Here is a 44,473-nt window from a genome sequence, read left to right on the forward strand (position 1 = left end):
AAAATTCAGCCAAAATAGTTATTTTTGCGATCTGGCATAAAAAAGAGCCGAGATTTCCCAAAAGCAGGAAATCTCGGCTCTTTGAGCGCTGTTTTTTTACAACGCCTTTATTATTTCATCATGCAGATCAAACGGGCGAACGCTGTTCGCCCCTACAAATGTATCAGCATATTTGCGTGTGAAAAACTTATGAAGCCTTTGCGCTCTTTCTGACCTCTGTGTAGCCTGCCGGTGACGGGATCTCATAATCGTCTGTGGAGTTTATGGCTCTCATCATGCCTGCGATAAGGTCAGGCTGTGTGATAGTGTAGTCAAATCTGTTTATGATGCCAAAGCCCTTGTTGCCGTTGTAGCCGTTGTCCCAGTATACACAAACAACGCCGTTTTTCTTTGCCGCCTTGATAAGATATTCAGCCCAGTAGCGTCTGAACTCATTGTAGTCTGCAAACTTTTCTGTCTTGTCCTGTGCGCCAAATTCGCCGATAACAACAGGATAACCTTGACTTACAAACTTCTCGTTAAGAAGTGCCATTTGGCTGTCAACATGATCCTCCTGACCCCAGTTGTCATAATTCTTTACTGCATATTTGCCCCACTGAGTTTTTGCGGTCTTGTTCTCGTCAATAGTGAAATTGAATGGGTCATAATAGTGAACTGATATCATGATACGCTTGCCGTCAGCCTTGCAGCCGTTGTCAGTCGGTATCTTGAAGTTGTAATCATCTCCTGCTGTGTATTCAATATTTGTGTTCCAGCCCGGCAGCAGCAGCCAGCGCTTTTCATTGTTTGAGCCTGTGGCTCTCACTGAGTCAACAAATATTTGATTGTATGCGTTTATGTTCTCATAAGCATTAGCGTCAGGCTTGCCGTAGTCGTTGTTGAATTCTTCGTTCATGGACTCGAAGATAAGGTGCTGGTCGTAGTCTTTGAAACGGTCTGCTATCTGAGTCCAAACCTTGCCGTACTTGTCCTTTATCTCGGTCTGCTTGTCATCGTCTTCAGCACAAAGCAACCAACTGTGGTCAACTGTGTAATATCCGTCACCATGCATATTAACTATAGCGAACATATCGTTGTCAACAACATAGTCAACGACCTCCTGAACTCTGTCCAGCCAGTCAGTGTCTATCTTGTAGTCAGGACCGTCGCCTATCATGTCAAGATAAGAAACAGGTATTCTTACTGTCTTGAAACCCTGTGCCTTGACAGTGTCGATAAGCTCCTTTGTTATCTCAGGATTGCCCCAGCAAGTTTCGCTGGGAAGACCGCCGCTGGAAGCTTCAAGCTGATTGCCTAAGTTCCAGCCAAGCCCCATGGCTTCTGTTATCTGTGTCTGGTCAAGCTCTGTCCACTTCTTTGCAGTGTCTTTTGCCTCGCTGTCGGAGTTTTTTCCGCAGCCTGCCACAGCCGCTGTCATAACTCCTGCCAGCAGCAGAGCCGCAGCTCTTGATAATAACTTTCTCATTTTTTTATATAACCTCTTTCCTTTTTGCGTATGTAAACGATTAACGCTAATAACTATTATAGCACACTGCACAATTTTTTTCAATAGTGAAAAGAAAATTTTATTATGTGGTTGAAATGAGAAATAAGTGGCTGCATATTGCCTGCTGCGGCGAATATCCATATAAATAAGCATTTGCACTTGATTTTGTAATATTATGTGTTATAATAGTAGATAAACTTATAAGTTTACTTTGGTAAACAAAAGGGGATATTCATATGGCAGCACTTCTTGTAAGATTATTTATAAAAGACAGAGATAACGTGAAAGATAAAAACGTCCGAAAAAAATATGGCTACTTAGGCTCATGTACTGGTATAGTCCTTAATATCATGCTTTTCCTCGGTAAGCTTATTGCAGGACTTGTGTCAGGGGCTGTGTCCGTTATGGCGGACGCTTTTAACAACCTTTCTGACGCAGGCTCGTCTATAATGTCACTGGTTGGCTTTAAAATGGCGGCCAAAGCCGCAGATGAAGATCACCCTTTCGGTCATGGCAGAATGGAGTATATCTCAGGTCTTGTCATTTCGTTTATTATTATGATGATGAGCATTGAGCTTGGAAAATCTTCTTTTTCAAAGATCTTCGCCCATGATAAGCTTGCTTTCTCGGTAATGACCTTTGTGATACTTGGCTGCTCAGTGGCTGTGAAGCTTTGGATGTGGTATTTCTATAGAAGCTTGGAAAAAAGATAAACTCTACCTCGCTTTTCGCCTCTGCCGCTGACAGTCTTTCCGATTGTGTCGCAACAGGAGCTGTTATGCTTGCAATGGTATTCTCTGCGTTCACAGGCATAAACATAGACGGCTATGTGGGCGTTCTCGTTGCTCTCTTTATCTTCCGCTCAGGCTTTATGACCTGCAAGGACAGCGTTTCGCCGCTTCTCGGCTCAAAGCCCGATAAGGAGTTCGTTCAGGATATCGTTGATACCGCAATGAGCTTTCCTGAGATAATCGGTATCCATGATCTGCTCATACATGATTATGGCGTAGGGAATACCGTTATCTCCTTTCATGCTGAAGTGCCATGCGAAATGGACTTTATGGCGGCTCATGAGCTTATAGACGATCTTGAGGATAGCATGAAAGAAAAATATCACTGCGCAGTGTCTATACATATGGATCCGGTGGCAGATCATGACGAGCAAACTATCGAAACTAAAAAGATAGTAACAGACGTTGTGAAGTCTATCGACCAATGCCTTAGCATACACGATTTCAGAATGACAAAGGGAGAAAACCGTGAAAATCTTATTTTTGACGTGGTAGTGCCTTTTGATTTCAGACTTTCAGACAGCGAGGTAAAAGCAAAAATATCAAAACGGCTCACAGAATTTGACGGAAGATATAACGCTGTTATAAATGTTGATAAGGGCGATACATTATAATATATAAGGCAACACCGCACAAAGCCCGCCTGACGGCTTTGCACGCCATCTGCTTGCAGATTTTCCGTCATATCACACAAAAATCCCTTGACATACGACAGTATGCCTGCGGAATTTTTATGCAATCTGACAAAAAATCTGACTACGCATCTGACGCACAATCTTTGTGCGGTATTGCCTTAAAAAAGACTTGCTTTTTTTCTCAGGATTGGTTATAATATAGGTATAACGCAAAGCGTTTGCGGTGCGTGGTCTATCATGATAGGAGGAATATAAAATGGCATTCACAGTTACAAAGGATACTATTATAGGCGATATAATGGACGCTGATGAAAATACAGCACCATACTTTATGGAAATGGGTATGCACTGTCTGTTCTGCCCAGCGTCAAGAGGCGAAACTCTTGAAGAGGCTTGTGCTGTTCATGGCGTTCCTGTTGAGGAAATGCTCGAAAAGCTCAACAAGCATTTTGCAGAATAAGCGTTTGGAACTACTTTCGCCGCCCAGCCGCCTTTTCAGGGGGCGAGCGGCGATTTTTTTCTTTGGAGGAAAGCTTTGGATAAAAGACTTGTGACCTGTGCAAAGCTTTGTACAGGAGATTTTGTATGCGACGTGGGGACAGATCACGGTTATCTGCCCTGCTTTATGATAAAGGAAAATATGTGCAAAAAGGCTCTAGCTTGTGATGTTGCACCAATGCCGCTAAAGTCGGCTGAGAAGCATATCAACCGTGAGGGGCTTTCAGACCGCATTGGAACAGTGCTGTCAGACGGGCTTGACAATGTTCCCCCAGAGGGCATAACGGACGTTGTTATGGCAGGCATGGGCGGCGAGCTTATTGCAAGACTGCTTGAAAAATGTCCGTGGGTGAAAAACGGAGTCAACCTCGTTTTACAGCCTATGACAAAATGGGACGTGCTTAGAAAGTGGCTTTATGACAACGGCTTTGAGGTGAAAAAAGAGCTTGCCTGCACAGAGGGGCTGTTTGCATATTCTGTCATGCAGGCGGTGTATATAGGTAAAATGCCGTCTTATGAATGTGATGACAGATATTTGCAGTTTGGCTTTGTTAAGCCTGAGGGCGTGGGAAAAGAGTATATCGCAAGGCAGGCAAAAAGAATTTTTGTTGCAGGCAGCGGAATGATGAAGTCTGAGGACAAAAAGGAACTGGGAGAAAGGCTTGTTAAGCTTGCACAGAGCGAGCTTGAAACGTTGAAAAAAATATGATACAAAAAAACATGGGGGCAAAAATGAAATTTCTGAAAGCTTTAGGGATAGGTATAGCGACCCAACTTTCCGTAACGATACTGTCAGTAATTCTGTTGCTTGCATGCTGTTCCGTAAGTCCCGGCGGTGCAAGCGTGATATTAAGCGGCGTTGTTGCTTTGGGTGCGTATATAGGTTTTTATTTTAAATTTAAGAAACCAAACGTGGGCAAAGCCTTTTACTGGCTCAGCTTTGCGTTTATACCGCTTGTTATACATACCATTGTTATGGTTTTGGGATATATTTATTGCGAAAAAGATGTGGCAGTGGCTTTGTCCAGCGGCGAAAGATTTCCTGCATTAAATTTCTTGCCTTTTGAGGCTATGCTTCCTGCATTGTTTGTTCTTATAGTGGTGGTATTTATCACGGGCTTTTACGAACTTCTTGACGCAGTTATCAAGGACAGAAATATCCCTGACAGCACATCAGACACACAAAAAGGAGCTGACAAAAATGACAACAGTTTATGATATTTATAGTTTTATAGAGGATTTAGCCCCATACCGCTTGCAGGAGGGCTATGACAACAGCGGTCTTAATGTGGGGGAAATGTCCGCTGAGGTAAGGAGCGTGCTGGTGGCGCTTGATTGCACCGCAGAGGTGGCAAGAGAGGCTTGTCAGCGTGACTTTGACCTTGTTCTCACCCACCACCCTGTTATTTTCAGAGGACTAAAGACTCTCGTGCCCAACGATCCTGCTGTGATACTTGCGGCAGGGGGAAAGAACGCTCTTTCCATGCACACAAATTTCGACTCCGCAGAGGGCGGAATGAATGACGTGCTTTGCAAAATGCTTGGTCTTAAACCTGAGAGTGCTTTGCATGAAGAGCATGGCGTGGGCTGTGGATATGTATGCAAATGTGACGGCATGAACGTCCGTGAGCTTGCACAGAGAGCAAAGGACGTTCTCGGCTGTAGAGTAGTCCGTTTCAGCGGCGGCGAGCGTGAGATAAGGCGTGTGGGAGTATGCTCAGGCTCAGGCGGTTCGTTTTTGGCTGACGCCGCAGGAAAAGACTGTCAGGTGCTTTTGACAGGTGACGTGAAGCATGACGTTTTTATAGACGGCGGGAATATGGGTGTTTCTGTTATAGACGCAGGTCATTTCTATACGGAAAATATCTTCTGCGAGTTTATCGCCAACGAGCTGAGAAACAAGTTCAGCGATCTGAGAGTAGAGATAGCCGTAAGCAACAGGGATATAGTTGAAGTAATATAAAAAGCAGGTAAGTAAAATGGCATTGGACGGAATTTATCTGAGCTTGCTCAGAAAAGAATTTGACCCTCTTATTGACGGCAGGGTGGATAAGATACACCAGCCTTCACGAGAGGAGCTTATAATGACTATCCGCACTAAAGAGGGTGCGCAGAAGCTTATGTTCAGCACAGGTGCAGGCTCGGCAAGGGTTCATATAACAACGGCGGATATAGAGAATCCGAAAACACCGCCTATGTTCTGTATGCTCATGAGAAAGCATCTTGCAGGAGGCAGACTCACTGCCATTAGGCAGGACGGCTTTGAGCGTATACTTTTCTTTGACTTTGAAGCCACCAACGAAATGGGCGACAGGGTGAATCTCACCCTTGCGGCGGAGATAATGGGCAGGCGTTCAAATCTTATCCTCTATCGTGAGGACGGCAGGATAATAGACAGCATAAAGCGTGTGGGACAGGAAATGTCATCAGTGAGAATGGTTCTTCCCGGTGCGCAGTATACTTTGCCCCCAAGAGAGCAAAGGCTGAATCTTATGGAATGTACAAAAGAAGAGCTTCTTGCAAAGATAGCCGAAAACCCCACGGCGGAGCTTTCAAAGGCAATAATGAAAACGCTTGAGGGCATTTCACCAGTGTTCGCAAGGGAAGCTGTGTTCTTTGCGGCAAGGGGTGCTGAGATAACAGCCGAACAGCTAAGCGGAGACACTGCGGACAGGCTGTGGTTTTATTTTTCAAAAGTCCGTGACAGCATAAATGACGGCACTAACGTCTACACAGTGCTGAAAACAAAAGAGGGTAATCTGAAAGATTTCTGTTTCTGCGATATCACGCAGTATGGTGCGCTCATGGTGACAAAAAGCTTTGAGTCGCCAAGCGTTCTGCTTGACTATTTCTATGCGGAGAGGGATTCCCTTTCAAGAATAAAGCAGAAAGCCAACGACCTTTTCAAGCTTCTTATAAACACCTCCGAGAGAACTCAAAGGCGTGTGCAAAATCAGCGTGAAGAGCTTAAAGAGTGCAAGGATAGGGAAAAATACCGCATTTACGGTGACCTTATCACTTCAAATCTCTATGCACTTGAAAAGGGCATGGCATATGCTGAGGTGCAGGACTTTTATGACGAGAACTGCCCTACAGTGAAGATACCTCTTGACAAAAGGCTTACGCCAACACAGAATGCACAGAAGTATTATAAGGAGTACAGAAAGCTCGACACCGCAGAGAAAAAGCTCACTGTGCTTATTGCAGAGGGCGAGCAGGAGGTCAAGTATCTGGATTCTGTTTTCGATTCTCTCACGAGGGCGCAGACGGAGGGGGATATAGCCGAGCTTCGTGAGGAGCTTTTTCAGGAGGGCTATGTAAAGCGTTCAAAGTTCAAGGGCAAGCCTCCAAAGGCTCTGCCGCCTATAAGATACCGTTCTTCTGACGGATATGAAATAAGGGTAGGCAGGAACAATAAACAGAACGACCGCCTCACCTGCAAGGAAGCAGAGAAAACTGACCTTTGGCTCCACGTCAAGGATATTACAGGAAGCCACGTTATCGTCACCTGCGATGGGGAAATGCCACCTGACAGAACAATAGAGGAAGCGGCAATAATCGCCGCCTGCAACTCAAAGGGAAGAAATTCCTCCAGAGTGGACGTCGACTACACTTTCATAAGAAACGTGAAAAAGCCAAACGGCTCAAAGCCGGGCATGGTTATTTTTACAAACAACTACACTATCACTGTCAAGCCTGACACGGAGCTGGAGGAGAAACTGAGGGTATAGCCTAAAACTATATCCAACAAAGTTTCAGCCTATGAGTTTATGAAAATGCCACAAAAACGGCGTTGTATCGGGCTTATTAGTGGTGTAAAAAGGTTATTGAATAATCCATAGCGATATGGTATAATTATCATGATGTGAATATTAAGAAAGCACAGTTTGAAAAGTTGTTAGCTGAGTAGAGCGTGTCAGGGCGAAAGCCTTGCCGTCAGGGAAGCAGGTCCAAATCCTGCACAACCGCCATTACTGTGTTTGACAGGCTTTTTGTGCACTGTCATAAGTCAGGTATCTGCTGTGTTTTCGTTGACTATTTCTGTCTTGGGCGATGAAGATGACGGTCTGCTTTATCGCTGTGCAGGCAGTAAAGCGGATAGAATGCTTTTTCGTTTCGGCGGAAAGGCATTTTTTGCTGTGGTCGGGGTGTTCATAAAAAGTGCATTGACGGCGGAACAGTGTGTATCAACGAAAGGACAGAAAAGAATGAAGAAGAAAATTTTGAGAACAGCCAGCTTCGCTCTTGCGACTGCTCTTAGTCTGAGCGTGTGTGTAAGCGCATTTGTTTCAGACGGAACAAACAACAACGTAACAACATCAGTTCTCCCTGACAGTGCGGATAACGCAGTGCTTAACTGGGCAACTAAGGTAGGAAAAAGCTGGAACGATGGTCCGTCGCCTGTGGCTATCGTTGGAGATAATATCGTTTATACATCCGGCGACAAGCTCATGAGAATGAATAAGGAAACGGGCGTTGTGGATTCAGTAGTTGGACAGCGAGCAGGCACAAACAGCTACGCTATCCAGCCTGTTACTTATGCAGACGGCATGATATTCTCAGCCTTTAACGGCGGAATTCAGGCATTTGACGCTGACACACTCGAGTCGCTGTGGGTATACAAGGACAGCGTGGGCGGTCAGTCTGTAAGCCCTATCTACTATAATGACGGCTGTATCTACACAGGCTTCTGCAACTATGGTTCAGGAAAAAACGATCAGTATGTTTGCATAGACGTTAAGGACGAAGATCCTGACACAACAGATGAAGAGAAGTCACCAAAGTGGATATTCACAAACAAAAGCGGTTTCTATTGGGCAGGCGCATATGCAACTGACGATTTTGTCGTTCTCGGCATGGAAAATGCAAAGGCAAACACTACCGACCCTGCAAGAATAGTTACTCTTGACAAAAACTCAGGAAGCGTTATAGATACTGAGTATACAGTAGGCGGAGGAGTAAGAAGCACTATTTCTTACGATAAGGATACAGACGCTTATTATTTCACATCTAACGGGGGCTATTTCTATAAGGCAACAATAGACGATGAGGGCAATTTCACAAAGCTTGACAGCATCCCACTTGGTGGCGCAAGCACATCATCTCCTACAGTTCTTAACGGCAGAGCTTATGTTGGCGTAAACGGCTCAGGCTGGGGCAACTATAAGGGCAGTGCTATCGCAGTTATCGACCTTGACAGTTTTGAGATAGCATACAAGGCAGAAACAAAGGGCTATCCACAGACATCAGGTCTTGGCGTTGTGAATGAGAACGGCTATAACTATGTTTACTTCTCAGAGAACGCATCAGCAGGCGCTATCCGCTATGTAAAGGATAAAAAGGGCGTAACAGAAGTTCTTGACGCTCAGATAGTAAACGGAAAGAAAACAGCTCCGTCACTTTTCACACCAACGGGCGCTCAGGCACAGTACGCTATAGCTGACCTTGTTGCAGACGAAAACGGCACTATCTACTTCAAGAACGATTCAGGCTGCATAATGGCTGTCGGCTCAGAGGTGGAAAAGCTTGTGACCGAGAATGCTAAGACAGTATGCAAAGAGGGCGAAGCTTATGACGCTTCCGACTTGAAGGTTTACGCAGTTCTCAAAAACGGTGTGAAGAAGGACGTTACAGATTATGTGACTATCGACGATACTGCTCTTACAGCAGACGATGATTTCGTTACTGTTACATACAAGTATGGTATGTACAGAGATAAGACAAACGAGGGCGCTGCAAACACAACAGGCGTTGCCGTTTCACCTGTTGAAGCAACTATCGACGTAACAGTTCTTGCAGCAGAGGATTATGACAGCGTAAAGGCTGTTGAGAAGCTTATCAGTGACCTTGGCGAGATAACACTTGACAGCGAGAATGACATCAAGGCAGCAAGAGTCGCTTATGACGCGCTTGGCGACCTTAAGGAATATGTAGGCAATGTTGACGCTCTTACGGCCGCAGAGGAAAAGCTTGAAGAACTCAAGACACCAAGCTCTTCATCAGAAGCAGAAAGCTCTGTAAGCTCATCTGACGTATCTTCCGAAAGCACAGTATCTTCTGCAAACTCTGAGGATACATCTTCTGCCACTTCATCAGCCGCAGAGTCAGTAAGCAGTGCTGACACATCAAAGGCGGCTGACAGCTCATCAAAGACAGCAAATAACGCAGGTGCGGCTAACCCTAACACAGGTGCGACAGCAGGCGTTTGCGTAGCAGGTCTTGCACTTCTTATCAGCGGAGCTCTTACAGTTTCAAGAAAGAGAAAGTAAAAAATTAAGACAATTAAGATATAAGTTATTTTGCAGGATACTCGCCCTCTATTTTCAGGGGGCGGGCATTTTCTGTGATATGAAAAGTGAGAATATTATGAAAAAGCATACACAAAAAAACAGGCAAATAATAATGCTGTCAGCAGCGGCGTTTTTTATCGCAGCGGCTTTTTTGTGTATGCGTTTTTATAATATGAGCAGTTATAAGACACCTGAAAATCCGTTTTCAGTACTGTCTGAAAGCCTTGCGGAGGAGGACGGACAGGGCGGAGAAGGCTATGAAACAAGCTCTCAGCCAAAGGACGAAAGTTCAGATATGGACAGCTCACAGGCAGATGACAGTGATAACACTGATAGCAGCGACAGCAATACAGATACAACAGAAAGCTCTCCGCAGGCTGACAAAAGCGACGGAAATTCCCCGACAGTAAATGGCGGGAACACAAATGTTACCATAAATGTCCAAGGCGAAAATAAGTCTGACGAGGTAAAGAAAAAGCCTGACAGCAAGACCGAAACTGTCAAAAAGAACACCGACACAGAATATTTCACCACCTCTATAAAAGAGGGCGAGCGTGTAAAAAAGCCACTCTATGAGTTCACAATAACACATAAAAACAAGGCTCTCACAGTGCAAAAAGTTCAGGTCACTGTGAACGGCAGCGTTGTAAATCAGTTCTCGGGCAGCGTTACCCTTCACGCAGGAAAAAACACTATCCGTGTTGCCTGCACCTATACCGACAAAAGCGGTCAGGTGAAAAGGGCTTATAAGGACTATACAGTTTATTTTGACAAAAAGGAGATAACCTTTGACACCGACCTTGCGGATAAGGATACTGACACAGAAAGCATAACATTTTCAGCCACAGCTTTTTATGGCGGTGATAAAATACCTTTGACGGTTAAAGTCAACGGTGAAAAGCTTTCAGGCGATGAAACTTTTACAGCACAGCTTTCTGAGGGCGAGAATACTATAACTCTCTCTGCGGAAAAGGACGGCTCAAAGGCTGAAAAAAGCTTTAAGATAAAATACACTCCTGCGGAGTTTTCAATTGATACCGATCTTTATGACCGCACTGTAAATGACGCCGATTTTAGCTTCTATGCGAGAATGAAAGGTCAAAGCGGCAGTGCAAAGCTAAGCGTTATTCTAAACGGCAAAAAGCTTTCGGGCAGAGATAATTATACCTGCACCCTCCAAAGCGGTGATAACCGTATAAGGCTTTATGCAAAAGACGGTGACAAAAAAATAGACAGATATTTCACTGTCACCTATGTACCCATTGCTGATGATACCACAAGACCTGAGATAACGTATATAAACGTCACCAACGGACAGACAGTGAAAGGCTCGGGCTTCACCCTCAGATTTAACGCACAGGACTATCAGGCGGAAGGATATATGCCGACAAGACCGAGGTCTGGCTCAATGGGCTTTCTGTTGAGTGTATCGCACAGGACAGGAACTCAGCCTATTATCTCCAGCTTTCGGGCGGGGCAAATCTTCTTGAAATAAGGGTGTATGACCCCGAGGGCAGATATGCGGATCATGCCTATACCATAAATTCTGTCAGCGCACAAAAGGGCGAGCAGACAGGCGTTATAACAATGAGCATTGATGCTGATACCATAGGGCTTGGACAGCTTGCCGCAGGCTCAGAGGTGGCAATATACGAGGGTGACACAGGCGTTGACGTTATAGAGCGTTTTCTTCAGCAAAACGGCTTCACAGGTGACTTTACAGGCAAGGACGATCAGAGATATCTAAGTCGAATACACAAAAGCGGTGCGTTTTCAGGTGGAGCAGTAAACAGCGAGCTTGCGGAGCTTATAAAAAATGATGGCATTGCAGACAGTGGCACACAGTATGCCGACAGCCTTGGAGAATTTGACTACACCTACGGCTCAGGCTGGGTGTACACTGTAAACGGCAATATGCCTGCATACGGCATGGGCAAGGTGAACTTCACCGACGGCGACACTGTTAGGCTTGCGTTCACAGTTGCCTACGGAAGAGATATAACAGGTTCACAGGATAGCTATGACAAAACATGGTAGGAGGATATCGTTGAAAACGAGAGGTTTTCTTGACAGATTAGTGGTGGTGTTTGCAGGGGCAGTAATGCTTCTGACAAATGTTCCTGCGGTGAATGCAGATAACGCAGATAAAAGGGACAGGATAACTGAAAGCGCAGAAAAGGTCTGTCAGTGGCAGCGTGACAAAATGGGCATTTCTCAGGACGAGAGCATTTTTTCGGGGGATTTTCTGCAAAACGCAGGCATAGGAAGCTCCGATTGGCTTGCCATAGGCATTTCACGCTTTGGTTTTGAGGAGGACTATGAGGCTTATCTCACTGCGCTTTCTCAGCGTGTGAAAGCTCTTTCAGATACCGACAACGCTACCGAGTGGCAGAGGTGCGCTATAACAGCCTCCGCAATGGGAGGCGACCCTGCCGACCTTGAGGGCATGGACCTTGTAAAAGGCGGTGTTTACGGCAGAGATGAAAATAATTCCGTAGGCAAACAGGGTCTTAACGGCTGGATATTTGCACTTTTGACCCTTGATACAATGGGCTACAAGACCCCGGAGGGTGCAGAGTTTGACAGAGAGCGTATACTTGACGAGATAGTTTCCGTTCAGAATACCGATGGCGGCTTTTCGCTGTCAAAAGGTGAAAGCGATATCGACATCACCGCAATGGCTTTGCAGGCGATCGCTCCATATTACAATGATTTTTCCCGTGACGATGTTAGAAAAAGCGTTGACAAAGCGGTGGAGTATCTAAGCGGCAAGCAGGACAGCTCAGGAACGTTCGGAAGCGCAGAAGCTGATTCGCAGGTAGTAATAGCACTTTGCTCGCTTGGTATAGACCCCGAAGCTGACAGCCGTTTTGTGAAAAGTTCCGACCTTTTGACCGCCCTGCTTTCCTATCAGAACGGCGACGGTGGATTTTCACATGAAAAGGGCGGCGATTCTGACGAGCTTGCCACAGGGCAGGCGCTTTGCGCACTTGCGGCACAAAAGCGTTTTGAACTTACGATGCGACGTATTTACGATATGAGAGAGGAGCTTTCAGTTCTACAGCGTGAAAAGCTTGACGGCATAAACGGCAGGCTTTCGGATATCTCAGACGAAGAGAGCGCAGAAAAAGCCTTGAAGCTTTTCAATGACCTTGATTGTGACGAACGCACATATGTGAGATACGGTGCAGAGCTTGAAAATGCGGCAGAAAAATACAGCCTGACCTTGAGCGACAGGGCTTTCACAGAGGAGCTTGCACAGACAGACCATGGGAACGGCTGTATATACAGTATCGAGAAAACGGAAATATGTAAGGGCAAGAAAGGCTTTACAAAAAGCGACAGTAACAAGCTTGAAGCCCTGAGAAAAAACGGCGTTACTTCGGGGGACTGCACTGTCACAGCGGTGCTTTTAGCCCATGCAAAGGCTGACGAGAGTCTTTCGGACAGGGATAAGATAATATCAGAGCTTGAAGAAATGAATGCCAAAGCAAACGGGCTTTACAGTGAGATATCAGACCTTAACAGTATCATAAGCCGTGAGCTTTATCCTGTTGATAGTGTTGGAAAAGACAAAAAGGAACTTATGGAAAAGACCGCAGAGAGGATAAAAAAGCTTCCTGAAAGCGAGCGGAAAAAGGTCACTTCTGCTGACGAGATAATAAAAGAGGCGGAGGATAAAAACGTGACAGTGTATGTGATATCTGCGGCAGCGGTGCTGTGCGCAGTGGGAGTTTCACAGTGGTAAGAAAGAAGGGTAAAAAATGCGTGAGATAACAGATGAAGTGAAAAAGGTCATAATCGGCAAGGACGAAGTGGTGGATATGGTGTTCGCCGCAATTTTGGCGCAGGGTCATGTGCTTATGGAGGACGTTCCGGGCGTGGGAAAAACTACTCTTGCGGTGGCGTTTTCAAAGGCTTTGGGGCTGAAACAAAGAGGATACAGTTCACCCCTGATACTGTGGCTTCCGACATCACAGGCTATACGGCTTTTGACAGACAGGCGCAGGGCTTTACTTTCCACAGCGGTGCGGCAATGACGAATATACTTCTTGCAGACGAAATAAACAGAACCTCAGGCAAGACGCAATCTGCCCTTTTGGAGGTCATGGAGGAGCGGGCCTGCACAGTTGACGGCAGAACATATCCTCTGCCTGAGCCTTTTGCAGTGATAGCAACACAAAACCCTACAGGCACAGTTGGCACGGCGGCACTGCCTGTTTCACAGCTTGACAGATTTATGATAAAGCTTTCAATGGGCTATCCTGACAAAGCGGCAATGCGAAGCATAATGTCAGACCGAAGCAGTTCAGACCCACTGGCAGATGTGAAAGCCGTCTGCACCGCTGAAAAGCTTATAGAAATGCAGAAAAAGGCAAAGGCTGTTTTTGTTGACGACAGCGTTTATGACTACATCTCAGACCTTTGCGACGCCACAAGGCATAATGAAAATATTTCTCTGGGCGTATCCCCAAGAGGTGCTTTGGCACTTTGCAGGATAGCAAAGGCGTGGGCGTGCTATAAGGGCAGAGAATATGTCGTTCCCCAGGACGTAAGAGATTTTTTTTCCCATGTTTGCAGCCACAGGATATCTCTTTCTGCAAAGGGACGGCTTTCAGGACTTGCGGCAGAAAGTGTGCTTGACGAGATACTTGGCAGCGTAAAATGCCCTGAGAATGAGGAAAAACGCTGATGAAGAGTCTATGCTTCTGCCTTTGCACAGCTTTGGGCATACTGCTTTTTGTGCTGAAAAAGCCCATTGGCATATCGGTGCTTGGGCTGTGCGCAGTGCTTTTTGTATTGTCAGTATGTGTAAATATATTCTCGAAGAAAAAGCTGTCAGCAACACTGGTAAGCGACGGCACAGGCTTGAAAAATAAGGACATGAGCCTTAAATTTATCTTCACAGGAACTTGCGGCGAATACAGCAGTAAACTGCGGCTTAGAAATATGCTCACAGGACAGTGTGAGGACATAAAGGTGCATTTTATCATCAGCAGAGAGCCTGCTCAGGTGGATATCACTGTAAAAAGCGACACCTGCGGAAAGATAAAAGCAGAGATTTTGACACTCCGAGCCTTTGATCTTATAGGGCTAACGTGGAAAAAGGCGCAGTGCGAAATAAAGGGCAGTGTGAACATAATGCCTGATGCTGCAGAGATAGATGAGAGCGAGGAAGCAAAGCTCAAGGAAGCCCTTGAAAGCGACTTTTTCAGCAATGAAAACGAGGGCTTTGACCACAGCGAGCCTATTGGAATAAGAGAATATCGTCAGGGGGACAGCTATAAATCGGTGCATTGGAAGCTGTCTTTCAGACTCGGTGATATCTACGTCCGTGAATATGGCGAGCCTGTTACTGACAGCCTTTGTATCTACGTTGAAACAGGCGGAAATGTCCCCGCAACGGATTATGACCGCATTGCTGCAAAGGCACTGAGCCTTTCAATGTATCTTTCTGACTGTGGCATAGGGCATTACATGGCGTTTTACAGCTTTTCTCAGCAGAGAAAAGTTTTCGAGCATATCGACAGCGCAGACAGCTTCACTGTCGCTCTGGACAGCCTTCTTTCTTCACAGCCTGAGCAGGGAAAAGAGCGACTGACGGAGTTTTCAGAGCTGTTTGAAAGAAGCGGTATAAGCCGTGTTATCGAGATAAAATAGTAAAAGAGGTGACAATTTTGACAGCAAGTGTTTGCTATGTGGAAAAGCACTTTTCAAAGGGTGTTTATATCATGCAGAGCCTATTTGGTGCAGTGACAATGCTCCTGCTGTCATTGTCGCTTGGTATGGGCTGGCGAGCCTTTGTTCTGGTAGGTGTGTGCATATTGACAGCCCTTGCAGGGGTATCAAAAAAGACTTTGCCTATACCATTTTTTGCCGCACTATTGTCGGCGGTGATATTCCACAAGAAGTTTTTAACAAGCCTTGCAGGGCTTTTGAACTGCGTCTTGACCGCCCACGGTAAAAGCGCAGGAGTAGTGGAAATGCTTGTGGAAAAAAGCTCAGACCCTTGGTTTGCTCTTTGCGTGGGTGCAGTGATAGTTTCCACAGTGCAGAGCATTTTCAGCCGTCTTGACAGCAGAGTTTTTACAGTGGCAATGCTTGCGCTGTTTTTGTGCGCAGGTATCTTTATTGATATCCCTCTGTACTATGCCACTGCAGAAGTTGCGTTAGGTATCCTTGCATTGACGTTTCCCGGCAGCATAAAAGGCGATTTGAAGCCTTTGTGCTTATACTTACAGCATTTTGCGCAGTGCTTATAGCCTGCCTGACAGGGCTTTTTGATAAGCTTTCCAACTTTGCCTTTGCCGATCGCTTTAATACGAAAAGTGAGTATGAGATCATAATGGAGCACCCACAGCCATTGTATCTTCTGGAGAGCCGTTTCGAGAAAGAAGCTAACGGCGTGTGGGGGGAGCTTAGCGGTGAGGAGAAATATGCCTACTCAGACGAGTTCTATTGGCTTGATAAGCTTGATCTCTCACCGGCTTTTCAGACTTCTTCCCTTGACAATGCCCTTGGTATATCCGACAGCGGCAATGTTACAGTAAACATCAAAAATGGCGGAAAGCCCCTTTATACTTATGGTATGACCGCCGCAGAGAACGCTTTTTCCGACCCAAAGATAATAGGCGGAAGTTTTGAGAATACCAAAAGCTATTACAGGCTTGCGGTGTCGGAAGGCTATCTCACAAAGCCTTTTGGCACATCTGATACCTTGCGCACTTATAAGCCTGCGGATTATCTTGCCGCAGAAAAGGGTTATCGTGACTATGTTTATTCCACCTGCCTTGACATATCAGCCGAGGACAAACAGCTTGCCGCAAACCATTTTGATATGCAAGATTCTCAGGGTAAACTGCGGTCTGATATGCTAAGCTTTTTTGTGTCAGACACAGTGCTTGACAGGTCAAAGACCTATGGGGGCGAAAGCTCTTTTGCAGATATGCTTGAGGTAACTTGCCGTGGGGGCGAGGAGGATTTTGCTGCCGCCGCTGTGAAGATCTTCCGTGCAAAGGGCGTTCCTGCCAGACTTTGCAGAGGATATTTTATCACATCAGATATGACCAAAGGCCTTACAGATAACTCAGCCCTGACCGTCACTTCAAAACAGCTCCACTATTGGGCGGAGTATTACAAAGACGGCATAGGCTGGCAGCCTTTTGAGGTCTGCCCCGATTATGTTGGCATGATAAAAACTGACGACAGCTCTGTAAAAGCAAAGCCCACCAACCAAGGCGGCGAAGCCCTTGCTCCCGAGGACGAGGACAAACCAAGGGAAGAGATCTTTGAGGAGAACAAGACTAAACCTGCGGAGAAAAGCTATGCGGTATATATCGTTATCGGTGCGGTAATGCTCATACTCTGCCTTATTGTGGCAATAATAGCTTTGGTAAGAAAAAGAAGGTTTGCCGCTCTGCCTGACAGCAAAAAGGTGGAGAAGCTGTTCTTTGCAGGCAGAAAAAAGCTTTGCGGCAAGTATTTCTCAGACCATATGCCAAGAGAGCTTTCCGAGAGCATAAAAAAGACCTTTGGCGCTGATATGGCGAAAATCTTTGCAGAGTGCGAGAAAATATACGAAAAGGCGAGATTTTCGAGGCTCGAGATAACCAAAGAGGAAATGGCAGTGGTTAAAAATTTCGCAGATCAGGCAAAGAAAGCCAAAAAGCTCAAAGGTCAGGAGGGAGCAGAAAAGTGAAAAAGGATATCGCTCTGCTCATAGTCATAATTTTAGCAGCGGCAGCGGTCATAAAGGGAGTTGATATCCAGTCTGTTGACGAGTATTACAGCCTGCACAGCGACGATACCGCAAATGCCGCTCACACTGTCACTCTGACAGTGGATTGCTCTGATATTTTGGATAATTACGATATGCTTGACAAAAATCTCCGCGACGAGTGCTATGTTCCCTCAGACGGCATTGTTATGCCTGCGGAAAAATATGTCCTCCGTGAGGGCGACACCGCCTTTGATCTGTTGGAAAAAGCTACAAGGTGCGGGAAGATACCCCTTGATTATCAAGGCTCAGAGGATAATATTTACAACACTGTGTATGTCCGTGGCATAAACAATATTTACGAGTTTTCCTGCGGTCCGTCCTCGGGTTGGACATATACTGTAAACGGCGAAAGCCCCGATAAGGGCTGTTCACAGTATGTCCTCAATGACGGTGACAGCGTGGAGTTTTACTACGTTTGCGACTACACAAAGGAGGCGGTGAAATGAGGTTGTCAGCTTTTCACCCTTTGACCGCCCTTGTGTATTTTGCGGCTGTGCTTGCGGGGACAATGTTCTGCTTTTCACCAGCCGTTGGTATATGCTCGGCAGTGGGAGCGTTCCTGTTCTGTGCCATAACTCAAAGCTGTAGACAGACCGCATCAGACCTTGCTTTCTACATCTTTCTTACCGCCGTTTTGACTGTCACAAATCCACTTTTTTCACATAAGGCGTAACGCCGCTGTTTTTCGTAAACGGCAAGGCTTACACAAAGGAAGCACTTTTTTATGGCTTGACCGCCGGCTTATCCCTCACCGCTGTGATAATGTGGTGCAAAGCTCTTGGAAAGGTGCTTACAAGGGAAAAGCTCCTATACATTTTCGGTCGAAAAACGCCAAAAGCTGCCCTTGTGATAACAATGACAATGGGCTTTATCCCAAAGCTCAAAAGGCTTCACAGACAGCTTTTGGACTCTTTGAACTGCTCTGGTGCGAACATCTCCGACAGCCGTTTTGACCGCCTGAAAAAAGACTGCACAGTGTTCACAGCCCTTTGTGCAGGCACGCTTGAAAGGGGAGCGGACACAGCCGCTTCAATGAAGGCTCGTGGCTATGGTATCCAAAAACGAAGCTTTGCACACTCGTTCAAGTTCAGAGCATGGGACGGCATTTTTGTGGCGGTTTTTGCAGTTATCTTTGCATTGGTGCTGATATTTTCCGCAAAGGGCGAGCTGTCCGCCGCTTTTTACCCTGTGATAAAGCTTGAAAACAGCGTTTTGCCTGTGGAAATGTTCGCATTACTATGCGTTTTCCCGTTTATTCTTGAAGTAAAGGAGAGCATAAAATGGAAATATTGTCTTGCGAAAATGTAGCTTTCAAATATAACGAAAGCACGGACTATGCCATTTCTGACTGCACTTTTTCAGTGAAAAAAGGCGAAAAAATAATGCTCTGCGGTGCTTCGGGAAGCGGAAAATCTACTTTGCTCAGGCTTCTGAAAAGAGAGCTTTCCCCAAGGGGCGAACTTTCCGGAAACATCACCCTTATGGGCAAGGGAAGAAGCGAACTTTCTGCCCGTGAAAGTGCTGAAAAGATAGGCTTTGTAATGCAAAGCCCTGACAGCCAGACGGTATGCGACAAAGTATCGGCTGAGCTTGCTTTCGGGCTTGAAAGCTTTGGTGTGAAAAGTGGTGAGATACAAAGCCGTGTTGGTGAAATGGCGGCTTTTTTCGGTATCGAGCCGCTCTATGACAGGGATATCTCCACACTTTCGGGCGGTCAGAAACAGCTCGTCGCTCTGTGTTCCGTCATGGCCACAGACCCTGATATCCTGCTTCTTGATGAGCCTACCGCACAGCTCGACCCCGTTGCCGCAAGGGAGCTTCTTGGCATTTTAGACCGCCTTAACAAAGAAATGGGCGTGACTATCATCATTGCCGAGCATGACCCCGAGGAGCTTTTTGACTCCTGCGACAAAATTTTGTATCTTGTAAAGGGCAAGACCGAGTTTTTCAGTACGCCTGCCTTGACTGCAAAATATTTTGTGGAGAACGCTCTGGAGGGCTTTCTGCCTGAAACATCAAAGGCTTTCGCAGGGCTTTGCGACGACCTGCCCCTCAATGTAAGACAAGGCAGGGCGAAGCTTGAAAAGCTTGGCGTGACGGATATTCCAAAGCAGGCTGTCACTGATACAGAACGTGCTGAGCCTTATGCCCTGCAGTGCAAAAATCTGTGGCAGAGATATGAAAAAAACTCCCCCGATATCCTCAAAGGCTGTGATCTTGGTATCAGAAAAGGGGAGTGCTATGGGCTTTTAGGCTCGAACGGAGGCGGAAAATCAACGCTCCTGCGTGTGATATGCGGACTTTGCAAGCCTTATATGGGTGCTGTTTCACTTTTCGTGAAAAAGCAGAAAGCCTATAAAAACGGCTCGCTTTTTCATGAAATGCTTGCATTTTTGCCCCAAGAGCCTGTGACGATGTTTGTAAAAGAAAGCGTCCGTGAGGATCTTTTGCAAAGCGGTGACAAAGTCGCAGTGGAAAATGTTTCACAGCGCATGGGCATAGAACATCTTCTTGACCGCCACCCTTGGGATCTCAGCGGCGGTGAGATACAGAAATGTGCTTTTGGAAAAATTCTTCTTGCTGACCCGAAAATAATAGTCCTGGACGAGTGTACAAAGGGCATGGACAGTTTCGCCAAAAAGGCTCTTGGTGATATTCTTTTGGGCCTAAAAGACGAGGGCAGGACGATACTTCTCGTGACCCATGACCTTGAATTTGCCGCACAATACTGCGACAGGTGCGGACTTCTTTTTGACGGGAAGATAGTCGCCGAGGATAATGCCGTGGAGTTTTTCTCTCACAATCGTTTTTACACCACCGCCGCCGCAAGGCTCACAAGGGGCTTTTTCAGTGGTGCAGTGACGTCAACAGCCGTAAGAGAACGGCTCGCAATGGTGAAAAGAGGTCAAAATGAGCAGTAAAAAACTTGTGTCAGGGCTTATCTATCTTCTTGTCATACCCCTTGTGTGCTTTGGCGGCATAATGTTTTTCAGAGAACGCTTCTATTCTTTCGTCACAGCCGCACTTGCCATTCTTACCGTGGCAGGCTATTTTCTCCACTTTGAGAAAAAGCACTCCGACAGCACACAGCTTGTGATAATAGCCGCCATGACCGCATTGTCCGTTTTCGGCAGGATAGTTTTCAGTTTTCTGCCGGGCTTTAAGCCCTGCACCGCAATTGTTATCATAACCGCCCTTTATATGGGAAGAGAATCGGGCTTTATGACAGGCGCAATGACTGCACTTATCTCAAACTTCTATTTCGGACAGGGTGCGTGGACGCCTTTTCAAATGCTGGTTTGGGGTCTGACCGGATATTTTGCAGGAATGTTAGCTGATAAGCTTATAAAAAGCAAGCCGCTTCTCGTGACCTACGGCATAATCTCAGGAGCGGCATTCTCACTTATCATGGACTTGTGGAGCTGTCTGTGGGCTGATAACGCCTTTATTCTCAGCAGATACCTTGCCCTTGTTGGCTCGTCAGCCTTTTTTACCCTTATATACGCAGTTCCAACGTGTTTTTCCTGCTGGTTTTATCAAAACCTTTTGGCAGGATATTTAAAAGGCTGGATAAAAATATGGATTAAAAAATTAGACCGACAAAGCTCTGCCCTGTCGGTCTTTTGCTATCTCTGCGGGGCGTCCACTGTTACGTCAGGAGATTTTTTGCCCATAAAAAGCTTTGGGATTATGCCTGCCCCAACAGGCACGATAGCCGCCGCTGCCGCCGCCACAAGAAACTCTCCAAGGCTCGGAACGGCTGTGAAAAATACCTTTTGCAGAACAGGGAGCCATATGCCTGCAAACAGCGCTGCCGCTGATATGAATACAGAGAAAAGCAGGAATGGGTTTGAAAGATAAGGCACAGTGAAAAGTGTCTTATCTTCCGATTTACATTCAAACACATGGATAAGCTGACTAAGTACAAGTGTTATAAGCGCACCTGTTCTTGCAGTGCCGAGAGAATGGGTGTTAGTGAGCAGAACAGTGAAGCTTGCAAGGGTGCAGATACCGATAAGAAGCCCTCTTATGACGATACGCCACATAAGACCGCCGCTGAAAAAGCTGTCGTCCTCTTTTCTAGGGGGCTTTTTCATTACCGAGCTTTCCGCAGGCTCAAGCCCCAGCGCAATGGCAGGCAGGCTGTCTGTAACAAGATTTACAAGAAGTATCTGCGCTGGAAGCAGTACCATAGGAAGCCCCATTAAAATTCCGCCTAGCATAGTAATGACCTCGCCTATGTTGCAGGAAATAAGGTAGCGCACGAATTTTCTTATGTTCTGATATATGGTCCTGCCCTCCTCAACGGAGTTCACAAGGGTGGCAAAATTATCGTCAAGAAGTATCACGTCAGCCGCCTGCTTTGTGACCTCTGTACCTGATATTCCCATTGATACACCTATGTCAGCTTCTTTTATAGCAGGTGCGTCGTTTACCCCGTCGCCTGTCATTGCACAAACGTGCCCACGGCTTTTGAATGCCTTTACTATCCTGAGCTTGTGTTCAGGTGTCACCCTTGCGAACACACGGCAGTTTTCTATTACCTCGTCAAGCTGTTTGTCGTCCATTCTGTCAAGCTCGTCGCCTGTCAAAGCGATAGAGCCTGCTTTCATAATGCCGGCTTCTTTTGCAATAGCTTGGGCAGTGAGCTTGTGGTCGCCTGTTATCATAACTGTCTTTATGCCTGCACGCTGACATTCCGCCACCGCCTTTGCGGCTTCAGCCCTGAGAGGGTCTTTCATTGCCATTAGTCCAAGAAAAGCCCATTCTCCGTCCACCTGCTGTGAAAATGCTATCACACGCAGACCTTTTGAAGCGTATTCATCGCACTTGTAAAAAGCCTGTTTTCTCATTGCTCCCCCAAATGTCAAAAGCTCGCCGCTGTCAGAAAAAACGTGGCTGCATTCCTTTATGATAACGTCAAAAGCACCTTTTCTGAATGCCGTTGTAACCCCCTTTTCGTCAGCGCATATTACCGTCATGGAGCGTGTTTCACTTTCAAATGGAAGCTCGTCAGTTCGTCTGTAACCAAGGGAGCTGACGTTTATACCTGAGTTTGCGCAGGCTATGAGTATAGCTGTTTCTGTAGGGTCGCCCTCTGCGCAAAGCTCGCCTTGTCTGCCGCCCCTGTCACGCTTTCTTGTCTTTTCAGGTGGGCAGAGTCTTGCGTTGTTGCAGGCTGCGCCGCACAAAAGTATCCTGCCAAGGTCGGGGTTTTCCCATGCTTTGAGGGCTTTGTCATCAAAGCTTGCCCCCTCTTTTGTTACGCCGTAAGCACGGCTTTTCTCGGTGCAGGTGAAAATGTCAGTAACTGTCATTTTGTTCATTGTCACAGTGCCTGTCTTGTCAGTGCAGATAACAGTGGCACAGCCAAGAGTTTCCACTGAATGAAGCCTGTGTACAAGTGCCTGACGCTTTAGCATTTTTCTGACCGCAAGGGCAAGCGCTATAGTCACCGTGGCAGGCAAGCCTCAGGTATTGCGGCAATGGCTATGGTTATTCCTGTCATTGCCATATTGAGAACAGGCTCGCCCCTTAGCACGCCTGCAATAAAGACTATCACACACACTGCAAGGCAGATGATAGCAAGAGTTCTGCCAAGCTCTCCGAGTTTCTTTTGCAATGGAGTTTCAGGCTCTTTTATCTCATCAAGCATGGTTGAGACCCTGCCCATTTGGCTTCGCTCACCTGTTGCCACCGCCGTGACCTCGCCAACGCCCTTTGTTACCACCGTTCCCATGTAGACCATGTAGTCTTTGTTCAGTGCGGTAAAATCTATCTCAGATGTACGGCATTTCTTTACCGCAGGCACAGCTTCGCCGGTGAGTGCAGATTCGTCGCATGATAACGCCCTTGATGAGTTTATGTAGCCGTCGCAAGGCACTCTGTCACCTGCTTCGAGAGTAAAAACATCTCCTGCCACGACCTCCGATGCAGGAATTTTCACAAGCCTGCCGTCACGATATACCATGGCGGTGGGAGCGGTCATGTTTTCAAGCTTTTCCAGAGTTTTTTCACAGCGGTATTCCTGAATAAATCCCAGCGCAGCGTTAATGATAACTATAAGCACGATAGGCACAGCGTCAGCATATTGCCCAAGTGCTACGGATATCACCACCGACACAAGAAGTATCATCACCATAACGTCATGAAACTGTCCTGCAAAAATTTTCGCCGCAGAGGTCTTTTTCTTTTTGGCAAGGCGGTTCTCTCCGTCCGTACTGAGCCGCTTTTCAGCTTCCGCAGTTGTTAGCCCCTTTCTTGTGGTCTGGTTTTCCGTAAGCTTCTTTTCAAGTATATCCAGCACAATGTATCTTCCTTTCCGATTTTTTGGCTTTTGCCTTTGTTTATATCATATGCGGACAAGTCCGAAAAAATAACTTTGCACTTTTGCCTGAAAAATCATATTGACTTTTTTAAGAAAATATGTATAATAGTATATAAGCCAAAAAATAAATATTGGCGAAAAAATAAAGGAGGCAAATTCATGAACGATTATAATAATTTTTCTGAAAGCTATTCAAATCCACGAGTGAAAAAGCTGCGCTCTTTTGCACAGTCCACTTACGGCATGGAGGCGGCAAGCTATAAGGGCATCGCAATGAAGACCTTGTATTTTGTTGCAGTTTTCGCCGCAGGCATGGGAGCATATTTTTACATTCACAACTTCTTCGGCGGCGGTGCGCAGGCTTTTTCCACTGAGTATACCATCTTTGTCGGTGCTCTTATCGCAACAGCAATAGCAGGACTTGTGGCTTCATTCGCTCCGAAAACAACAGCGGTAACAGGCTCTATCTATTCCGCAGGCATGGGATATGCCCTCACCTTTATGTCAATGATCTACGCAATGCAGTGGAAAGGCATAATAGTTGAAGCCGTTACACTGACGCTTCTCACAGTTGCAGTGCTTGCAGTTATCTATTCAAAGGGCGTTCGTGTGGGAAGCAGAATGAAAACTGCTCTTATCACCTGCCTTTGGGTGTCTATCATAGGCGGATTGCTCTTCATGCTTCTTGCATGGCTCGCACCTCATTCAGCTATCTACACTTCAATCGTTGCAATAAACAACGGCCCTATCGGCATACTTTTCGCTGTTATCGGCGTTCTTATCGCCGCAGCGCTTCTTATGTGCGATTTTGAAACTATCCAGATGACAGTTGAACAGGGGCTTCCTGCTCAGTATGAATGGTATGCAAGCTATGGTCTTATCGTAGGCGTTATTTATCTTTATCTTAAAATACTGAATCTCCTTGCAAAGATAGCAAACAACAGAAAGTAATTTATTGACTCAGCACTTTTTATCCCTCGTCGCAAGGCGGGGGATATTTTTATATGCACAGCAAAAGAGGACTCCCTCATTGTCGGAAGTCCTCTTTTATGTTGGTATATTTAATTAATTGGTTGGCTTTTTATCAGATATCCCATTTCCAATCTCTGATCTCAGGCATATCAAGACCATATTCAGCAATATACTGCTTGTGTTCAACAAGCTTGTCCTGCATGAGCTGGTGGAGATAAGCACCTGTGTTTCCAAGCTGTGGAAGTCTCTTGATAACCTCCATAACAAGGTGGAAACGGTCTATCTCGTTTTGAACTCTCATGTCGAATGGGGTTGTGATCGTACCCTCCTCGTTGTAGCCGCATACATAAAGGTTGCGGTTGTGACGGTGATAGAGAAGCTCGTGGATAAGTGTAGGATAGCCGTGGAATGCGAATACGATAGGCTTGTCCTTTGTGAACAGTGCGTCAAAGTCAGCGTCGGAAAGTCCGTGTGGGTGCTTTGACTGTGGCTGAAGCTTGAACAGGTCAACAACGTTGATAAATCTTATCTTTACCTGTGGAAGATTCTTTCTCAGGATAGTTACTGCTGCAAGTGCTTCAAGTGTAGGTGTGTCGCCGCAGCAAGCCAGAACAACGTCAGGCTCCTGACCCTGATCGTTTGAAGCCCATTCCCAGATACCGATACCCTGTGTGCAGTGCTTAACAGCCTGCTCCATTGTGAGCCACTGCTGTCTTGGGTGCTTTGATGTTACCATTACGTTTACATAGTTCTTTGAACGTATGCAGTGGTCAAAGCATGACAGCAGACAGTTTGTGTCCGGTGGGAGATACATTCTTACAACGTCTGCTTTCTTGTTTGCAACGTGATCGAGGAAACCCGGATCCTGATGTGTAAATCCGTTGTGATCCTGCTGCCATACATTAGAAGAAAGTATGTAGTTAAGTGAAGCTATCTTCTGTCTCCATGGGAGCTGTGAAGTAACTTTGAGCCACTTAGCGTGCTGTGAGAACATTGAGTCAACTATTCTGATGAAAGCCTCATAGCTTGCGAAGAAACCGTGACGTCCAGTGAGCAGATAGCCCTCCAGCCAACCCTCGCACATATGCTCAGAAAGCATAGAGTCCATAACACGACCGTCAGCGGCAAGGAACTCGTCGTTGTCGAGCTTGTCAGCGTTCCAATCTCTGTTTGTTGCCTCAAAGACCTTGCCAAGTCTGTTTGACATTGTTTCGTCAGGTCCGAAGATACGGAAGTTTCTGCTTTCTTCATTAAGCTTGAATATATCTCGTACAAATCCGCCAAGCTCTATCATATCCTGTGCTTCAACTGCACCGGGAGCAGGTACGTCGATACCGTATTTCCTGAAATCAGGAAGTCTGAGATCTCTCAGAAGAAGTCCGCCGTTGGCGTGTGGGTTAGCACCCATTCTTCTGTCGCCTGTAGGAGCAAGCTCTTCAAGCTCAGGGATAAGTCTGCCCTCTTCTGTGAAAAGCTTCTCAGGGTGATAGCTCTTGAGCCAATCCTCAAGCATTTTCAGATGCTCAGGAGCTTCCATTGTCATCGGTACCTGATGCGCTCTGAATGTACCCTCTATCTGCTTGCCGTCTACAACCTTCGGACCTGTCCAGCCCTTTGGTGAACGGAATATTATCATAGGCCACTTTGGTCTTTCAGTAACGCCGTTTTCTCTTGCGTTCTTCTGGATAGCCTTGATCTCCTCGATAACAGTGTCAAGAGTTTCAGCCATGAGCCTGTGCATCGTCATAGGATCGTCGCCCTCAACAAAGTATGGCTTCCAGCCGCAGCCCTCAAAGAAACTCTTTATCTCTTCATGAGAAATTCTTGAAAATACAGTTGGGTTTGATATTTTGTAGCCGTTAAGGTGAAGTATAGGAAGTACAGCACCGTCAGTCTTAGGATTCAGGAACTTGTTTGAGTGCCATGCTGTTGCAAGAGGGCCGGTTTCCGCCTCACCGTCGCCAACAACGCAAGTTGTGATAAGGTCAGGGTTGTCGAATACAGCGCCGAATGAGTGTGCAAGTGAATAACCAAGCTCGCCGCCCTCGTTTATAGAACCGGGTGTCTCAGGTGCAACGTGTGATGAGATTCCTCCTGGGAAAGAGAACTGCTTGAACAGCTTCTGCATACCCTCAACATCTCTTGAAATGTTAGGATATACCTCAGAATAAGAGCCTTCAAGATAGGTGTTTGCTACCATGAAGTTTCCTCCGTGACCAGGACCTGAAATATAAATCATGTCAAGGTCATATTTCTTGATGACTCTGTTAAGGTGAACATAGATAAAGTTCTGACCAGGTACAGTACCCCAGTGACCGACTATCTTTTTCTTGACGTGATCCATTGTGAGCGGCTCACGGAGAAGCGGATTGTCAAGCAGATAGAGCTGACCTGCCGAAAGATAGTTGGCAGCCTCCCAATACCTGTTCATTTTCTCCAAAAGCTCAGGAGAAATGTTCATTGTGTCTGACATTGCAATACCTCCATATATTTTGTCATAGTTCAAAAAAACGGTAAACGTTTTCACACAATAAAATTATATCACAGCCTATAATTTTTTTCAAGGCAAGAATATGAAACTAGCCGAAAATTTTATACTCCATTTATGATATTTCATATGCTATATAAAAACAGTGATAATAAAGACCTCTCCGCATATAGCAGAAAGGTCTGAGCTTGTCAAATATCCAAAATTTATAGTGGGCGACCTCAGGTCACCCCTCTGCACAAAACTTTAGATAAGCTGACAAATAAGTATTACGCAGAAGCTTGCAAGGCAGGCAAATGCCGCAACTATAATAAGGCTTTTTTCCTTGAATGCAAGCACGCAGGCTGTTATAAGTCCTGCTATGGAAGCCGCAAGGTTTCCCGTTGAGAATAGTATGGACGGGAACGTCATTGCTCCAAGCACAGCATATGGCACATAGTAAAGAAAGCTTTGCACAAATCTGTTTGTTATCTTGCCCTTGAATATCACCAACGGCAGGGCACGAATAAGATAGGTCACTCCTGCCATGATGAAAAGATAAATGAAGAAATCTCTTATACTCAGCATTGACCGTCCTCCTCATTTTTCACAGGCATGAGAGCCGCCATTATCCCTGCGGAAAGAACGGTGCAGATTATTATGGAAAATCCTCCTGATACCTTATTAAGAATAGGCAGCCAATTGAAACAACAGCTAAGAAGAGCCGCAAATATCGCCGCCATTGCAATGCCCTTGTTTTTCTTTGCAGGCGGTATTATTATTGCAAGGAACATTCCGTATATTGCAATGCTAAGTGCGCTTATGACTATCTCAGGAAGTATTTTTCCTGCCGCCGCACCTATAAGAGTCCCCAGCGACCAGCCTGCTACAGGTAAAGCGATAAGCCCATACATATACTGCCTTGAAACTTCCCCTATATTTCCCATTGCCATGACAAATATCTCGTCTGTCACTCCGAAGCCTACCAGCCAGCGGTGTATTCCCGACAGTGATTTGTCAGCTTTCTGTGAAAGAGATATGGACATAAGTGCATATCTCAGGTTGATTATAAACTGAGCACAAGCCATTTCTATCCAGAAACCGCCCCCCGACAGCATAATGTCAAGTCCTGCGAACTGACCTGCCGAGGTCACGTTGCAAATAGAGATAAGCACAGTTTCCCACCAGCTCAGACCGCCTTTTACGCCTTGAAGTCCGAATGTAAAAGATACCGAAAGATACCCCAAAGCAATAGGTATGCCGTCTTTAAGACCTTTTTTGAAACCACTCATAAATCATTCCGCCAAAGCGGAGTTCCCCCTCAAATCAAAAATTATCTATCCTGCACTGACATGACGCCATTGTAACAAGTGCCGCCTTGTGGCTTTCCTCTGTTACTCCTGCGCAGCGTTTGCGTCAACTATGACCTCGCATTCAGGACAAAAAGCTTTTATTAGCAAAGCGTTTGATACCACGCAAATGTCTGTGCAAAGTCCGCAAAGCTCTATCTCGTCCCCTGCCTTTGCTATCTCAGCAAGGTGTTGTGCAAGCTCAGCCGAGCCAAATGTGCTTTTTTCATAGACCTCTGCGCTTCCACCGATAGCCTCAGCTACCTGAGTCTCAGGCTGCAACCCTCGGTGCCTTTTATGCAATGTTCCACAGGGAGCTTTTTTCCCTCAGGCGTTTCAAGATAATCCTTGAAGTGCGTGTCAAGGGTCATGAATACAGTGCTGCCCTGAGCCTTGTAACTGCGTATTTTTTCACAGACAGCAGGAACGATCTTTTCTGCTGTCTGTGAACCAAGACTGCCCGTGACAAAATCATTCTGCATATCAACAACTATAAGATATCTCATATTCTATTTACTCCTTTCTCTCACGACGAAAACGTTTTGACAGGTAAGAACTGACATATTGTTTTATTAGTCCATAAAGTAACATTATAACTCTAAAATATGAATTTTTCAACGTGTGCATAAAATGGGCAAAAAAAATGCTGAGCAACGGTGCTCAGCAGAAAATAAAATAAAAAAACTATGTGTAGAACAAAAGAAAGGAGACAACAAAACGGATGTTAAATCAAACAAATTATGTTCAATATCCTTAACATCAATTAAATTATAACCTCTTTTGTAGCGATAGTCAAGAAAAAGTTGCAAAGAACTTGTTAATTTTCTGAAAATTCGGGATTTTGCACAAATATTTCGTTGACATTATGCTAACAGTGACATCTGCGTGAGGTCTGAAGTTAAATCGACTTAAAAAAGTAAAATATCTTATCCATTTTTAGCGCCTGTGATGTTCAAATTTTAATGTTTAAAACAAAAAAATAAGGTCATGACAGCAGGAAAGAGAGCCGATTTTAGAATATGCAGCAGGCAAACCCGTGATAAAATGCTGCCCTCTGAAACAAGCTCCCTCTCCTGCCGTCATGACCTGCAGGGGACTACTGCTCGGTGACAAGTCTGTTGTCTTTGAAAAACAGTGAAATGCACCAGATAGCCGAAATAGCTACCAAAACGTAGATGATCCTGCTTAGTATCGCTGCAGCGCCTCCGAAAAGAAATGCCACAAGGTCGAACTGGAAAATGCCCACAAGCCCCCAGTTTATGCCGCCTATTATGAGAAGCAGCAGTGCGATCCTATCTATCATGAGAAACTCCTCCTTTGATTGTTTAAGATATAGAGCAGTCCGTCTGTCAGCGGGCTGTTGATTGTAGTATTGTCATATTTTTTTGGATTATTCATTGAACGTTTGGTAAAAAACTACTAAAAAACACATCGAAAATTCTATATAAAAATCTGCGTTTTGTACTAGACAAAAGCGACGGGCTATGTTATAATAATTGTATGTTAATCGTTTAAGTAAAAATGTATGGTAAAGCGGGAGGCAGATCATCGCTTTGCACTATGGGGGCGTTACTTTTTTGAATAATATAGACCTTAAATTCATGTTTAAAGATACGGAATGTGTCAGAATGCAGTCGGGAAAGTATTCCTGCGTTATCGCACCAAAACTTGGTGCTGCTGTGCTGAGGCTTCGTGACGAGGAAAACGGCATAGAGATGTTCAGATATCGTGATGACTGCACTCTCAAGACTATAAATAAGGCGAGAGAGATATGGGGACTGCCTACTCTTTTCTTGCCTAATCGCTTTGATAAGGGCATTATAAAGACCTCTGACGCAGTGTATCAAATGCCTGTAAATGAGAAAAAGCTTGATAATTTTATCCATGGCTGGGTGCATAAGAGAGAACACGAAATAGAGTGTTATTCAACACAGGATAAAAAAGCTGTGCTTGTTACTTCTTATACCTTTGACAAGAATGACGAGATGTATTCTTATTTTCCGGTGGATTTTAAAATATCTTATACGTTTACGCTGTCTGAAAACGGTCTTTTGCAGGAGATATACCTGACAAACAACAGCGACAAGGCTCTGCCTGTTTCTATATGTACTCATACCTGCCTTAACGCACCAATGTGCGACGGCGGCAGGGAGGAATCAATGAGAATGTGCGTGCCGATAATCGAAAAGTGCGAGCTTGACAAGAGATGTCTGCCAACAGAAAAGCTTTTGCCTCTTAAAAAGAAAGACCTTGAATATAAAGAGGGTACAAAAATGCCTACCCTGCATAATATCTCAAACGATATGTACACCGCAGGCATGAACAAGCTTGACGGTAAGGACTTCTATGGCTCTTATGTTGTGGATACTGACAATGGTCATAAGGTTTGCAACGAGGTGTCAAAAGAATTTAAGTTCTGGAATATGTGGAACGATAAGGGCAATAAAGGATATTTCTGCCCTGAACCAATGACAGCTATGATAAACTCTCCTAATCTCAGCCTGCCTAACGAAGTGAGCGGATATGAGGAGATAACAAAGGGTCACACATTCAAGTGCTGGCAGAGATTCTTTACTGAATAATAGAAAATGCAGTAGGGGTGAACTGAGGTCACCTGTTGATATATGCATTTGTATGGGTTATAATTAAGAAATTAATTAACAATAGATAAAATACGAAAGGTGGAAATTATTGATGAAATTTGGCCATTTTGATGACGTGAAAAAGGAATATGTCATCAGCAATCCAAGAACGCCATATCCATGGATAAACTATCTTGGCACGCAGGAGTTCTTCTCACTTATCTCCAACACAGCAGGAGGCTATTCCTTCTATAAGGACGCAAGATTGAGAAGAATAACTCGTTACCGTTACAACAACGTGCCTATCGACATGGGCGGAAGATATTTCTATATCAAAGACGGCGAAACTATCTGGAATCCGGGCTGGTCACCGGTAAAGACAGAGCTTGACGCTTATGAGTGCCGTCATGGTATGGGCTATACTATCATCACAGGTAAGAAGAACGGACTTAAGGCTGAGGCTACATTCTTTGTTCCTCAGAACTATAACGGCGAAGTTCAGCAGGTAGTTCTCACAAACGAGAGCAATGAAGAAAAAACATTCTCATTCTTCTCATTTGCAGAGTGGTGTCTTTGGGACGCTCAGGACGACTGCACAAACTTCCAGAGAAACTTCAGCACAGGCCGTGTTGAGGTAGTAGGTTCAACTATCTATCACAAGACAGAATACAGAGACAGAAGAGATCACTTTGCATTCTATACAGTAAATGACGAGATAGACGGCTATGATACAGACAGAGATTCATTTATCGGTCTTTATAACGGCTTCCATAACCCACAGGCTGTTGAAGCAGGCAAGGCTAACAACTCATTTGCAGACGGCTGGTCACCTATCGCTTCACACTACAAGAAGATAACACTTGCTCCGGGCGAGTCAAAGACGCTTGTATTTATCCTCGGCTATGTTGAAATGCCTGTTGACAAGAAATTCGAGGCTGACGGCGTTACTATCAATAAGGAAAAGGCTCTCGCAATGATCGAGCAGTATAACACTCCTGAAAAGGTAGCCGCAGGTCTTGAAGAACTCAAGGCAACTTGGGACAGACTTCTCAGCGTTATCAATGTTGACACACCTGATGACAAGGTAAACAGAATGGTAAATATCTGGAACCAGTATCAGTGCATGGTAACATTCAACCTTTCACGTTCCGCATCATATTTCGAGAGCGGTATCGGCAGAGGAATGGGCTTCAGAGATTCAAACCAGGATATCCTCGGCTTCGTTCATCAGATACCGGACCGTGCAAGACAGCGTATCATCGACATCGCTTCTACACAGCTTCCTGACGGCGGCTGCTATCATCAGTATCAGCCTCTTACAAAGAAGGGCAACTCTGATATCGGCGGCGACTTCTCAGACGACCCACTGTGATGATCCTCTCAGTTTCCGCATACATCAAGGAAACAGGCGACTGGTCTATCCTTGACGAAATGGTACCATACGATAATGACGAGTCAAAGGCTAAGCCAATGCTCGATCACCTTAAGGTATCATTCTATCACGTTGTAAATAACCTCGGTCCTCACGGTCTGCCACTTGCAATGAGAGCTGACTGGAACGATTGTATCAACCTTTCATGCTATTCTGACACTCCGGGCGAGAGCTTCCAGACTTATACAAATCCTAAGTTCGCAGCTGAGGGCGGTTACTCGAAGGTAGCTGAGTCTGTAATGGTGGCAACACTCTTTACATACACAGGTCCTAACTATGTGTCTATCCTCAAGCACCTTGGCAAGGACGATGAGGCTGCCGCAGCACAGGCTGAGATAGACAAGATGAAGAAGAACGTTATGGAATCTGCATTTGACGGCGATTGGTTCCTGAGAGCTTACGATTCCACAGGCGCAAAAATGGGTTCTAAGGAATGTGAAGAGGGCAAGATATTCATTGAACCTCAGGGCTTCGCAGTTATGTCTGAAATAGGCAAGGACGAGGGCGCTGACATCAAGACACTTGATTCTATCGACAAGTACCTCAATACAAAGTATGGTCTTGTTCTTAACAACCCTGCATACTCAAAGTATTATATCCAGTATGGTGAGATATCCACATATCCGGGCGGATATAAGGAGAATGCCGGTATCTTCACACACAACAATGCTTGGATAATCTGCGCAGAAGCATATGCAGGCAGAGGCGACAAGGCGTTCGAGTATTACAGCAAGATAGCTCCTGCATTCAACGAGGAGATATCTGATCTTCATAAGACAGAGCCTTATGTATACGGTCAGATGATAGCTGGTAAGGACGCAAGCAGATTCGGCGAGGGCAAGAATAGCTGGCTTACAGGTACAGCCGCATGGAACATGGTAGCTATCTCACAGTACATTCTCGGAGTACAGGCTGACTTTGACGGCTTGAAGATAGATCCATCTATCCCTCACGAGTGGGACGGCATGACAGCAACACGTCAGTACAGAGGTGCAACATACAACATCATTGTTAAGAACCCTGACCACGTTTGCAAGGGCGTAAAGAGCGTAACTGTTGACGGCAAGGCAGTAGAGGGCAATGTTCTCCCTGTAGCTGAAAATGGTGCAACAGTAAATGTTGAGGTCGTAATGGGCTAAGCAATACAAATTTTAAAGGCGAGATTATGTTTTTTTGGAAAGACAAAGAAAAAAATAAACCAACTACAATTGAGCATCCTGTATTAGGAACTTTGATTAAAAAAACAGATTGGTACACAAAGAAGAGCTTTATCATTACATTATGGGATAAAACTTTTGACCTGTATCTATGTATATACTCAAATCAAAAAGATGCTGTAATTTCATTTGAACAAGAAGAAGCAATCAGATATTATCTTAATAATCAGATTCAAATCGAACGAGATATTCAAAAAATGTTGTTGAATTTTTTTCACACTTCAGATTGTTCTTTGATTGAAAAGAGTATACAAATTGAAGGATTGAATTTTACAAGGAATGGAGCTATCAGCATTGGTTTAATAGCTGATTTTTCTGATGAGTTTCTTGAAAAACATATTGGAGAAGATGTTATTTTTACAGATTCTTTTGGGATGTCAGTTTATCCGATTAAGGCGGTGCTTCCAAATGAGAAAGTATATTACAACTTCAATAATAAATACGAAGGAGACCAGCTTTAATATGAATGTGTTTGACAGCATAATTACTGGACTTAACGAGGCAGTTGACTACGAAAAAGGTAAAATTTCTGCTAAAAAACAACTCTTAGAATAGAGCCTTTGCCTGATATATCTGCTGAAGATATAAAAGCGATCCGAAAAAAGCTGGGATTTACGCAGGCGGTATTTGCCGCGGTGATCGGAGTTTCGACAAAAACTGTTGAGGCGTGGGAAACAGGTACGAACCAGCCTATCGGTCCTGCACGCAGAATGATCTCACTCATTCAGTTTGACCCAGAAATTCTGCAAAGCTACCATATCGTAAATGAAAATGTTATTTAACTATGACCGCAGTTCTTTGAGGACTGCGGATCTTTTTATCCCGTCACATCAAAGACCTTTTTGATGTGTTCAACACAAAAAAGCCGCCCACCAGCGTGGACGGCTTTTGTCATATGCGAATTATTCCTGCGGCCCCATTACTTTGACCATAACGGCTTTCTGTGCATGAAGTCTGTTTTCAGCTTCCTCGAATATCTCATTTGCGTGAGCCTCGAATACCTTTTCGGTTATCTCCTCCTCACGGTGAGCAGGCAGACAGTGCTGTACCATTGCGTCAGCCTTTGCAACAGCCATGATATCGTCATTTATCTGATAGCCCTTGAATGCGACTCTTTCTCTTCTCAGTCTCAGCTTCCTCGCCCATTGAAGTCCAAACGTCTGTGAAAAGTACGTCAGCGTCCTTTGCAGCCTCAAGAGGAACGTCTGTCATTGAGAACTTGTCGCCGTAGCCCTTAGCAAATTCAAGAACCTCAGCAGCAGGCTGATAATCCTTAGGGCAAGCGATAGAAACTTCCATGCCTACCTTAAGTCCACCAACGATAAGTGAGTTTGCCATGTTGTTGCCGTCGCCTATGTAGCACATTTTCAGACCCTCGAAGCGTCCCTTGAACTCTCTGATAGTCATAAGGTCAGCAAGCACCTGACAAGGGTGGCAGAAGTCTGTCAGACCGTTTATTATTGGTATAGAGCCATATTTAGCAAGATCCTCAACCTCTTTCTGCTCGAAAGTACGGATCATGATGCCGTCAAGGTAACGTGAAAGAACACGGGCTGTGTCCTGAACAGGCTCGCCTCTGCCTATCTGTAGGTCACGGTTTGAAAGGAAAAGTGCCTGACCGCCAAGCTGATACATACCTGTTTCAAAAGAAACTCTTGTACGGGTAGAGGACTTCTGGAATATCATTCCGAGAGTTTTGCCTTTAAGAATGTGATGCTCGATACCGTTTTTGTTTTCGTATTTGAGCTGGTCTGCAAGATTGAGAATGTCGAGAATTTCCTCCTTGGAAAGGTCGAGCATTTTAAGTAAATGTTTCATAATATTTCCTCCGTAATTTGATTTTTATTTGGTATTGCGTATCAAACGGGCGAACACTGTTCGCACCTGCACACTTTGTTATTTCTCATCAAGGACTTTTTTCAGTATAGCAAGTCCCTTGTCTATCTGCTCATATGAGATATTCAGCGGCGGCAAAAATCTCAGCTTGTCCTTTGCTGTGAGAATAAGCAGTCCGTTTTCAAAGCACTTGTTAAGCACATCAGCGGCTTTTTTGGTTTTGAGCCTTACGCCTATCATAAGACCAAGTCCGTCAACGCCCTCAACTTCGTCTATTTCTGCAAGCTTTACTCTGAAATACTCGCCCTTTTTGCGAACTTCTTCAAGAAACTCAGGTTTTGTCACCTTGTCAAGAACTGCGTTTCCGCCTGCGCAGGAAATAGGATTTCCACCAAACGTTGAGCCGTGTGTACCCTTGCCAAGCACCTCACTGCACTTCTTGTTAGCAAGGCACACGCCTATTGGAACACCGCCTGCAAGACCCTTTGCAAGTGTGGTTATGTCAGGCTTTACGTTGTAAAGCTCAGATGTGAGGAGCTTGCCGGTTCTGCCAACGCCTGTCTGTACCTCGTCTGCGATAGTGAGGATATCCCTCTTTGCACACTCAAGCATGATAGTGTTCACAAAGCTCTGCTGAAGAGGTATAACACCGCCCTCGCCCTGAACAAACTCGAACATTACAGCGCAAACCTTGTTGTCAAGCTTGTTGAGCTTGTCCATAAGATCGTCAATATCATTAGCGATAACATTTTCAAATCCACCAACGAACGGGAAGAAGTAGTTGTGGAAAACCTCCTGACCTGTTGCAGAAAGAGTGCAAAGCGTTCTGCCGTGGAAGCTGTTTACAAGGGTGATGATGATATTTCTCTCAGCGTCCTTGCCGTATTTGTCAAAGCTGTATTTTCTTGCAAGCTTGATAGCGCACTCGTTAGCCTCTGCGCCCGAGTTGCCGAAGAACATTTTCTCATAGCCTGTTGCCTCGCAAAGTCTTTTTGCAAAGTCAGCCTGTACCTTTGTGTAATAGTAGTTTGAGGTGTGCTGTATCTTGTGTGCCTGATTGCAGATAGCGTTCACCCAATCCTCGTCGCAGTAGCCAAGGCTGTTTGTGCCGATACCGGAGCCGAAGTCGATATACTCTTTTCCGTCCTCGCCCACAGCCGTCTGACCATGACCGCTTTCCATAACAAGACCTATTCTGCCATAGGTCTGCATAACGTGTTCGTTGAACTGTTCTATGGTGTTCATTTTTATCACTCTTTTCAATATGTATTGATATTTTATATAAACTGTGTACCGATACCCTCATTGGATAGCAGCTCGATAAGTATCGAGTGCGGTACTCTGCCGTCAATGATAGTGGTCTTTTTAACGCCACGTCTTACGGCTTCAACACAGCAGTCTATCTTTGGTATCATTCCGCCGCTTATGATGCCTTTCTTTTTGAGATAAGGCACATCGCTGACGTTTACCTGTGGGATAAGAGTAGAATCATCGTCCTTGTCCTCCAGCAGACCAACTATATCTGTCATAAGGATAAGCTTTTCCGCTCTCAGACAAGAAGCGATTCTCGCCGCCGCAGTGTCAGCATTGATATTGTAAGACTGTCCGTCCTCGCCAACGCCAACTGTGGAGATTATAGGAACATAACCGTTGTTCAGTGCGTCAACTATAGGCTTTGTCGTCACCTTTTTGATGTCGCCCACAAAACCAAGGTCTACCTCGCTGTCAAGCTTCTGCGCAAGTATCATCTGACCGTCACAGCCGCAAAGACCGAGAGCCTTTCCGCCATGAAGCTGCAAAGCACACACAAGCTCCTTGTTTACCTTGCCGCAAAGCACCATTTTAACGATATCTATAGTTTCAGCGTCAGTGTATCTCAGACCGTTTATGAACTTGCTTTCGATGCCGACTCTTTTGAGCATTGCGTTTATCTCAGGCCACCGCCATGAACAAGAACTACCTTTATGCCTACCTCGCTTAGAAGCACGATATCGCTCATAACAGCTTCTTTAAGCTCAGCGTTTGTCATAGCGTTGCCGCCGTATTTTACAACGACTATCTTGTCGTGGTATTTCTGAATGTGTGGCAGAGCGTCAATAAGTATCTGACTTCTGATTTTATTGCTTATGTCCATTTCTCATTCTTCTTTCCTATACTGATTTTATGTCTTAGCTTCTGTAATCGCCGTTTATCTTAACATAATCATATGTAAGGTCACAGCCCCATGCAGTGGCAGTGCCGTTGCCGTCGCCGATAGAAACGCTTATTGTGATCTCGTCCTCAAGAAGAACGGTCTTAGCCACTTCCTCAGAGAACTCTATGCCTGCGCCGTTGTGGCAAACGTGTATCTCTCCTGCCTTTGATGACAGTGAAACGTCTACCTTGTTTATGTCAAAATCAGCTTCAGCGTATCCAACAGCACAGAGTATCCTGCCCCAGTTAGCGTCAGCACCGAACATTGCACACTTGAAAAGCGGCGAGCATATAACGTTCTTTGCAACGATTATAGCGGTGTCAAGGTCTTTTGCACCTGTTACAGTACATTCAAGGAGCTTAGTTGCACCCTCACCGTCCTTTGCGAGCATCTTAGTAATGTTCATCATGACGATATAAAGAGCTTTTTTGAACACCTCGTAGCTCTCACCCTCGGCTGTTATCTCAGGGTTTCCTGCAAGTCCGTTAGCCATAACAGCACAGGTATCATTCGTTGACTGGTCACCGTCAACAGACAGGCAGTTATATGTTATCTTCACTATCTCAGTGAGTGCCTTTTTGAGCATTTCAGAGGATACAGCGCAGTCTGTAGTGATAACATTAAGGGTAGTCGCCATGTTAGGGTGTATCATACCGCTGCCCTTGCCCATGCCGCCAACGTGGCAGATCTTGCCGTCCAGCTCAAACTCAACAGCCACTTCCTTTTTCACTGTATCAGTAGTCATGATAGCAATAGCGGCTTTTTCGTTGCCCTCATAGGAAAGTCCCTCATAAAGCTCGTCTATCTTAGCTTCGATAGGTTCAAGAGGGAGTATCTGACCGATAACGCCTGTCTGAGCGATAAGAATTTCCTCAGGCTTAACACCCATTTTCTCGGCTGTCATTTCGCACATTTTGTAAGCCTTTTCCTCACCGTCAGCGTTGCAGGTGTTAGCGTTTTTGGAGTTAAGGATAAAGCCCTTAGCCTTGCCACCTGTTTTAGCAAGATTTTTCTGAGAAACAGTAACAGGAGCACCCTTGACCTTATTCTGAGTAAAAACGCCGGCGGCTGAACACATAACGTCAGACTCCACAAGGCAGAGGTCAGGCTTTTTTGTAGGGTTTTCCTTTATGCCGCAATAAAGACCGTTAGCCTTAAAGCCCTTTGCAGCACACACGCCGCCGTCTACATACTTATAGCCGTCGAAATTTTTCTTTGATATCTCTTTCATATTCAAAACTCCTTACAAAATTTTCACACTAATTAGATCAGGACAGATTTTTTCTATTAATTATTTCTGTAGGGGCGAACAGCGTTCGCCCGCTTATTTTTTCCGCACTTTTATATTCGCACTCATTGGTCGGGAATTGCTCTCCTTTGTGGGGGAGCTTATTGTCGCCGTTGGCGAGTCATTTGAAGACGCTTCGCTGTTCAAATGACAAAAGCGGCGGAGTTTTGTTGGTTTTTAGGCTTGGTTGAGAAATTTTACTTTGGTTTGTTTTATTTTTTTGTCCGCCGCTTTTTTTAGACCGTACTTTTGTGGAGGGGGCTCTGCCCCCTGTTGGGTTTGATTTTGCTTTTGGCTTTATTTTGCCCCCGCTGGGGCTGCTCGCCCCCGTCCCTCGGCAGGGCTAACGCCGCCCTGCACCGGCGATTTTTTGTGCGGTGCTTTTGGTTTGTTTTTTGCTTTTTTGTTATTCCAACCCTGTTGCTTCGTTTATACCCAACATTATATTCATATTCTGTATTGCTGCGCCGCTTGCGCCTTTTCCAAGGTTATCAAATCTCGACATAAGCAAGATCTGATCTTCATTTCCGCAGACAAATATCTGCATATTATTTGTTCCTGCCAATGTATTCGCTGCGATAAATCCGTCAGGAAGCGTTTTTGTTCCGCCAAGCTCCATTACCTTAACGAAATGCTGACCTAGATAATGCTCCGCCATTATTTCATGGATATTCTCAGGTGTATATTTCTTTGTCAAACATCTTGTCACCAGCGGCACAGAAACAACCATACCATTATAATAGTCGTCCACTATCGGATTGAACATAGGCTTATATTTAAGTCCGCACACCGCCTGCATTTCAGGGATATGCTTGTGCTTCTGCCCCAGTGCATACTGACGTGGAGAATACATTTCCTTTGTTTTATTTTCGCTCTCCATAGCGGCTATCATTTTCTTTCCGCCGCCGCTGTAGCCTGAAACTGCGTGGCAGGTAACAGGATAATCCTCAGGAAGCACTCCTGCCTTTACGAGAGGATAAACAAGGCTTATAAAGCCGCTTGCATAACAGCCTGGATTTGCAACTCTTTTTGAATTGCGGATATTCTCTCTATGCTTTTCGGAAAGCTCAGGGAAACCATAGTCCCATGCAGGGTTTGTTCTGTGGGCGGTAGAAGCGTCGATTATCCTGACATCAGGGTTTGTGCAAAGTGAAGCCGCCTCCATTGCCGCTGCGTCAGGCAGGCATAGAAAAGTGATATCCGATGAGTTTATCATCTTTGCTCTCTCGTTCACGTCCTTGCGCTTTTCCTCGTCAATGAGCATTATCTCAACGTCATTTCTGTTCTGAAAACGCTCATATATCTGAAGTCCCGTTGTTCCCTCTTTGCCGTCAATAAAAACTCTTGTTTTCATTTTTCTTCATATCCTTTTATAAAACTTTATGATTTTGTCTGTCAATAATCTGTATGCTCATGCAAACGCAAACTTTTGTAGGGGCGAACAGTGTTCGCCCGTTTGGCTGACAGCTCTTTAGCCGTCCGCATACTTTTAATTATCGTCCAAAATGTTCTTGTATTCAGGTTCTTTTTTCAGCTTTTTACGCTTTTTATCTTCCTTTGCGGCATTTATTGCGTCCTTGTCCGCAAAGCAGTTTCCAAGACCTGCGGCGAAGCCTGCGGTCAACACAGTGAGCACGATAAAGTTCGGCACTACCGACCTTGCTTCCTCCACAAAGATATATTCTATCACCGAAACCGCTATCATCACAGGCGCAACATACCATTTCAAGCCGTAGTTCTTAGCGTGTCGGTAGCAAGCCCACCATGTACACACAGGGTACACCACCGTAAATCCCACCGCAAACAGCGGATATATCACAAAAAGCTTAGCCGTAAAAAGCCACATTATAACTGTCGCAAGCTCCCACAGCACAAGATATAGCAGTGCCGCCTTAACAGGGGAGCGGTGTTTATCAAAGCTTATTTCTGACATATTCTATCTGAACTTTTACAGACTCAGGCGCAGGACCGCCTGCCGCTTTTCTCTGCATTACGCAGGTGTCAAGGCTGATAGCGTCATAAACGTCCTCGTCAAAGTTGTCAGTAAGCTTCTTGTACTCCTCCAATGGGAGAGTTTCAAGTGTACAGCCCTTTTCAATGCAGGTGTGAACGAGAGTGCCTGTTATCTTGTAAGCGTCCCTGAAAGGCATACCCTTTTTAACAAGATAGTCAGCGCAGTCAGTAGCATTGATAAAGCCCTTGGCTGCGGCGTTTCTCATGTTCTCAGGGATAACTCTCATTGTGGCAAGCATCGGATCGAAGGTTTTAAGACAAAGCTTAACAGTGTCAATAGCGTCAAAGATAGCTTCCTTGTCCTCCTGCATATCCTTGTTGTATGCAAGCGGCAGACCCTTCATCATTACGAGCAGTGTGTTAAGGTCGCCGTAAACTCTTCCTGTCTTTCCTCTTATAAGCTCAGTAACATCAGGGTTTTTCTTCTGCGGCATGATAGACGAGCCTGTTGCATAAGCGTCGTCAAGCTCGATAAATTTGAACTCCCATGAGCACCAAAGTATTATCTCCTCAGAAAATCTTGAAAGGTGCATCATAAGCAGTGAGATAGCCGAGCAAAGCTCGATGCAGAAATCTCTGTCTGAAACGCCGTCGAGTGAGTTCTGTGTTATCTCGTCAAAGCCAAGCAGGTCGCAAACTCTCTGTCTGTTTATAGGGTAAGTTGTGGAAGCCAGCGCACCGCTTCCCAAAGGCATGATGTTCGTTCTCTTGTAGCTGTCCTCAAGTCTTGAAATATCTCTCAGAAGCATATTTGCATACGCCACAAGGTGGTGAGCAAATGTGATAGGCTGTGCCCTTTGAAGATGAGTATATCCCGGCATAACAGTTGTGAGATTTTTCTCTGCAATGTCAAGGATAGTGTGTTCAAGCTTTTTCACAAGCTCGATTATCTCTTTCGTTTCGGCTCTGAGTATCATTCTCACGTCAAGTGCAACCTGATCGTTTCTTGATCTTGCCGTATGAAGCCTCTTGCCTGTGTCACCGAGCCTTTTTGTAAGCTCAGCCTCAACAAACATATGAACGTCCTCTGCAGTAGGGTCGAACTGTAATTTGCCCTCGTCGATATCCGCAAGAATACCCTTAAGTCCCTGGACTATTTTTTCGCTTTCGTGCTTTTCGATTATACCGCACTCGCCCAGCATTGTGGCGTGTGCCATAGAACCCTCTATATCATAGCGGTACATTCTTGCGTCAAAGGAAATAGATGAATTGAAATCATTGACTCTTTCGTCAACTTCCTTTGTAAATCTTCCTGCCCACATTTTTCCTGCCATTTTAAAACCGTCCTTTATGTTTATTTCAAGTTATCAAATATAAAAAATGTATGGGCAAAATGACCCCAAAGGATCATCCTGCCCCAATACATTTCAATAAGTGCGGATCACATTTCCTTTTCGTGCTGTTCAAGCAGCTTCTGGATATCCACGCCGTTGATCTTCAGACCGTCTATCTTGCAATCGTTTATCTCAACGTTTGTAAGGTCACAGTGAATGAACTGTGAGTTCTTAAGATCAGGATTTTTAAACTCAACATTGTTCATGATAGAGCAGCCAAATCTCGAGTTGCTGAGATTTACGCCCAAGAACTTTGTGTTTACCATATACATATCTGCAAAGTCGCTTTCTTTCATGCTGACGTTGTTGAAATGTGTCTCATCCATATTAACGTCATCGAAAACGGCTTCCTTAAGATTTACGTTCGAGAACTTTGCTCCGCCGAGGTTTACGTCCTCAAAAGAGGAGTTCGGCAGGCTGTCATAAGAGATCTCGACCTTCTTGTCTATTGCAGGCTCAAAAATGCTGTTGTTATCTGACATATCAAAACCTCCGTGAAAAATATTATACAAACTTTTTAAGGTTATACACCTTTATGCTCTGTGAAACAGAACGTCGCTATTAGTCCTTCTTAGCGTTTCTCTTCTGCTCGAGTTTAGCTCTTACCTTGATAGGCAGACCGAAGAGGTTGATGAATCCTGCTGAATCAGCCTGATTGTAAACATTGTCCTCATCGAATGTAGCAACTTCTTCATCATAAAGTGTGTATGGAGATGTTACACCTGCGTTTATCATGTTGCCCTTGTAAAGCTTCAGCTTAACGTCGCCTGTAACAGTCTTCTGTGTTTCTGTAACAAATGCGCTCATAGCCTCACGAAGAGGAGTGAACCACTGACCATTGTAAACAATGTCAGCAAACTTGATTGAAAGATACTGCTTAACTCTTGCAGTTTCCTTGTCAAGTGTGATAGTTTCAAGAACTTCATGAGCCTTGTAAAGGATAGCTCCACCCGGTGTTTCATAAACACCTCTTGACTTCATACCAACAAGTCTGTTCTCAACAAGGTCAGCAAGACCGATACCGTTTGCACCGCCAAGCTCGTTAAGCTTTGTAACAAGCTCCTTGCCGTTCATCTCAACGCCGTCAACTGCTGTTGGGATACCCTTTTCAAAGTGGATAGTTACATAAGTTGGCTTGTCAGGAGCATGATAGGTGAAACGCCCATTTCAAGGAAGCCCGGCTTCTCATACTGTGGCTCGTTTGCAGGATCTTCAAGATCCAGACCTTCGTGTGAAAGGTGCCAAAGGTTCTTGTCCTTTGAGTAGTTTGTTTCTCTGTTTATCTTCAGAGGAATGTTGTGTGCCTCAGCATACTCGATCTCCTGCTCTCTTGACTTAAGATCCCAAATTCTCCAAGGAGCGATTATCTGCATATCAGGAGCGAAAGCTTGATAGCAAGCTCAAATCTAACCTGGTCGTTACCCTTACCTGTGCAACCGTGGCATATAGCGTCAGCGCCCTCTTTGATAGCGATCTCAGCTATTCTCTTTGCAATAATTGGACGAGCAAATGAAGTGCCGAGGAGGTACTGGTTTTCATAAACAGCGCCAGCCTGTACTGTTGGATATACATAATCCTCGATGAACTCTTCTGTAAGGTCCTCGATATAGAGCTTAGAAGCGCCTGTCTTGATAGCCTTTTCCTCAAGACCGTCAAGCTCTGTGCCCTGACCAACGTTTCCTGAAACAGCGATTACTTCGCAGTTGTTGTAGTTTTCCTTGAGCCACGGAATGATGATAGATGTATCAAGTCCGCCGGAATATGCAAGGACAACCTTTTTGATCTCTTTTGCCATAACAAAATTCCTCCATTGTATGTAGTAAGTATGTTTGTATAATATTTTCACGGCTCTCATGCCGATAAAATTATTATACACCTTTATACAGCATTGTCAAGTGCTTTTGCATAAAAATTTTATATTTATACACATTTTAAGGCTTTTTAATGTATATTTTTAGACAATATACAATTTATTCTGTAT

At 45.1% G+C, this 44,473-nt stretch carries 37 protein-coding genes and 7 pseudogenes; 26 read left to right on the forward strand and 18 right to left on the reverse strand.

The features are described from left to right. Positions 1-187 precede the first annotated feature (187 nt). Positions 188-1,465, reverse strand: coding sequence for a glycoside hydrolase family 5 protein (locus tag DW793_RS07545; RefSeq protein WP_118157527.1), 1,278 nt, complete (start codon positions 1,463-1,465; stop codon positions 188-190). A gap of 371 nt (positions 1,466-1,836) precedes the next feature. Between DW793_RS07545 and DW793_RS15645 the strand changes: the two are divergent. From DW793_RS15645 to DW793_RS15650, 21 genes and pseudogenes are all read left to right on the forward strand, one after another. Next, a pseudogene (locus DW793_RS15645) lies at positions 1,837-2,891 on the forward strand (cation diffusion facilitator family transporter). A gap of 277 nt (positions 2,892-3,168) precedes the next feature. Then, a complete protein-coding gene (locus DW793_RS07555) occupies positions 3,169-3,372 on the forward strand; it encodes a DUF1858 domain-containing protein (protein WP_022288179.1) in 204 nt (67 codons plus the stop codon). Between the two features lie 75 nt (positions 3,373-3,447). Further along, on the forward strand, positions 3,448-4,119 hold the full coding sequence (locus DW793_RS07560) for a class I SAM-dependent methyltransferase (protein WP_118157528.1): 672 nt from the start codon (positions 3,448-3,450) through the stop codon (positions 4,117-4,119). A 23-nt stretch (positions 4,120-4,142) separates the two neighbouring features. Continuing rightward, positions 4,143-4,628 carry a hypothetical protein gene (locus tag DW793_RS07565; RefSeq protein WP_118157529.1) on the forward strand — a complete coding sequence of 162 codons (486 nt, stop codon included), beginning with the start codon at positions 4,143-4,145 and terminating at the stop codon, positions 4,626-4,628. Next, entirely contained in the window at positions 4,612-5,373 is a 762-nt protein-coding gene (locus DW793_RS07570) for a Nif3-like dinuclear metal center hexameric protein (protein ID WP_118157530.1), read from the forward strand. Before DW793_RS07565 ends, DW793_RS07570 begins: the two co-directional genes overlap by 17 nt. Before the next feature lie 16 nt (positions 5,374-5,389). Then, entirely contained in the window at positions 5,390-7,141 is a 1,752-nt protein-coding gene (locus DW793_RS07575; protein ID WP_118157531.1) for an Rqc2 family fibronectin-binding protein, read from the forward strand. Between the two features lie 249 nt (positions 7,142-7,390). Next, on the forward strand, positions 7,391-9,679 hold the full coding sequence (locus DW793_RS07580; RefSeq protein WP_118157532.1) for an NPXTG-anchored protein: 2,289 nt from the start codon (positions 7,391-7,393) through the stop codon (positions 9,677-9,679). A gap of 79 nt (positions 9,680-9,758) precedes the next feature. After that, positions 9,759-11,195, forward strand: coding sequence for a hypothetical protein (locus DW793_RS07585; RefSeq protein ID WP_118157533.1), 1,437 nt, complete (start codon positions 9,759-9,761; stop codon positions 11,193-11,195). A gap of 2 nt (positions 11,196-11,197) precedes the next feature. Then, positions 11,198-11,737 (forward strand): DUF4430 domain-containing protein, encoded by a 540-nt coding sequence (locus tag DW793_RS07590; RefSeq protein WP_118157534.1) that lies wholly within the window; start codon positions 11,198-11,200, stop codon positions 11,735-11,737. A gap of 10 nt (positions 11,738-11,747) precedes the next feature. Then, positions 11,748-13,448 (forward strand): prenyltransferase/squalene oxidase repeat-containing protein, encoded by a 1,701-nt coding sequence (locus DW793_RS07595; protein WP_181988320.1) that lies wholly within the window; start codon positions 11,748-11,750, stop codon positions 13,446-13,448. Positions 13,449-13,464: 16 nt separating this feature from the next. Continuing rightward, positions 13,465-13,740, forward strand: coding sequence for an AAA family ATPase (locus DW793_RS15925; protein ID WP_390624666.1), 276 nt, complete (start codon positions 13,465-13,467; stop codon positions 13,738-13,740). Further along, positions 13,629-13,886 (forward strand): annotated as a pseudogene (locus tag DW793_RS15930) (AAA family ATPase); the annotation flags it as partial. The gene DW793_RS15925 and the pseudogene DW793_RS15930, both read left to right, overlap by 112 nt. Before the next feature lie 177 nt (positions 13,887-14,063). After that, on the forward strand, positions 14,064-14,393 hold the full coding sequence (locus DW793_RS15935) for an AAA family ATPase (protein WP_390624669.1): 330 nt from the start codon (positions 14,064-14,066) through the stop codon (positions 14,391-14,393). Then, the gene (locus DW793_RS07605; RefSeq protein ID WP_118157536.1) at positions 14,393-15,361 is read left to right on the forward strand and encodes a DUF58 domain-containing protein; all 969 of its coding nucleotides are present in this window, start codon (positions 14,393-14,395) and stop codon (positions 15,359-15,361) included. Before DW793_RS15935 ends, DW793_RS07605 begins: the two co-directional genes overlap by 1 nt. Positions 15,362-15,378: 17 nt before the next feature. Then, positions 15,379-15,963, forward strand: coding sequence for a hypothetical protein (locus tag DW793_RS07610; protein WP_118157537.1), 585 nt, complete (start codon positions 15,379-15,381; stop codon positions 15,961-15,963). Beyond that, positions 15,927-17,399: a transglutaminase domain-containing protein gene (locus DW793_RS07615; RefSeq protein ID WP_118157538.1), complete on the forward strand. Its 1,473-nt coding sequence runs from the start codon at positions 15,927-15,929 to the stop codon at positions 17,397-17,399. The genes DW793_RS07610 and DW793_RS07615 overlap by 37 nt, the downstream gene beginning before the upstream one ends. Next, positions 17,396-17,926 carry a DUF4430 domain-containing protein gene (locus DW793_RS07620; protein WP_117897180.1) on the forward strand — a complete coding sequence of 177 codons (531 nt, stop codon included), beginning with the start codon at positions 17,396-17,398 and terminating at the stop codon, positions 17,924-17,926. Before DW793_RS07615 ends, DW793_RS07620 begins: the two co-directional genes overlap by 4 nt. Continuing rightward, entirely contained in the window at positions 17,923-18,153 is a 231-nt protein-coding gene (locus DW793_RS07625) for a hypothetical protein (RefSeq protein ID WP_118157539.1), read from the forward strand. Before DW793_RS07620 ends, DW793_RS07625 begins: the two co-directional genes overlap by 4 nt. Positions 18,154-18,209: 56 nt before the next feature. Further along, positions 18,210-18,788, forward strand: coding sequence for an energy-coupling factor transporter transmembrane component T (locus DW793_RS07630; protein WP_118157540.1), 579 nt, complete (start codon positions 18,210-18,212; stop codon positions 18,786-18,788). Continuing rightward, the gene (locus DW793_RS07635; RefSeq protein WP_118157541.1) at positions 18,761-20,401 is read left to right on the forward strand and encodes an ABC transporter ATP-binding protein; all 1,641 of its coding nucleotides are present in this window, start codon (positions 18,761-18,763) and stop codon (positions 20,399-20,401) included. The genes DW793_RS07630 and DW793_RS07635 overlap by 28 nt, the downstream gene beginning before the upstream one ends. Before the next feature lie 61 nt (positions 20,402-20,462). Beyond that, positions 20,463-20,882, forward strand: a pseudogene (locus DW793_RS15650) (ECF transporter S component); the annotation flags it as partial. A gap of 224 nt (positions 20,883-21,106) precedes the next feature. Here DW793_RS15650 and DW793_RS07645 read toward each other — a convergent pair. Next, entirely contained in the window at positions 21,107-22,936 is a 1,830-nt protein-coding gene (locus tag DW793_RS07645) for a cation-translocating P-type ATPase (RefSeq protein WP_118157543.1), read from the reverse strand. Beyond that, positions 22,933-23,787, reverse strand: a complete 855-nt coding sequence (locus tag DW793_RS07650) for a P-type ATPase (RefSeq protein ID WP_118157544.1) — start codon at positions 23,785-23,787, stop codon at positions 22,933-22,935. Before DW793_RS07650 ends, DW793_RS07645 begins: the two co-directional genes overlap by 4 nt. Positions 23,788-23,967: 180 nt before the next feature. Between DW793_RS07650 and DW793_RS07655 the strand changes: the two genes are divergently transcribed. After that, a complete protein-coding gene (locus tag DW793_RS07655) occupies positions 23,968-24,759 on the forward strand; it encodes a Bax inhibitor-1/YccA family protein (RefSeq protein ID WP_117863366.1) in 792 nt (263 codons plus the stop codon). A 133-nt stretch (positions 24,760-24,892) separates the two neighbouring features. Here the strand turns inward: DW793_RS07655 and DW793_RS07660 are convergent, their stop codons facing one another. From DW793_RS07660 to DW793_RS07680, 6 genes are all read right to left on the reverse strand, one after another. Then, complete coding sequence (locus DW793_RS07660) at positions 24,893-27,253, reverse strand: phosphoketolase family protein (protein ID WP_117938996.1); 2,361 nt, start codon at positions 27,251-27,253, stop codon at positions 24,893-24,895. Between the two features lie 261 nt (positions 27,254-27,514). Continuing rightward, positions 27,515-27,835, reverse strand: a complete 321-nt coding sequence (locus tag DW793_RS07665; protein WP_022288164.1) for an AzlD domain-containing protein — start codon at positions 27,833-27,835, stop codon at positions 27,515-27,517. Then, a complete protein-coding gene (locus tag DW793_RS07670) occupies positions 27,829-28,539 on the reverse strand; it encodes an AzlC family ABC transporter permease (RefSeq protein ID WP_118157545.1) in 711 nt (236 codons plus the stop codon). The genes DW793_RS07665 and DW793_RS07670 overlap by 7 nt, the downstream gene beginning before the upstream one ends. A gap of 102 nt (positions 28,540-28,641) precedes the next feature. Continuing rightward, entirely contained in the window at positions 28,642-28,878 is a 237-nt protein-coding gene (locus DW793_RS15940) for a hypothetical protein (protein WP_390624667.1), read from the reverse strand. Beyond that, positions 28,857-29,102: a cysteine hydrolase family protein gene (locus tag DW793_RS15945; protein ID WP_390624668.1), complete on the reverse strand. Its 246-nt coding sequence runs from the start codon at positions 29,100-29,102 to the stop codon at positions 28,857-28,859. The genes DW793_RS15940 and DW793_RS15945 overlap by 22 nt, the downstream gene beginning before the upstream one ends. A 590-nt stretch (positions 29,103-29,692) precedes the next feature. Continuing rightward, on the reverse strand, positions 29,693-29,899 hold the full coding sequence (locus DW793_RS07680) for a DUF378 domain-containing protein (RefSeq protein WP_022288161.1): 207 nt from the start codon (positions 29,897-29,899) through the stop codon (positions 29,693-29,695). Between the two features lie 274 nt (positions 29,900-30,173). On the opposite strand from DW793_RS07680, the gene DW793_RS07685 reads away from it, so the two are divergent. From DW793_RS07685 to DW793_RS07700, 4 genes and pseudogenes are all read left to right on the forward strand, one after another. Beyond that, entirely contained in the window at positions 30,174-31,178 is a 1,005-nt protein-coding gene (locus DW793_RS07685) for an aldose 1-epimerase (protein ID WP_118157546.1), read from the forward strand. 112 nt (positions 31,179-31,290) lie between these two features. After that, a pseudogene (locus tag DW793_RS07690) lies at positions 31,291-33,749 on the forward strand (glycosyl transferase). A gap of 26 nt (positions 33,750-33,775) precedes the next feature. Continuing rightward, the gene (locus DW793_RS07695; RefSeq protein ID WP_118124140.1) at positions 33,776-34,288 is read left to right on the forward strand and encodes a hypothetical protein; all 513 of its coding nucleotides are present in this window, start codon (positions 33,776-33,778) and stop codon (positions 34,286-34,288) included. Between the two features lie 99 nt (positions 34,289-34,387). Continuing rightward, a complete protein-coding gene (locus tag DW793_RS07700; protein WP_242843639.1) occupies positions 34,388-34,609 on the forward strand; it encodes a helix-turn-helix domain-containing protein in 222 nt (73 codons plus the stop codon). A gap of 120 nt (positions 34,610-34,729) precedes the next feature. Here the strand turns inward: DW793_RS07700 and argF are convergent. The 9 genes and pseudogenes from argF to DW793_RS07745 all read right to left on the reverse strand — a co-directional run bounded on the left by argF (position 34,730) and on the right by DW793_RS07745 (position 44,287). Beyond that, positions 34,730-35,645: pseudogene (argF, locus tag DW793_RS07705) on the reverse strand (ornithine carbamoyltransferase). Between the two features lie 78 nt (positions 35,646-35,723). Next, complete coding sequence (locus DW793_RS07710) at positions 35,724-36,908, reverse strand: aspartate aminotransferase family protein (RefSeq protein ID WP_118157547.1); 1,185 nt, start codon at positions 36,906-36,908, stop codon at positions 35,724-35,726. Positions 36,909-36,940: 32 nt separating this feature from the next. After that, a pseudogene (gene argB, locus DW793_RS07715) lies at positions 36,941-37,797 on the reverse strand (acetylglutamate kinase). A gap of 34 nt (positions 37,798-37,831) precedes the next feature. Next, on the reverse strand, positions 37,832-39,088 hold the full coding sequence (gene argJ, locus DW793_RS07720; RefSeq protein ID WP_118157548.1) for a bifunctional glutamate N-acetyltransferase/amino-acid acetyltransferase ArgJ: 1,257 nt from the start codon (positions 39,086-39,088) through the stop codon (positions 37,832-37,834). A gap of 463 nt (positions 39,089-39,551) precedes the next feature. Continuing rightward, positions 39,552-40,499 (reverse strand): N-acetyl-gamma-glutamyl-phosphate reductase, encoded by a 948-nt coding sequence (gene argC / locus DW793_RS07725; RefSeq protein WP_118157549.1) that lies wholly within the window; start codon positions 40,497-40,499, stop codon positions 39,552-39,554. A gap of 135 nt (positions 40,500-40,634) precedes the next feature. Then, on the reverse strand, positions 40,635-41,078 hold the full coding sequence (locus tag DW793_RS07730; protein ID WP_118157550.1) for a hypothetical protein: 444 nt from the start codon (positions 41,076-41,078) through the stop codon (positions 40,635-40,637). Then, on the reverse strand, positions 41,059-42,432 hold the full coding sequence (argH, locus tag DW793_RS07735) for an argininosuccinate lyase (protein ID WP_118157551.1): 1,374 nt from the start codon (positions 42,430-42,432) through the stop codon (positions 41,059-41,061). The genes DW793_RS07730 and argH overlap by 20 nt, the downstream gene beginning before the upstream one ends. 107 nt (positions 42,433-42,539) lie before the next feature. Continuing rightward, positions 42,540-42,974, reverse strand: a complete 435-nt coding sequence (locus DW793_RS07740) for a pentapeptide repeat-containing protein (protein ID WP_117876987.1) — start codon at positions 42,972-42,974, stop codon at positions 42,540-42,542. Positions 42,975-43,053: 79 nt separating this feature from the next. After that, positions 43,054-44,287: pseudogene (locus DW793_RS07745) on the reverse strand (argininosuccinate synthase). Positions 44,288-44,473: the final 186 nt, after the last annotated feature.

The organism is Ruminococcus sp. AM31-15AC, from assembly GCF_003462045.1.
In the GTDB taxonomy this organism is placed as follows: domain Bacteria; phylum Bacillota; class Clostridia; order Oscillospirales; family Ruminococcaceae; genus Hominimerdicola; species Hominimerdicola aceti.

Excerpts from the sequence above, each read along its gene's own strand:
- DW793_RS07545 (WP_118157527.1), bottom strand. The coding sequence starts at position 1,465 with ATGAGAAAGTTATTATCAAGAGCTGCGGCTCTGCTGCTGGCAGGAGTT.
- DW793_RS07555 (WP_022288179.1), top strand. The coding sequence starts at position 3,169 with ATGGCATTCACAGTTACAAAGGATACTATTATAGGCGATATAATGGAC.
- DW793_RS07565 (WP_118157529.1), top strand. The coding sequence starts at position 4,143 with ATGAAATTTCTGAAAGCTTTAGGGATAGGTATAGCGACCCAACTTTCC.
- DW793_RS07570 (WP_118157530.1), top strand. The coding sequence starts at position 4,612 with ATGACAACAGTTTATGATATTTATAGTTTTATAGAGGATTTAGCCCCA.
- DW793_RS07575 (WP_118157531.1), top strand. The coding sequence starts at position 5,390 with ATGGCATTGGACGGAATTTATCTGAGCTTGCTCAGAAAAGAATTTGAC.
- DW793_RS07585 (WP_118157533.1), top strand. The coding sequence starts at position 9,759 with ATGAAAAGTGAGAATATTATGAAAAAGCATACACAAAAAAACAGGCAA.
- DW793_RS15925 (WP_390624666.1), top strand. The coding sequence starts at position 13,465 with ATGCGTGAGATAACAGATGAAGTGAAAAAGGTCATAATCGGCAAGGAC.
- DW793_RS15935 (WP_390624669.1), top strand. The coding sequence starts at position 14,064 with ATGCAGAAAAAGGCAAAGGCTGTTTTTGTTGACGACAGCGTTTATGAC.
- DW793_RS07605 (WP_118157536.1), top strand. The coding sequence starts at position 14,393 with ATGAAGAGTCTATGCTTCTGCCTTTGCACAGCTTTGGGCATACTGCTT.
- DW793_RS07625 (WP_118157539.1), top strand. The coding sequence starts at position 17,923 with ATGAGGTTGTCAGCTTTTCACCCTTTGACCGCCCTTGTGTATTTTGCG.
- DW793_RS07635 (WP_118157541.1), top strand. The coding sequence starts at position 18,761 with ATGGAAATATTGTCTTGCGAAAATGTAGCTTTCAAATATAACGAAAGC.
- DW793_RS07655 (WP_117863366.1), top strand. The coding sequence starts at position 23,968 with ATGAACGATTATAATAATTTTTCTGAAAGCTATTCAAATCCACGAGTG.
- DW793_RS07660 (WP_117938996.1), bottom strand. The coding sequence starts at position 27,253 with ATGTCAGACACAATGAACATTTCTCCTGAGCTTTTGGAGAAAATGAAC.
- DW793_RS07665 (WP_022288164.1), bottom strand. The coding sequence starts at position 27,835 with ATGCTGAGTATAAGAGATTTCTTCATTTATCTTTTCATCATGGCAGGA.
- DW793_RS07670 (WP_118157545.1), bottom strand. The coding sequence starts at position 28,539 with ATGAGTGGTTTCAAAAAAGGTCTTAAAGACGGCATACCTATTGCTTTG.
- DW793_RS15945 (WP_390624668.1), bottom strand. The coding sequence starts at position 29,102 with ATGAGATATCTTATAGTTGTTGATATGCAGAATGATTTTGTCACGGGC.
- DW793_RS07680 (WP_022288161.1), bottom strand. The coding sequence starts at position 29,899 with ATGATAGATAGGATCGCACTGCTGCTTCTCATAATAGGCGGCATAAAC.
- DW793_RS07695 (WP_118124140.1), top strand. The coding sequence starts at position 33,776 with ATGTTTTTTTGGAAAGACAAAGAAAAAAATAAACCAACTACAATTGAG.
- DW793_RS07710 (WP_118157547.1), bottom strand. The coding sequence starts at position 36,908 with ATGAACACCATAGAACAGTTCAACGAACACGTTATGCAGACCTATGGC.
- argJ (WP_118157548.1), bottom strand. The coding sequence starts at position 39,088 with ATGAAAGAGATATCAAAGAAAAATTTCGACGGCTATAAGTATGTAGAC.
- argC (WP_118157549.1), bottom strand. The coding sequence starts at position 40,499 with ATGAAAACAAGAGTTTTTATTGACGGCAAAGAGGGAACAACGGGACTT.
- DW793_RS07730 (WP_118157550.1), bottom strand. The coding sequence starts at position 41,078 with ATGTCAGAAATAAGCTTTGATAAACACCGCTCCCCTGTTAAGGCGGCA.
- argH (WP_118157551.1), bottom strand. The coding sequence starts at position 42,432 with ATGGCAGGAAAAATGTGGGCAGGAAGATTTACAAAGGAAGTTGACGAA.
- DW793_RS07740 (WP_117876987.1), bottom strand. The coding sequence starts at position 42,974 with ATGTCAGATAACAACAGCATTTTTGAGCCTGCAATAGACAAGAAGGTC.